56 protein-coding genes and 1 tRNA gene (1 of these 57 running past the window's edge) are annotated in these 56,675 nt (G+C 61.8%); 18 read left to right on the plus strand and 39 right to left on the minus strand.

All coding sequences use genetic code 11. The features are described from left to right. Nucleotides 1-179: 179 nt before the first annotated feature. A tRNA-Ala gene (locus KJQ12_RS07390) sits at nt 180-255 on the minus strand. A gap of 75 nt (nt 256-330) precedes the next feature. Then, a complete protein-coding gene (gene nrdR, locus KJQ12_RS07395; RefSeq protein ID WP_213484100.1) occupies nt 331-810 on the minus strand; it encodes a transcriptional regulator NrdR in 480 nt (159 codons plus the stop codon). A gap of 135 nt (nt 811-945) precedes the next feature. Here nrdR and KJQ12_RS07400 point away from each other — a divergent pair, with 135 nt between their 5' ends. Further along, nucleotides 946-1,167 carry an alpha/beta-type small acid-soluble spore protein gene (locus KJQ12_RS07400; RefSeq protein WP_015254256.1) on the plus strand — a complete coding sequence of 74 codons (222 nt, stop codon included), beginning with the start codon at nt 946-948 and terminating at the stop codon, nt 1,165-1,167. 100 nt (nt 1,168-1,267) lie between these two features. Here the strand turns inward: KJQ12_RS07400 and KJQ12_RS07405 are convergent, their stop codons facing one another. The 13 genes from KJQ12_RS07405 to KJQ12_RS07465 all read right to left on the minus strand — a co-directional run bounded on the left by KJQ12_RS07405 (nt 1,268) and on the right by KJQ12_RS07465 (nt 15,090). Next, complete coding sequence (locus KJQ12_RS07405; RefSeq protein WP_213484101.1) at nt 1,268-1,840, minus strand: lytic transglycosylase domain-containing protein; 573 nt, start codon at nt 1,838-1,840, stop codon at nt 1,268-1,270. After that, complete coding sequence (gene coaE, locus KJQ12_RS07410; RefSeq protein WP_213484139.1) at nt 1,837-2,445, minus strand: dephospho-CoA kinase; 609 nt, start codon at nt 2,443-2,445, stop codon at nt 1,837-1,839. The genes KJQ12_RS07405 and coaE overlap by 4 nt, the downstream gene beginning before the upstream one ends. Before the next feature lie 13 nt (nt 2,446-2,458). Next, complete coding sequence (locus KJQ12_RS07415; RefSeq protein ID WP_213484102.1) at nt 2,459-3,202, minus strand: MntP/YtaF family protein; 744 nt, start codon at nt 3,200-3,202, stop codon at nt 2,459-2,461. A gap of 115 nt (nt 3,203-3,317) precedes the next feature. Continuing rightward, nucleotides 3,318-4,250, minus strand: a complete 933-nt coding sequence (gene mutM, locus KJQ12_RS07420; protein ID WP_213484103.1) for a DNA-formamidopyrimidine glycosylase — start codon at nt 4,248-4,250, stop codon at nt 3,318-3,320. Between the two features lie 33 nt (nt 4,251-4,283). Next, a complete protein-coding gene (gene polA / locus KJQ12_RS07425) occupies nt 4,284-6,965 on the minus strand; it encodes a DNA polymerase I (RefSeq protein ID WP_213484104.1) in 2,682 nt (893 codons plus the stop codon). Between the two features lie 110 nt (nt 6,966-7,075). Then, nucleotides 7,076-7,849: a class I SAM-dependent methyltransferase gene (locus tag KJQ12_RS07430; RefSeq protein WP_213484105.1), complete on the minus strand. Its 774-nt coding sequence runs from the start codon at nt 7,847-7,849 to the stop codon at nt 7,076-7,078. A 732-nt stretch (nt 7,850-8,581) separates the two neighbouring features. Next, on the minus strand, nt 8,582-9,241 hold the full coding sequence (phoU, locus tag KJQ12_RS07435) for a phosphate signaling complex protein PhoU (protein ID WP_213484106.1): 660 nt from the start codon (nt 9,239-9,241) through the stop codon (nt 8,582-8,584). A 34-nt stretch (nt 9,242-9,275) separates the two neighbouring features. Further along, nucleotides 9,276-10,064 (minus strand): phosphate ABC transporter ATP-binding protein PstB, encoded by a 789-nt coding sequence (gene pstB / locus KJQ12_RS07440; RefSeq protein ID WP_052835844.1) that lies wholly within the window; start codon nt 10,062-10,064, stop codon nt 9,276-9,278. Between the two features lie 36 nt (nt 10,065-10,100). Beyond that, complete coding sequence (gene pstA, locus KJQ12_RS07445) at nt 10,101-10,976, minus strand: phosphate ABC transporter permease PstA (RefSeq protein ID WP_015254248.1); 876 nt, start codon at nt 10,974-10,976, stop codon at nt 10,101-10,103. 2 nt (nt 10,977-10,978) lie between these two features. Then, nucleotides 10,979-11,842 carry a phosphate ABC transporter permease subunit PstC gene (pstC, locus tag KJQ12_RS07450; RefSeq protein WP_041854244.1) on the minus strand — a complete coding sequence of 288 codons (864 nt, stop codon included), beginning with the start codon at nt 11,840-11,842 and terminating at the stop codon, nt 10,979-10,981. Nucleotides 11,843-12,065: 223 nt separating this feature from the next. Continuing rightward, nucleotides 12,066-13,124, minus strand: a complete 1,059-nt coding sequence (locus KJQ12_RS07455; protein ID WP_015254246.1) for a PstS family phosphate ABC transporter substrate-binding protein — start codon at nt 13,122-13,124, stop codon at nt 12,066-12,068. A 201-nt stretch (nt 13,125-13,325) separates the two neighbouring features. Then, entirely contained in the window at nt 13,326-13,889 is a 564-nt protein-coding gene (locus KJQ12_RS07460) for a stalk domain-containing protein (RefSeq protein ID WP_213484107.1), read from the minus strand. 40 nt (nt 13,890-13,929) lie between these two features. Then, a complete protein-coding gene (locus KJQ12_RS07465) occupies nt 13,930-15,090 on the minus strand; it encodes a methyl-accepting chemotaxis protein (RefSeq protein ID WP_244860500.1) in 1,161 nt (386 codons plus the stop codon). A gap of 230 nt (nt 15,091-15,320) precedes the next feature. Between KJQ12_RS07465 and KJQ12_RS07470 the strand changes: the two genes are divergently transcribed. The 4 genes from KJQ12_RS07470 (at nt 15,321) to KJQ12_RS07485 (ending at nt 17,055) form a co-directional block, all read left to right on the plus strand. Continuing rightward, nucleotides 15,321-15,977: a hypothetical protein gene (locus tag KJQ12_RS07470; RefSeq protein ID WP_015254242.1), complete on the plus strand. Its 657-nt coding sequence runs from the start codon at nt 15,321-15,323 to the stop codon at nt 15,975-15,977. After that, nucleotides 15,970-16,500 carry an accessory gene regulator ArgB-like protein gene (locus tag KJQ12_RS07475; RefSeq protein ID WP_015254241.1) on the plus strand — a complete coding sequence of 177 codons (531 nt, stop codon included), beginning with the start codon at nt 15,970-15,972 and terminating at the stop codon, nt 16,498-16,500. Before KJQ12_RS07470 ends, KJQ12_RS07475 begins: the two co-directional genes overlap by 8 nt. Then, complete coding sequence (locus KJQ12_RS07480; protein WP_015254240.1) at nt 16,497-16,616, plus strand: cyclic lactone autoinducer peptide; 120 nt, start codon at nt 16,497-16,499, stop codon at nt 16,614-16,616. Before KJQ12_RS07475 ends, KJQ12_RS07480 begins: the two co-directional genes overlap by 4 nt. 76 nt (nt 16,617-16,692) lie before the next feature. Further along, complete coding sequence (locus KJQ12_RS07485; protein WP_213484109.1) at nt 16,693-17,055, plus strand: LytTR family transcriptional regulator DNA-binding domain-containing protein; 363 nt, start codon at nt 16,693-16,695, stop codon at nt 17,053-17,055. 128 nt (nt 17,056-17,183) lie between these two features. Here KJQ12_RS07485 and KJQ12_RS07490 read toward each other — a convergent pair whose 3' ends face one another. The 4 genes from KJQ12_RS07490 to xylA all read right to left on the minus strand — a co-directional run bounded on the left by KJQ12_RS07490 (nt 17,184) and on the right by xylA (nt 21,803). Continuing rightward, nucleotides 17,184-17,846, minus strand: a complete 663-nt coding sequence (locus KJQ12_RS07490) for an HAD family hydrolase (RefSeq protein WP_213484110.1) — start codon at nt 17,844-17,846, stop codon at nt 17,184-17,186. Continuing rightward, nucleotides 17,846-18,847 carry an aldose 1-epimerase gene (locus KJQ12_RS07495; RefSeq protein ID WP_213484111.1) on the minus strand — a complete coding sequence of 334 codons (1,002 nt, stop codon included), beginning with the start codon at nt 18,845-18,847 and terminating at the stop codon, nt 17,846-17,848. The genes KJQ12_RS07490 and KJQ12_RS07495 overlap by 1 nt, the downstream gene beginning before the upstream one ends. Before the next feature lie 30 nt (nt 18,848-18,877). Further along, a complete protein-coding gene (xylB, locus tag KJQ12_RS07500) occupies nt 18,878-20,374 on the minus strand; it encodes a xylulokinase (RefSeq protein WP_213484112.1) in 1,497 nt (498 codons plus the stop codon). A 115-nt stretch (nt 20,375-20,489) separates the two neighbouring features. After that, a complete protein-coding gene (xylA, locus tag KJQ12_RS07505; protein WP_015254235.1) occupies nt 20,490-21,803 on the minus strand; it encodes a xylose isomerase in 1,314 nt (437 codons plus the stop codon). 272 nt (nt 21,804-22,075) lie between these two features. On the opposite strand from xylA, the gene KJQ12_RS19580 reads away from it, so the two are divergent. From KJQ12_RS19580 to KJQ12_RS07525, 4 genes are read left to right on the plus strand one after another with little or no spacing between them, the layout of a single operon-like run. Then, a complete protein-coding gene (locus tag KJQ12_RS19580) occupies nt 22,076-22,495 on the plus strand; it encodes a DUF2249 domain-containing protein (RefSeq protein ID WP_244860494.1) in 420 nt (139 codons plus the stop codon). Further along, entirely contained in the window at nt 22,417-23,019 is a 603-nt protein-coding gene (locus tag KJQ12_RS07515) for a DUF2249 domain-containing protein (RefSeq protein WP_213484113.1), read from the plus strand. Before KJQ12_RS19580 ends, KJQ12_RS07515 begins: the two co-directional genes overlap by 79 nt. 13 nt (nt 23,020-23,032) lie before the next feature. Beyond that, nucleotides 23,033-24,265 (plus strand): heme-copper oxidase family protein, encoded by a 1,233-nt coding sequence (locus KJQ12_RS07520; protein ID WP_213484114.1) that lies wholly within the window; start codon nt 23,033-23,035, stop codon nt 24,263-24,265. Between the two features lie 27 nt (nt 24,266-24,292). After that, nucleotides 24,293-24,595: a metal-sulfur cluster assembly factor gene (locus tag KJQ12_RS07525; RefSeq protein ID WP_213484115.1), complete on the plus strand. Its 303-nt coding sequence runs from the start codon at nt 24,293-24,295 to the stop codon at nt 24,593-24,595. Nucleotides 24,596-24,675: 80 nt separating this feature from the next. Here the strand turns inward: KJQ12_RS07525 and KJQ12_RS19950 are convergent, their stop codons facing one another. Continuing rightward, the gene (locus KJQ12_RS19950; protein WP_483368472.1) at nt 24,676-25,077 is read right to left on the minus strand and encodes a CGCGG family putative rSAM-modified RiPP protein; all 402 of its coding nucleotides are present in this window, start codon (nt 25,075-25,077) and stop codon (nt 24,676-24,678) included. 233 nt (nt 25,078-25,310) lie between these two features. Here KJQ12_RS19950 and KJQ12_RS07535 point away from each other — a divergent pair, with 233 nt between their 5' ends. The 3 genes from KJQ12_RS07535 (at nt 25,311) to KJQ12_RS07545 (ending at nt 30,371) form a co-directional block, all read left to right on the plus strand. Beyond that, complete coding sequence (locus KJQ12_RS07535) at nt 25,311-26,888, plus strand: M56 family metallopeptidase (RefSeq protein WP_213484117.1); 1,578 nt, start codon at nt 25,311-25,313, stop codon at nt 26,886-26,888. A gap of 240 nt (nt 26,889-27,128) precedes the next feature. Further along, nucleotides 27,129-28,298 (plus strand): ROK family transcriptional regulator, encoded by a 1,170-nt coding sequence (locus KJQ12_RS07540; RefSeq protein WP_015254228.1) that lies wholly within the window; start codon nt 27,129-27,131, stop codon nt 28,296-28,298. A gap of 195 nt (nt 28,299-28,493) precedes the next feature. Further along, nucleotides 28,494-30,371, plus strand: a complete 1,878-nt coding sequence (locus KJQ12_RS07545) for an ATP-binding protein (protein ID WP_213484118.1) — start codon at nt 28,494-28,496, stop codon at nt 30,369-30,371. Here KJQ12_RS07545 and KJQ12_RS07550 read toward each other — a convergent pair whose 3' ends face one another. From KJQ12_RS07550 to KJQ12_RS07570, 5 genes are all read right to left on the minus strand, one after another. Further along, nucleotides 30,372-30,635 carry an NHLP leader peptide family RiPP precursor gene (locus KJQ12_RS07550; protein WP_213484119.1) on the minus strand — a complete coding sequence of 88 codons (264 nt, stop codon included), beginning with the start codon at nt 30,633-30,635 and terminating at the stop codon, nt 30,372-30,374. A gap of 79 nt (nt 30,636-30,714) precedes the next feature. Beyond that, entirely contained in the window at nt 30,715-31,680 is a 966-nt protein-coding gene (locus KJQ12_RS07555) for a hypothetical protein (protein ID WP_213484120.1), read from the minus strand. 45 nt (nt 31,681-31,725) lie between these two features. Continuing rightward, on the minus strand, nt 31,726-32,676 hold the full coding sequence (locus KJQ12_RS07560; RefSeq protein WP_015254224.1) for a nucleoside hydrolase: 951 nt from the start codon (nt 32,674-32,676) through the stop codon (nt 31,726-31,728). A 215-nt stretch (nt 32,677-32,891) separates the two neighbouring features. Next, on the minus strand, nt 32,892-34,370 hold the full coding sequence (locus KJQ12_RS07565) for a flotillin lipid rafts scaffold protein FloT (protein WP_015254223.1): 1,479 nt from the start codon (nt 34,368-34,370) through the stop codon (nt 32,892-32,894). A 3-nt stretch (nt 34,371-34,373) separates the two neighbouring features. Next, complete coding sequence (locus KJQ12_RS07570) at nt 34,374-34,934, minus strand: NfeD family membrane protein (protein WP_213484121.1); 561 nt, start codon at nt 34,932-34,934, stop codon at nt 34,374-34,376. 213 nt (nt 34,935-35,147) lie between these two features. Between KJQ12_RS07570 and KJQ12_RS07575 the strand changes: the two genes are divergently transcribed. Next, nucleotides 35,148-36,017, plus strand: a complete 870-nt coding sequence (locus tag KJQ12_RS07575) for a helix-turn-helix domain-containing protein (protein WP_015254221.1) — start codon at nt 35,148-35,150, stop codon at nt 36,015-36,017. Nucleotides 36,018-36,032: 15 nt separating this feature from the next. On the opposite strand, the gene KJQ12_RS07580 is transcribed toward KJQ12_RS07575, so the two are convergent. The 4 genes from KJQ12_RS07580 to KJQ12_RS07595 all read right to left on the minus strand — a co-directional run bounded on the left by KJQ12_RS07580 (nt 36,033) and on the right by KJQ12_RS07595 (nt 41,253). Next, nucleotides 36,033-36,749, minus strand: a complete 717-nt coding sequence (locus KJQ12_RS07580) for a response regulator transcription factor (RefSeq protein WP_015254220.1) — start codon at nt 36,747-36,749, stop codon at nt 36,033-36,035. Nucleotides 36,750-36,816: 67 nt separating this feature from the next. Next, the gene (gene pnpS, locus KJQ12_RS07585) at nt 36,817-38,649 is read right to left on the minus strand and encodes a two-component system histidine kinase PnpS (protein ID WP_213484122.1); all 1,833 of its coding nucleotides are present in this window, start codon (nt 38,647-38,649) and stop codon (nt 36,817-36,819) included. 19 nt (nt 38,650-38,668) lie between these two features. Beyond that, a complete protein-coding gene (locus KJQ12_RS07590) occupies nt 38,669-39,616 on the minus strand; it encodes a bile acid:sodium symporter family protein (RefSeq protein ID WP_244860496.1) in 948 nt (315 codons plus the stop codon). 92 nt (nt 39,617-39,708) lie between these two features. After that, entirely contained in the window at nt 39,709-41,253 is a 1,545-nt protein-coding gene (locus KJQ12_RS07595) for a fumarate hydratase (protein WP_425315965.1), read from the minus strand. A 183-nt stretch (nt 41,254-41,436) separates the two neighbouring features. Here KJQ12_RS07595 and yfbR point away from each other — a divergent pair, with 183 nt between their 5' ends. Further along, entirely contained in the window at nt 41,437-42,117 is a 681-nt protein-coding gene (gene yfbR, locus KJQ12_RS07600) for a 5'-deoxynucleotidase (protein WP_213484124.1), read from the plus strand. 80 nt (nt 42,118-42,197) lie between these two features. Here the strand turns inward: yfbR and KJQ12_RS07605 are convergent, their stop codons facing one another. Continuing rightward, the gene (locus tag KJQ12_RS07605; protein ID WP_213484125.1) at nt 42,198-43,772 is read right to left on the minus strand and encodes an SWIM zinc finger family protein; all 1,575 of its coding nucleotides are present in this window, start codon (nt 43,770-43,772) and stop codon (nt 42,198-42,200) included. 78 nt (nt 43,773-43,850) lie between these two features. Continuing rightward, nucleotides 43,851-44,525, minus strand: coding sequence for a tetratricopeptide repeat protein (locus tag KJQ12_RS07610; protein WP_213484126.1), 675 nt, complete (start codon nt 44,523-44,525; stop codon nt 43,851-43,853). 164 nt (nt 44,526-44,689) lie between these two features. Here KJQ12_RS07610 and KJQ12_RS07615 point away from each other — a divergent pair, with 164 nt between their 5' ends. From KJQ12_RS07615 to KJQ12_RS07625, 3 genes are all read left to right on the plus strand, one after another. Further along, on the plus strand, nt 44,690-45,550 hold the full coding sequence (locus tag KJQ12_RS07615; protein ID WP_213484127.1) for an SDR family oxidoreductase: 861 nt from the start codon (nt 44,690-44,692) through the stop codon (nt 45,548-45,550). A 98-nt stretch (nt 45,551-45,648) separates the two neighbouring features. Continuing rightward, nucleotides 45,649-46,170: a C40 family peptidase gene (locus tag KJQ12_RS07620; RefSeq protein ID WP_213484128.1), complete on the plus strand. Its 522-nt coding sequence runs from the start codon at nt 45,649-45,651 to the stop codon at nt 46,168-46,170. A gap of 135 nt (nt 46,171-46,305) precedes the next feature. Next, the gene (locus tag KJQ12_RS07625; RefSeq protein ID WP_213484129.1) at nt 46,306-46,554 is read left to right on the plus strand and encodes a hypothetical protein; all 249 of its coding nucleotides are present in this window, start codon (nt 46,306-46,308) and stop codon (nt 46,552-46,554) included. A gap of 166 nt (nt 46,555-46,720) precedes the next feature. On the opposite strand, the gene KJQ12_RS07630 is transcribed toward KJQ12_RS07625, so the two are convergent. Then, nucleotides 46,721-46,945 carry a helix-turn-helix domain-containing protein gene (locus KJQ12_RS07630; protein ID WP_213484130.1) on the minus strand — a complete coding sequence of 75 codons (225 nt, stop codon included), beginning with the start codon at nt 46,943-46,945 and terminating at the stop codon, nt 46,721-46,723. Nucleotides 46,946-47,287: 342 nt separating this feature from the next. Here KJQ12_RS07630 and KJQ12_RS07635 point away from each other — a divergent pair, with 342 nt between their 5' ends. Further along, complete coding sequence (locus tag KJQ12_RS07635; protein ID WP_213484131.1) at nt 47,288-48,841, plus strand: FAD-dependent oxidoreductase; 1,554 nt, start codon at nt 47,288-47,290, stop codon at nt 48,839-48,841. Nucleotides 48,842-48,887: 46 nt separating this feature from the next. Here the strand turns inward: KJQ12_RS07635 and KJQ12_RS07640 are convergent, their stop codons facing one another. The 7 genes from KJQ12_RS07640 to KJQ12_RS07670 form a co-directional block, all read right to left on the minus strand. After that, on the minus strand, nt 48,888-49,607 hold the full coding sequence (locus tag KJQ12_RS07640) for a YhcN/YlaJ family sporulation lipoprotein (RefSeq protein ID WP_213484132.1): 720 nt from the start codon (nt 49,605-49,607) through the stop codon (nt 48,888-48,890). An 88-nt stretch (nt 49,608-49,695) separates the two neighbouring features. Continuing rightward, nucleotides 49,696-51,021: a glycoside hydrolase family 140 protein gene (locus KJQ12_RS07645; RefSeq protein ID WP_244860498.1), complete on the minus strand. Its 1,326-nt coding sequence runs from the start codon at nt 51,019-51,021 to the stop codon at nt 49,696-49,698. A gap of 212 nt (nt 51,022-51,233) precedes the next feature. After that, entirely contained in the window at nt 51,234-53,501 is a 2,268-nt protein-coding gene (locus tag KJQ12_RS07650) for a LutB/LldF family L-lactate oxidation iron-sulfur protein (RefSeq protein WP_213484133.1), read from the minus strand. Next, a complete protein-coding gene (locus KJQ12_RS07655) occupies nt 53,498-54,226 on the minus strand; it encodes a (Fe-S)-binding protein (RefSeq protein ID WP_213484134.1) in 729 nt (242 codons plus the stop codon). The genes KJQ12_RS07650 and KJQ12_RS07655 overlap by 4 nt, the downstream gene beginning before the upstream one ends. A gap of 17 nt (nt 54,227-54,243) precedes the next feature. Further along, nucleotides 54,244-55,017, minus strand: a complete 774-nt coding sequence (locus tag KJQ12_RS07660; protein WP_213484142.1) for a DeoR/GlpR family DNA-binding transcription regulator — start codon at nt 55,015-55,017, stop codon at nt 54,244-54,246. Between the two features lie 26 nt (nt 55,018-55,043). After that, complete coding sequence (locus tag KJQ12_RS07665) at nt 55,044-56,528, minus strand: rhamnulokinase (protein WP_213484135.1); 1,485 nt, start codon at nt 56,526-56,528, stop codon at nt 55,044-55,046. A gap of 15 nt (nt 56,529-56,543) precedes the next feature. Continuing rightward, nucleotides 56,544-56,675, minus strand: the final stretch of a protein-coding gene (locus tag KJQ12_RS07670; RefSeq protein WP_213484136.1) for an L-rhamnose isomerase. 1,131 nt of this gene lie beyond the right edge of the window; the window shows 132 of its 1,263 coding nt (coding positions 1,132-1,263); the start codon falls outside the window, past its right edge — the gene reads right to left on this strand; it ends in the stop codon at nt 56,544-56,546.

Genomic DNA, 56,675 nt, shown 5'->3' on the forward strand with positions numbered 1-56,675 from the left:
TCAAAAAGTGACATTTTCACAGACGAGTTAAGGTGACATTTTCACAGACGATTGACACATGTTTTTTAAATGATTTTGCAGCAATTTTGCCAGGATGCGGCGGAACGGCTGAGGCTGCCTAACCCCTATCCCCGAGCCAAGAAAAAATCAGTCCCGAAGGACTGCATGCGTTCGTGGTATGGTGGACCTTAGCGGGTTCGAACCGCTGACCTCTTCGCTGCCAGCGAAGCGCTCTCCCAGCTGAGCTAAAGGCCCGGATTTCCTGATGATCCCGCACATTCGATCAAGTGCGGCAACAGAAAATAATATAGCATGAAGGCGGCCGGGCTGTCAACTGTTTGGCTTGTCTTCTATGGCATGCTTCGAGAGCAGATTCGTCAATTCCTTCATGAACATGTTGATGTCCTTGAACTGCCGGTAAACGGACGCGAACCGGACGTACGCCACTTCGTCGACCGGATAGAGCTGTTCCATGACCAGCTCGCCGATTTCGCGGCTTTCGACTTCGGCCTTCGCCGTCGCGCGGATTTCCTTCTCGACTTCGGACACGATCACTTCGAGCCGCTCGACCGATACGGGCCGCTTCTCGCACGCCTTGAGCAGCCCGCGCAGCATCTTGTCGCGGCTGAACTCTTCGCGCCTGCCGTCCTTCTTGATGACGATCAGCGGCGTCTCCTCGATCATCTCGAACGTCGTAAAGCGGCGCAAGCACCGCTCGCATTCGCGTCGGCGGCGGATCGACTTGTTCTCGTTGGCCGGCCGGGAATCAAGCACCTTCGTGCCGGAATGTTCGCAATACGGGCATTTCATCGGTTTTCGAAACCTCCATGTCGTGACCGGATGCATGCAAAGAAAATTGGGAACAACTCACCAACGCCGCATCGTCATGATGTTCTGCATATCGCGCATAATACAGGTACCACACGCGAGGGAGGTGAAACGACGATGCCGGGCAGCAACCGCAACAGCAACCAATTGGTCGTACCGCAGGCAAATGCCGCACTGGACCAAATGAAGTATGAAGTTGCCCAAGAACTGGGCATTGCCCTCCCGCAAGACGGGTACTACGGCAACCTGACGACTCGTGATGCCGGCTCCATCGGTGGTTACATCACCCGGAAGCTGGTACAGATTGCCGAGCAATCGCTGGCAGGGCAATTCAAATAATCCGCGGTATCAGAGGCTTTATCGTCAAGCTTGGGTGCTTGCCGCCGGACGGGCGGCGGCACCCGAGCTCATATTGCATGCAAAAAGTCACCTGTGTGCGTCACAAATCCGGATAGATCGACTTGTATTTATTATAGTAATAAATGACACGTTGTACATACCGCCGCGTCTCGCCGAACGGAATGTCGTCGCTCGAAGCGATCGTACCGTTCCAGACGCCTTCCTTCAGCCAGGCGCTCACATTGCCGGGCCCCGCATTGTACGCCGCGACCGCGGCCGCCATGTTGCCGTCGAACTGCCGGAGCAGCGATGCCAGGTACCAGGTGCCCAGCTCGATGCCGACATCCGCGCGGTGCTTGATCTTGTCCAGCGTCACGCCTTCATAGCGCGCCTGCTCCACGATCCAGGCGGCCGTATCCGGCATGATCTGCATAATGCCGAGCGCGCCTTTGCTCGATACCTTTCCCGTCTTGTAGTTCGATTCAATGCGGATAATCGCCGCGACCAGGTGCGGCTCCACACCGTGACTCAGCGCGCTTGCCCTTATATCATCCCGATACGCGATCGGATACATGCGCTGTTTCACCCAGCCGCTCTGTTCGGCGTACAGGACCGCCAGCAACAGCAGCAGCGCCGCAAGCAGCCATCCGCGTCTCTTCCGCCGCCGCCTCATGGCTTCCGCATGTCTGACAACCGGCGCCAGAGCGCTTCCACCTGCCGCTTGGTTGATTCCAGGCTGCCGCTGTTGTCAATGACCCAGTCGGCCAGTTCCTTCTTCCGTTCGATATCCATCTGCGCGTCGATCCGTTCGCGGGCCTGCGCTTCATCCAGCTCCGGATTGCGCGCAAGCAGCCGCTTGATCTGCATTTCGCGCGGCACATAGACGACCAGCACGCCGTCGTACAGCCCTTCCTGACCGGTCTCGTACAGGAGCGGAATGTCCGCCACGACCATCCGGCCGGGTTCGTCCGCCTTGGCTTGCCGGATAAGCGTCCACATCCGCTCGCGGATGGCCGGATGGAGAATCGCTTCCAGCCGCCGCCGCTTGTCCGGATCGGCGAATACGATCTCGCCCAGCTTCCGCCGGTCAAGCGTGCCGTCATCCCGGATGACGGCTTGTCCGAAGACGGCGGCCACTTCGGCCAGGGCCGGTTCGCCCGGCATGACGACTTCGCGGGCGATCCGGTCGGCGTCGACGACGAAGGCGCCGCGCTCCGAGAGCATGGCGGCGACCGTGCTCTTGCCGCACGCGATGCCGCCTGTAAGTCCGATGATCAATGCCGTCACCTCGTCAAATTTCCATCAATCGGGCGATGCCCGTGGCGATCAGAATAAGGCCGGGCAGGACGGACACGGCCTTCGCGCCGGCGAACCGGACCGCGAACCGCCGGCCGAATCGAAGTCCCGCCAGAAGAAACCCGCCGCTGGCCGCGGCGATGAACAGCGCGGACGGAAGCGCGGGAAAACCGACCATCGCCGCGCCGAATCCCGCACCGAGCGCGTCGAGCGACAGCGCGAAGCCGAGCAGCACCGCTTCCGACGCGGAGATCGTCCCCGACCGGTCCATGTCGGCCGTCTGCGGCGCGCGCAATACGCAGATGACCAGTCCGAGCCGCCGCAGCTCGATGCGGGCGATTGAGCGAACCGAAGACGTATCCGGACCGCCCGCCTCGGCCGCGTCCGAATTTGCGGCAACCGCATCCGACGTCTTCCCGCCGCAATCCTCCCCGGCATCCGTCCCCCGGACGGCTTCTCCGCCGCCCGCGCTGCGCCGAAGCTGCGCGAGCGCCCACAATCCGACGGCGATCAGCAGCACGGCGCCCGCCGTTTGCGCGACCGTTTCCGGAAGCCATGCGGTCAGCCAGCCGCCGGCCGCCATCGCCATCCAGACAACGCAGCCGGAGCAGGTCGCGATAATGAGGACGGACAAAGCCGGAATCCGGATGCCGCGGATACCGTATGACGCGCCGACACCGAAGCCGTCAAGACTGACCGCCAGCGCCAGCAGCGCCAGCGACGCGCCCGTAGCGAACATGAATGCCCCTCCCTGCGCGGGCGGTTACCGAAGGCCGCCCAAGATGGTACTGCCATCATATGCAGGGAGCATGCCGGGGTGCATGCGGCGGGCAGGGCGCCTGACGTGATACCGCTTAGGAGTGCGAAGTCACATCCGCCGCCGCTGCGGCCGCGTCCCCGGCCATCCGCCGCGGAATGGCGGCGGGCGCCTTGCCGGCCGGTCTGCGGCCCCGGGCTTTCCGGTACGGCTGGCAGACCGGGCAGACATGGGTTCCGCGGCCGCCGAGGACCGTCTTCACAATCGGCGTGCCGCATGTCCGGCACGGCTCGTCTTCCCGGCCGTAAACATACAGGCGGAACTGGAACATCCCCATCTCGCCCTGGCCGTTCACATAAGACCGGACGGAAGAACCGCCCGCGTCCACCGCCTCCCGCAGCGTCTCGCGGATCGAAGCGTGCAGCCGCGTCCATTCGGCGGCGCGCAGCGACGACGCCGGCCGCTCCGGATGGATGCCGGCCTTGTGCAGCGACTCGTCGACATAGATGTTGCCCAGTCCCGTGACATACGCCTGATTCAGCAGCAGCGGCTTGATCGGCGCCTTGCGGCCGCCGAGCAGCTTGCGCAGCGCTTCCACGGTAAAGGCATCGTCAAGCGGCTCCATCCCCAGCTTGCTCAGCGGCGGCTGCTCGAATTCCTCGCCCGGCCGAAACAGATGCATCGTGCCGAACTGGCGCACATCCTTGTACCGGAGATCCATGCCGTCCGTCAGATGAAACAGCACATGGGTATGCTTCTCGATCGGCTCGTCCGCCGGACAGACGCTGTACCGCCCTTCCATGCGCAGATGCGAGACCAGCACCAGGCCGTCCAGCACGAACCGCAGAAACTTGCCGCGCCGTCCGATGCTCCGGATCGTTCGGCCCTCGAGCGCCGCGGCGAACGCCTCCGGCTCTTCCGGCCGCTGAATGATGCGGGGCAGCCGCACCGTAACGGCGCGGATCGTCTTGCCGGCGACCAGCGCGTTCAGCGTGCGCGCCACGGTCTCGACTTCAGGCAGTTCCGGCATTCGACCTCCCCCTCTCCAACCCGGTTGGCCGGTTTATTTCGCTTCATACCAGTTTTTGCCATAACTGACTTCCGCCTTGAGCGGCACGTCCAGTTCGATCGCGTTCTCCATCACGGACGGCACGAGCACTTTCATCGTCTCCAGCTCGTCTTCCGGCACTTCGAACACGAGCTCGTCGTGCACCTGCAGCAGCATCCGGCTGCGCAGCCCGCGATCCCGCAGTTCCGCGTCCATCTTCACCATCGCCAGCTTGATGATGTCAGCCGCCGTGCCCTGGATCGGCGTGTTCATCGCCGTCCGTTCCGCGAAGGACCGGAGATTGTAGTTCGACGCGTTGATCTCCGGCAAGTACCGCCGGCGCTCAAGCAGCGTCGTCACATAGCCGGCCTGCCGAGCCTTCGCGACGATGTCGTCCATATATTGGCGCACGCCCCTGAATACCGCAAAATATTGCTCGATGAACGCCGCCGCTTCCTTCCGCGCAATCTTCAGGTTCGTCGCCAACCCGAAATCGCTGATGCCGTAAACGATGCCGAAGTTAACGGCCTTCGCCTGCCGGCGCATGTTCGCGTCGACCTGATCCGCCTGCACGCCGAACACGTCCATCGCCGTCTTCGTATGGATGTCCATGCCGGAGAGGAACGCTTCTTTCAACCGCTCGTCGCCGGAGATATGGGCGAGGACGCGCAGCTCGATCTGCGAGTAGTCGGCGGCCAGGATGTACCAGCCCGGCTCGGACGGGACGAACGCCTTGCGGATGCGCCGGCCTTCCTCGATCCGGATCGGAATGTTCTGCAGGTTCGGGAACTGGCTGGACAGCCTGCCGGTTGCGGCGATCGTCTGCCGGTAATAGGTGTGGACCTTGCCCGTCTCCTTGCGGATTTCCTTCAGCAGGCCTTCAATGTATGTCGACTGCAGCTTCGAGATTTGCCGGTAATGGAGGATGAGGCCGACGATTTCGTGGTACGGCTCCAGCGATTCGAGCACTTCGGCGTCCGTCGAATAGCCGGTCTTCGTCTTCTTCTTGACGGGCAGACCGAGCTTCTCGAACAGAATCTCGCCGAGCTGCTTCGGCGAATTCAGATTGAACTTCGTGCCGGCAAGCCGATAGATCGCCGCGATCGTATCGGCGATCTGGCGTTCGAGTTCGCGTCCGTTCTCCTCCAGCGCTTCCGCGTCGACCGCGATGCCCTGCCGCTCCATCTTGCACAGCACGCGGGACAGCGGCTGCTCCAGCTCGTAATACAGCCGGTGCATGCCGAGCCGCTCCAGCTCCTGCTGCTGCAGCGGCGCGATGCGCCGGATCGCGTCCGCCTTGCTCGCCAGATGGCCGGCCAGCGTCTCCTCGTCCGGCACCGCGAACTTCGCGCCCTTGCCGTACACGGCGTCATCCGGCTTCACCGGCGGCTGGTTGTACTTGGCCGCGAGGCTGCTCAAGGCGTCGTTGCCGCCGGTCGGGTCGAGCAGATAGGCGGCCAGCAGCACGTCGAACCCGAATCCGTTCAGCTCCATGCCCTCCCAGCCGAGGACGAGCGCGGCCTTGTGGAGGTCGTAGCCGGTCTTCGGCCGCTCCGGGTCGGCCAGCCAGTCCCGCACGGCCGCCGCGCCTTCGGACTTGAGCACATCGCCCGTCAGGACGTGCACGGTGTCGCCGATCACGATCGCAACCCCGATCAGCGAAGCCTGATGCGGATTCTCGCCGGCGGATTCGATCAGCACCGCTTCGGCTTCCGCCAGCTTGTCCGCCGCAAGCTCGGCGGCCGTCTCCGGCGTCTGCCGCACGATGCGCAGTTCCGCCGCTTCCGGCCCTGCTCCGCCTGCCGCATCCGCTCCGGCTCCGCTTCCGGCTTCGGCATGATCCAGCCCGAGCCGCTCGATCAGCGAGCGGAATCCGAGCTTGCGCAGCGCAGCGGCCAGCGTCGGCCTGTCGTAGCCGTTGTACGCGATTTCCGCCTCGCCGCGGTCAAGCGGCACCTCGCGGTAGATCGTCGCGAGCCGCTTGCTCATCAGCGCGTCTTCCCGGTGCTGCTCGACCTTCTCACGCATTTTGCCCTTGAGCGCGGCGGCGTTCGCGAGCACATTTTCGACCGAACCGTACTCGTGCAGCAGCTTCAGCGCCGTCTTCTCGCCGACGCCGGGAATGCCGGGAATGTTGTCCGAAGCGTCGCCCATCAGCCCCTTCAGATCGATGATCTGCAGCGGCTTGAGGCCGTATTTCTCCCGAATCGCCTCGGGCGTGAACCGTTCCACTTCGCTGATGCCCTTGCGGGTGATGGCCACCGTCACGCGGTCGGAGACGAGCTGCAGCATGTCCTTGTCGCCGGTGACGATCAGCGTCTCTTTGCCGGCTTCTTCCGCCATCCGCGACAGCGTGCCGATAATATCGTCGGCTTCGTAATTTTCCAGTTCGTAATGCGCGACGCCGAGCGCGTCCAGCAGCTCCTTGATGAGCGGGAACTGCTCGCTGAGCTCCGGCGGCGTCTTCTCGCGGCCGCCCTTGTAGTCCTCGTAACCTTCGTGGCGGAATGTCACTTTGCCCGCGTCGAACGCGACCAGCATGTGCGTCGGCTTCTCTTCTTCGATCAGCTTGAGCAGCATCGTCGCAAACCCGTACACGGCGTTCGTATGCATGCCGGCCGCATTCGTCAGCGTCGGCATGGCGAAAAACGCGCGGAACGCGATGCTGCTGCCGTCGATCAGGATCCATTTGTCCATGGGCGGCACCTCTCTTTTACCGTCTATCGACTACTATAACACATTCGCGCGGGATGGCGCCCGCGAAATGCAAAATCGCCGCTCTCCCGGTCGGAAAGCGGCGCAAGCGGTTATTCGATCTTAGGTTTTACGGCCATGATCCTGAGTCTCTTGTAGTCGATGTGCCAGGCTCCGTCCCTGAACAATGCGGGGCGCGTTTCGGACTCGATCCGTCTGATTGCGTCCTCTTTTTCCCGGTCCGTCAGCCCTTCGAAAAAGAAATCCGCAAACCCCGCCAACCACACCCTCAGCCCGTTCTCGCCGTCCTTCATGCGGGTGGGGCGGTCGAAATGGGCGGCATATACCACCCGGAAACCTTGCCGCTCCAGCAGCGTGCTGTACTCGGCGATGCTCGGGAAATACCAGGGATTCAGCGGCGAGACATCCCTCCCGTACTCCCGCCCGAGCACCCGGATGATCGCCCGGACCACGGTCCCGACATTGTCTTTGCCGCCGAACTCGGCGACAAATCTTCCGCCCGGCTTGAGCGCATCCCATACGCACCGGATGACCCGCCCGGGTCTCGTCATCCAATGCAGGGCGGCGTTCGAGAACACCGCGTCCACTTGAGGCTCCAGGGAAAAATGTTCGGCGTCACCGACACGGAAGTCGATCCCGGGGTACTTCCTCCTCGCGGCGTCAATCATTTCGGCGGAGAGGTCCAGGCCGATGACGGCGGCTCCGCTTTGCGAAATCTCGTGCGCGAGATCACCCGTGCCGCAGCCGAGGTCCAGAATGGTCTCCCCGATTTTCGGCGCCAGCAGCTCGACCACGCCTCTGCCCAGTTCGGACACGAAGTCCAGTTTGTTGTCGTAGATATCGGTTTGCCAATGCTGCGCGGACATGGCCCATCCCCTCCGAAAATTGGTGAGTCCATTATCACACGGAAACCGGACGCTCATCCAATAGTTCGTTCCTATATCGTTTATTTGCCGCGCGTATAACCTTGTTGCGTATTTTCGTTATCCCACGATTGGCGCAGAAGAGGGTGCGGGGCTGGCGGAGGCCGTCCGGCGATGTGCATTAACGGCGTTGTGTGCCGTTAACGGCGGTCTCGCGGGCGTCTGCGGAGCGGGTAACGGCATTTCTTGCCGTTACAGGCGGATTGGAATGCTCAGACTCGTCCGAAAGCGAGCGCTAACGGAACCACGTACCGTTAAAGGCTCTTCCGAGTGCGGCATCGTACCGGCTGACGGAACGTCATTCCGTTACAGGCGGGTCCGCAGCCGTCCAATCCCCCGAAATCGTTTAATAGCGGAACCACGTTCCGCTAATATCGCTCCCGCGATGCCCGTTAACGGAACGTCGTTCCGTTACAGACCAGAGCAGCGAAGCTTACGGCAAACCAAGAAGGCACAGGTTCGTCAGAAATGATCTCATGCGGCACCCCGATCCCGTCCTGAAAGCTTACGCTGAATGCTTACGGAACTCAGAGGCGTTATTTGCCCGGGAATCCGCATGATGGTTGTCGCAACGGAACCAAGAAGCGTTATTCGGTTCCAAACGGGTCGAATACTTTCTGCGGCGGCCCAATAAGCTCGCTCAGTCTGTTGAAGTTTCGAGAGCGGGCGTTATGGCTACAGGTTCAAATCCGGCCGCTTGTTCGTCACCAGATAGACAACCGATTCGCCGATGTTCGTCGCATGGTCGGCGATCCGCTCGAGGTAGCGGCCGACGAAGCTGAGCAGCATCGCCTGCGACGAGTCTCGCGCGCTGGCCGGCCGCAGGGCGAACAATTCCTGCAGTACGCTGCTGTAGATGGCGTCGACCGCATCGTCGTCGCGGGCCATTTTGTACGCGAGGTCGACATTCTCCTGCAGGAACGACCGGATCGATTCCCGGGTCATCGTCTGCACGAGCTCCGCCATCTTCGGCAGATCGACCAGCGGCTTGATCAGTTCCCGGCCTTCCAGACGCAGCACAGCCTTGGCGATGTCGACCGCGAGATCCCCCATCCGCTCCAGATCGTTCGAAATGCGGAAGGCGACGAGAATGCGCCGCAGATCCTTGGCGACCGGCTGCTGCGTCGCGATCAGCCGCGTGCCGAGCTCGACGATCCGCTCCTCCAGCCGGTTGAGTTCGGGATCTTCCGCCACCACCTTCCGGGCGCCGTCTCCGTCGATCGCCTGCAGCGCCCGCATCGACGCTTCGATCGCCTTCTCCACGCGCCCGCCCATCTCGACCAGCAATTGCTTCAGCTCGTTCAACCCTTCATCGAACTCTACACGCCTGATCACTTTGTCCTCCGGCTCCTCTCCGCATGCCGGTCCGTCAGCCGAACCGGCCGCTGATATAGTCTTCCGTCCGGCTGTCGGACGGACCCGCGAATAACTGCTCCGTATCCGCGCTTTCGACGACTTCGCCGTTCAGGAAGAAGACGGTCTGATTCGAGACGCGCGCCGCCTGGTGCATGTTGTGCGTCACCATCACGATCGTATAGCGGTCCTTGAGCTGCTGCACCAGTTCCTCGATCTTCAGCGTCGAGATCGGGTCCAGCGCGGACGTGGCTTCGTCCATGAGCAGAATGTCCGGCTCGACCGCGAGCGCCCGGGCGATGCAGAGCCGCTGCTGCTGGCCGCCCGAGAGGCTGAGCGCGGACCGCTTCAGATGATCCTTCACTTCGTCCCAGAGCGCGGCGGCTTTCAGGCTCGACTCGACGATCTCGTCCAGGCGGCTTTTCTTCCGGATGCCGTGAAGCCGCGGGCCGTAGGCGACGTTGTCGTAGATCGATTTCGGGAACGGGTTCGGCTGCTGGAACACCATGCCGACCTTCTTGCGCAGCGTCTCGACATCGACTTCCGGCGAATAGATATCCGTCCCGGCGATCGCGATCCGCCCTTCGATCCGCGTGCCCGGAATGAGGTCGTTCATCCGGTTGAGCGAGCGGAGCAGGGTCGACTTGCCGCAGCCGGACGGACCGATGAAGGCGGTGACCGCCCGCTCCGGGATGTCAAGCGATACGTTCTTCAGCGCGTGGAAATCGCCGTAGTACAGATTGAGCCGGTCGATCTCGATCAGCGTCCGCGCCGTCCGGGCCGGCGTAGCGGCGGATGCGGGCATTGGCATGGAAATGGACATGGGCTTTCCTCCGGATCGTCAGGATATCTTCGAGAACTTGTTCCGCAGCAGAATCGCCGCGAAGTTCATGAGCAGCAGCATGGCGAGCAGCACGATGATGCCGGCGGCGGCCAGTTCGTGGAACTCGGGCTGCGGCCTCGACAGCCAGTTGTAGATCTGGATCGGCATGACGGTGAACTGATCCAGCATGTGCTTCGGCAGAAACGCGACGTAGGTGAGCGCGCCAATCATGATGAGCGGCGCGGTCTCGCCGATCGCGCGCGACATCGCGAGGATGACGCCCGTCAGAATGCCGGGCAGCGCCGACGGCAGCACCGCCCGCGACACCGTCTGCCACCGGTTCGCGCCGAGGGCGTAGGAGGCGTCGCGGCGCGACTTCGGCACGGCGCGGAGCGCTTCTTGCGCGGAGACGATGATGATCGGCAGCACAAGAATCGTCATCGTGAGCGCGCCGGCGAGCAGGCTCCGCTGCAGCATGAGCAAGCGGACGAACAGGGTCAGGCCGAGAATGCCGTAGACGATCGACGGGACGCCCGCCAGCGTGCTGATGTTGAGCTGGATCAGCCGGGTGAACCGGTTCTTTCCCGCGTATTCCTCCAGCCAGATGGCGGCGCCGACGCCGAGGACGAAACTGATCGGCAGCATGATGCAAAGCATGTACATCGAACCGACGATGGCGGACTTCATGCCGGCGCGTTCGGCGCGGCGGGACGGAAAGTTCTCGAACAGCCCGGGCTGCAGCCTGCTGATCCCGTCGATGATGATGTCGATCAGGAGCGCGCACAGGGCGATGACGCCGACGGACGTCGCCGCGGCGAACAGCAGATGGAGGCAAAAATCGATTTTCCGGCGGCGGGCGATCTGATGGCGGTTTCCGCCTTGCAGCAGGTTCATGATCAATACTCCTCCCGGAATTTCCTGGCGACATATTGCGCAATACTATTCAGCAGGAACGTGATAATGAACAGCGCCATCCCGACAGCGAAAATGCTGCCGTATTCAATCGACCCGCGCTGTGTGTCGCCCAGGCTGACCTGCACGATATAAGCCGTCATCGTCTGGATGCTTTCGAGCGGATTGAAAGTCAGATTCGGCGTCGCGCCCGCCGCCACCGTCACGATCATCGTCTCGCCGACCGCCCGGGAGAACGCGAGCACGAACGAGGCGACGATGCCCGACAACGCGGCGGGCAGCACGATCTTCAGCGCCGACTCGAACTTCGTGGCGCCGAGCGCGTATGCGCCGTCGCGCAGGCTCTTCGGCACGGCGTTCATCGCGTCCTCGCTGAGCGACGTCACCATCGGGATGATCATGATCCCGACGACGATGCCGGCGCTCAAGGCGTTGAAAATCCCGGTCTCCGGAAAAATCGCCCGCACGATCGGCGTCATGAAGCTGAGGGCGAAATAACCGTAGACGATCGTCGGAACGCCCGCGAGCACTTCCAGAATCGGCTTGATGATGTTCCGCACCCTGCGCGGCGCATATTCGCTGAGATATACCGCGCTGGCAAGCCCGATCGGCATCGCGACGACGCAGGCGATGATCGTAATGAGCAGCGTGCCGGCGAGCAGCGGCAAAATGCCGAACGCCCGCGGCTCGAACAGCGGCGACCACCGCGTGCCGGTCAGAAATTCAACAATCGGGACTTCGCGGAAAAACAGCACCGTCTCCGACACCAGCGTATAGACGATGCCGACGGTCGTGATGATCGAAACCGAAGCGCACAGCATAAGCAGCACGGGCATCAGCCGGTTCATGACGGATTTGCGTTCGTTCTTGAATGAATAGGCGCCGGCGGCGCGGACGGTCTCCGGCGTCTGCTTCAGCGGTTCGACGGCCCCGCCGGTCTGCAGCCACTCGCCGTTCATGCGGCGACCCCTCCCTGTCTTAACGATTCGTTAACAATTGCGCCGAGAAAAATGTGATGCCGTGAAGCGACATCACATGATTCTCCCGGTATTCGGCGAGCAGACGCATCCGTCAGACTTTGATCTTGGCCGCTTCTTCCGCGTATTTCTCGTCCGGCAGCGGGACATAGCCGACTTCCTTCGCCATGCCGCCGATGTTCTCGATGTAGAAGCGGACGAAATCTTTCACTTCCGGACGTTCTTCCAGCGCCTTGTTGCTGACGTAGATGTACAGCGGGCGGGACAGCGGCGAGTAGGAGCCGTCCTTGATCGTGTCGAGCGTCGGCTCGATCGGACCGTTGCCGCCGTCGATCGGCACGACTTTCAGTTTGTCGGTGTTCTCTTCATAGTAGGCGAAGCCGAAGTAGCCGATGCCGCCTTTGTTGCCGGCGACGCCTTGCACCAGCGTGTTGTCGTCTTCGCTGAAGCTGATCTGGCCGTCGCTCCGGATGCCCGCTTTTTCCAGGATGACTTCGTTGAAGTAGTCGTAGGTGCCGGAATCGGCGCCCGGCGAGAACATTTTGATTTCCTCCGCCGGCCAGCCTTCGCGGACGTCCGCCCAGGTCTTCACCGTGCTGCCTTGGGCGAAGATTTTGTTCAGTTCTTCCACCGTCAGATAGTCGACCCAATCGTTGTCCTTGCTGACGACGACCGACAGACCGTCATACGCCACGCTCAGTTCCGTGTACGCGATGCCGGCTTCGCTGCACGCTTGCGCTTCCGAGTCCTTGATCGGCCGGGATGCGTCGGCAATCGGGATTTCGCCGGCGCAGAACCGCTCGAAGCCGCCGCCCGTTCCGGATACGCCGACCGTCACGCGGACATCCGGCTGCTCCGCTGCGTATTCTTCTGCCGCGGCTTCCGTCAACGGATAGACCGTGCTGGAACCGTCAATTTCGATCGAACCGGACAATTTCTGCGCCGCGGATTCCGCCCCGCCGTTGTTTTGTCCGCCGTTCGATTCATTCGCCGGCGCATTGGTCGACTGGTTCGCATTGTTTGAACCCCCGGCCCCGCTCGTCGTACCCCCGTTGCTCTCATTGCTCTCGCCGCTTCCGCTTCCGCATGCCGCCGCGAATACCATCACGGCCGCGATGAGCAGCGGCAGGAAGCCCTTGCGCATCTTCGACATTCTCGGACCACTCCTTGTACATTGTCTGTATGATGGCTTTCACCGACCATGCTACCGGGCAAGTGTTAATTCGAAACGCCGACTTTGTAAAATGTGTGTTAAAACTGAGATCAAAATTTGATGAAACAAAAACCGATGACGGCTTGCGTCATCGGTATATCGAGTTTATCCGCTAGTCAAAGAGCTTCTCTCCGTCCTTGCTTAGGTGTTCTCCTTGAACGTCACAAACACTTGCAAGTGGACACCTTTGCCTTCTGAAATCGCGTCCGTACCCTGGATCCCCAGAAAACTCAACTTTTCCCGCCATTCATCGCGTTCTTCATCCGGAAATCTGTCGGCGTATATATTGAAAATATAGGCCAATACCGCCGCATGGATCTCCGTCTTTCCTTGCGACATTCGGATCCATTCCTTGGGCAGTACGATTTTGGTGTCTGTGCTTTCGATTTCCTGATTCGAGAAATTAAGCACCAGCGATTTTCCGTCATTGACCACTTCGGCAATTTTGCTTTTGTTGTCCCATCTGATCTCACTGACCCGTGAAGCAAACAGGTCCCTGATGGGAATGTACGCTCCTTCGCAGGTGAACTCCTCCAACGTATTTCCTTGACCGATCTTCAATGAGGTGTAGGGTCTTTCCGGAGAACTGGCATTTTTGGCCCTGTCCAGCAAGGTTTCTCCCTCAATGGCCGCATCTGAAACGAAAGTTCCTGTAAGAAGCAGCAAAATAGTCAACACACATGAGAGCATGAGTTTCTTTTTCACGCAAATTCACACCTCACATCTCCAGATGTGGTAGATTTTTTTATTTAGACGCTGCCACAGCGGAATTCGTTTCGCCAGGCCGACCAATCTCATCGGAACTGCGGAACCCGTCTGCCAGCTCGCGGATTTCCGCCGCCACTCGTCCGGCCATCTCGCAGGCAGCCTGCGCCTTCGCGTTGATCTCCCGGGCCGTGCCGTGATTGTCCGCCGCCGCGGCGAAGATCCGCTCGAATGCTTCGCCCGCCCGTCCGATCGCCGATCGGCTGCTCTCGGATACGCGGATGCCCGCCATGAATTGCTCCGCCGTCTCCTGCACGGAAGCGCGGATGGCGCCGATCATCTCCGCGATTTCGCCGGCCGACCGCTTCGTCTCTGCGGCGAGCATCCGGATCTCGTCCGCCACGACGCCGAATCCGCGGCCGTGCTCGCCCGCCCGGGCCGCTTCGATCGACGCGTTCACGGCGAGCAGATTGCACTGGTCGGCCAGCCGCTTGATCAGCGCGCTCACGCTGTCGATCGCTTCCGCCCTCTGCTGAAGCTCGGCGATCCGTTCCTGCTGAACGGCCATCCGTTCGGCCAATGCGTCGAACGCCCGGTCGGCGTCGACCAGCGCTTCTCTGCCCGTCCGGGTAAGTTCCGACATCGATTGCGACAGCGCTTCGCCGTGCATGCCCGCCTGTTGCACTTTGGTTACGGCGCCGTCGATGTCCGCCATCAGCCTTTCCATCCGGCGGATGATCCGCTGCTTCGCAACAGCGGCCTGCTGCTGATGCAGCTTCGACAGGCCGAGCAGATCGGCGACGGTCAGGATGCCGGCCAGCCTCGCTCCGTCAACGACAATGACACAGTCATACAAGGTGGATTCCGCGCGGCCGAGCGTCAGGTCCAGCAGTTCCTGCAGCGGCATCGCCGCATCGGCGACGATCGGGCGGTCGTCCATCAACCGCGAAATCGGCTTGTCGCTGTACAGGCTGGCGCCGAACCGGCTGCCAAGCCTCCGGATCAGCTTGTCCCGCATGACCAGCCCGCAAGGCACGCGCTCATCCTCGCACACAACGATGCATTCCGAATCGGCATGCCGCTCGAACAGGCGCATGACCTGTTCGCATGTCATCTGCGGATCGGCGACGACGGCACATCGGATGAATGCTCTCAGATCGATCGCATGCCCCGCGTCCGCGTCAAGTTTTTGGTCCATCATGGTCAACACCGTGGTTCCCCCTTTTTCTTTCCGGGATTTCCCAAGGCCCAGCATAGCCAAACAAAATTAAATCCGATGACGCGATTCGTCATCGGAATGTAAAAGGTCGGTCCGGAGCGACGGCAAAAAAATCGTTATTAAATGTTGGAAAAAAGAAGGATTTGTCGCGCGCTCTGGCGAAATATGTTAATCCATTCATACATGACGTATTGAGTGCAAGGAGCGTCAAGATGGACGTCCAGGATGTTTTGCTCTTTCTCTTCTTCTCGTCGCTCGAATGGCTGGCCTTGATGGTTCTTACGTTTGCCATATTCAAGTTTCAGCTCCCGGGGTATTGGGGAAGGCTGTTGTTGTCATCTTTCATGCTTTCGTTGCTGTCTTATATGGTATTGATTGAATTGAAGCTGGGCGTGGTTGCTTCGCTCATTCAAGTGCCCATCATATTCATCTGTTTTTGGCAGTTTTTCAGAATTCCGGTGTTTTATGCCGGACTGATGGTCGTTAACGGCTATGTCTCGTACATTCTGATTCAAGCCATCATCATTTCCGTGTTCCAATTAACCGGCATCGTCATTGCACCCAACGTTCCGGAAGGTTTTATCGTCCAAATTCTTACTTCATGCATCGCTTTTCTGTTAGCATGGCTGCTAATTCGAACAAACTGGGGATTCACATTTGTGCCTGACACGGATCGCGTAAAAGTGAAGTGGACGAAACTCAATGTTCGGCTGCTGGTCATGAGCATTGCGGGATATGCCGTTCTGGCAACTTGCAGCTATCTGTTCTTTTCTGGATATACCCCGGTGCTGGTCCTGATTCTTGGCACCGTAGTATTTGGTTTTCTCCAATATCTGGTGTTCAAGAGGGAGTATAACGAACATGGTTGAATCATTAGCCGAAAGGTTGGCCGTCAGGATCAAAAAGGCCAACCCGAGCCAGACTGCAAGTGTTCCCGTCATGAAATTCGCCCTCATCATCGTCATCAACTTCTTGATCCCGGCGGTTTCATCGCTGATTTTTGGCGCCTTGACGGGGAAATGGACCGAGACGCTGACGGCTATGGGCTTTTTCATCGCGCTGCGAATGGCATCGGGCGGGTACCATTTTGAAACACCGCTGCCTTGCATGCTGGCGAGCTTCTCGATTATCGCCATTCCTCCACACATCGCATTGACCGAAACCTGGACGCAGCTCCTGACAGCCGCAGCATTGATCCTGACAGCTTGGCTCGCTCCCGCGAACATGAAAGGCTACAATACGATGCCCGAGAAATACTACCCGTTGCTCAAGCTGGCATCCGTACTGATTGTTTCCGCCAACTTCCTACTCCTTTCGGGAACAGCAGCCATCGTGCTGGCTGTTCAAGGCATTACCTTGTTAATTCACAACAAGGAGGTGACCCCGACATGAAGCAAATCACGGCCAAGCTGCTGTCCGGCATGTTGAATGGAATCGCAGGCTTCTTCGTCAAAACGGCTTCACCCTTTATTTATCGTCCCGAGATCCCGGAAGAGCTGAAAAAGTAACCGCCGCGCATCAAGGGCTGCCGATGGGAGCTCACATCGGACAGCCCTTGGTCGCCGGTTATGGAGTTGAATTCCCATGCGTTTCCCGGTTACCAGAGACCCCGGCAATTTCTCTGAAGTGATCGATCTCGACTTGCGCGATGTCGACTATATTGAAACGCACCCCTCTGGTTATGTCGTGTTTCACGTCAAGGATGAGGTGTACTATCCCGTCATTCCCAAATTGTCCGTCCTGGAAATGCATCTGGAAGAATTGGGGTTTCTTCGGCTGGATCGCACGAACCTGAGCAACATCGGGAAAATCCGTCATTTTGATGAAGAGCGGTCGCTCGTTTTTTTTAGCGATAACGCAACAAAATCAAGCAAATTTTCCACGGTATCATCCAGAATGAAAAAAATACTCAGGGATCGCCTTGCCGGAAAAAAAGGAAAAACATGAGCCGCCTCCTGCTTGGATGCGGCTGTTGATTTATAACGATCGACCAGGGAGTTCGATACCTGATCGATCGTTTTGATTAGCACACGTCGCAGCCTCAATGATGCGGCTCGCGTAACGTTGCAACTCCACTATTCAGCTGGGGCCACCAAGTCCGCCAGCTCGACGAGCCGGTCGAGCTGAATGTCGGGCACGACGCCGCGCTCCGGCAGATCGATACTCGCGCGGTATGCGGCGAACGCGACGCCCGCGCCGGCAGCCGCGGCGCCGTCGATCCACGAGTCCCCCACGGCAAGCCATTGCGAAGGCGGCACATGGGGAAACCGCGCAAGCACAGCGCGGACGCCTTCGGGAGACGGTTTCAGCCGCGGCACCGATTCGCGGCCCGCCACCAGGTCGAAATAATGCCGGATGCCGGTCTTGCCGAGCGCTTGCTCGGCAGCGGCCTCGGCGTTGTTCGTCAGCACCGCGAGCAGCAGGCCGCGTCCGCGAAGCCGCTCCAGCGTCTCCCGCGCGCCCGGCTCCAGCTCGGCGCCGCGCATGCCCTCCGCTTCATGCCGGGCGCAGATCGCCCAGACCTGATCCAGCGTGCCGCCGGCGAGCCCGCGCTCCATCGCGGCTTGAATGAGCGAAGCCGTCGTACCGCCTTCCGCCTCGTCCTCCGCAAGGTACCCTTCGCGGACGAGCCAGGCGCCGACTTCTCCGCGCATCGCCGCATAGTCGATCCGGGACGCGAGCAGCGTGTTGTCCATGTCGAACAGAATCGCCCGGACACGCAGCCGCGCCTTCGGCATCAGGCCTTCTCCAGGACGTACAGCCGCGACGTCTCCTCCCAGATTTCGCCCGGCGCGAGGCTGAACAGGCCGATCTCTTCAGCCGGAAGATCGGTGTTCGGCGCGTTCACGAGGTTGACCTGCGGCTCCGGACAGAAGAACCCTTCGCGGGCGCCGTTGTTCCAGATCATCCACTGTTTCCAGGACGTGCCGACATCGTACACCAGCGTCGTGCCGATCCGCGTGTCGGTCAGTTCCATCCGGTTGCGGCCGTTTTGCGGCGCCGCCGTATAGTGATTGTCCATCGACGCGAAGAACGGATAAACGCCGTCATGCTTCATCGCTTCTTCCTCCGGCGTGAGCGGCTGGTGCCGTCCGGTCGGCAGCATCCGTTCGCTGAGTTCCCACCGGCTGCCGATGGTCAGCTTCAGCTTATAGTCGCGCGCCGTGCTGCCCGGCGCGAACGGCGCATTGACCGTCGTATGGAAGGCGAGCAGCACCGGCATGTCGGCATCGCCCTCGTTCACCAGCGTCAACTGCTGCGCAAGCCCATGGGCGCTGAGCCCGTAGCGCAGCCGCAGCGAGAACTTGAACGGCAGATATTCGAACAGCTTGTGCCCCTTGTCCACCGTCAGCTTCACTTCCGCGAAAGCTTCTTCGTCATCCGCGCCGAAGCGGACAAGCTCCCACGCCGAAGTGTTCGCGTAGCCGTGCAGATGGTTGCCCGTCGATTCCTCGTTCACCGGCAATTGATAGACGACGCCGCGCCATTTGAGCTTGCCGTCTTCGTACCGGTTCGGCGGAATCAGCACCGGAATGCCGTGAATCAACGGGTTCGCCTTGAATGCGTCCATCTCCTCCGGTCCGGGCTCGCGCAAATAGCGATGCCCCCGCTCCGTGTCGCGGAACGCGATCAGATTGCCGCCGATTTCCGGCAGCAGCGCCGCCTCGTAGGCTCCGGCGCGCAGCCATACCGCACGTTCGCCGTGAAAGTCGCCTTCCCTGGCCGAAATACCGCTCATTTCCCATCTCTCCTCTTTCGGGCCGGCCGATTACCCCCGGTAAGCGGCCAGCGCCTGATTCAGTCCCCGCGTCTGCGTGTAAATTTCCCGGTAAATGTCGAACAACCCGCGATAGGTCTCGACCGCTTCCGGATTCGGATCATAAGACGCGGCATGCTTCACGAATTTCGCCGCGCACGCGTCCAGGCTGTCGAACCAGCCGCAACCGTATGCCGCCAGCATCGCCGCGCCGAGTCCGGGGCCTTGCTCGTTCTCCAGCGCAACGACCGTCGCGCCGAAGATGTCCGCCTGCATCTGCAGCCAGACCGGGTTCTGCGCACCGCCGCCGATCGAGATGACGCGGCCCGCCGGCTTGCCCGCCTCGCGGAAAATGGCCATCGATTCGTTCAACGAGAACGTGATGCCTTCCATGACGGCCCGGGCGAAATGATCCCGCGTATGCGAACCGTCCGCGCCGATGAAGCTCGCCCGGATGACGGCGTCCGCATGCGGCGTCCGCTCGCCGACCAGGTAGGGCGTGAACAGCAGGCCGCCGGAACCCGGCTTGATATCGCCGACACCGCGGAGGAAATCGGCGAACGATTCATTCGGCGCGAACGTCTGCTTGAACCAGCTCAGCGAATAGCCGGCCGCCAGGGTCACGCCCATCGCGTAGAAGCTGTCGGCTTTGCCGTGGTTGAAGAAATGCACCTTGCCCGCATAGTCGGTGTCCCGGTTCTGTTCATAGGTCAGGATGACACCTGACGTACCGATGCTGCACATCGTCAGCCCTTCGGACAGAATGCCGGCGCCGATGGCGCCGCAGGCGTTGTCCGCGCCGCCGGCGAACACTTTCGTGCCGGCAGCAAGGCCGGTCTGATCCGCGACCTCCGGCAGCACGCCGCCGACATGATCGTGCGATTCGACAAGCGGCGGGCAGAACGATGCGGGCAGATCGAATGCGGCAAGAATTTCGGTGCTCCACTTTTTGCCCGCCACATCCAGCAGCAGCGTGCCGGCCGCATCGGAATAATCCATATGAATTTCGCCCGTAAGCCGATAGCGGACATAATCTTTCGGCAGCAGGAACCGTTTCGCCTTCGCGAACACGTCCGGCTCATGCCGCTTCACCCACAAAATTTTCGGCAGCGTAAACCCTTCAAGCGCCGGATTGCGCGCGATGCCGAGCAGATCGGGTCCCAGCACCCGCTCGATCTCGCGGCATTCGGCCGTCGTCCGCGTATCATTCCACAGAATCGCGTTCCGGACCGGCCGATTCGCTTCGTCGAGCAGCACCAGGCCGTGCATCTGGCCGGAAAAGCTGATGCCTTCGACTTCATCCGGACGCACGCCGGATGTTGAGATTAATTCGCGAAGCGCGCCGATCGTTCCTTCCACCCAGTCTTCCGGCCGCTGCTCGCTCCATCCGGTATGCTCATGGAACAGCGGATAGTTTCGCGACGCTTCCGCCCGCACTTTGCCGTCCCGATCAACCAAAAGCGCTTTCACCGCGCTCGTCCCGAGATCGATCCCGATCACACAGCTCATGTCCTCTTTCCTCCCCGAAGGAGCCCGTTCGCTCCCGTGAAATCCTTATCTGCCCGAACAGGGACGAACAGCCGGCCCTTTGCGGCCGGCTGCGTCCGATAGCCAGACAAACTCATTATACGCTGTAAATGATTTCGTTGAGTACCAGCTTGATTCGTTCCTGACGGCCCGAGCGGTTCACGATCGGCTTGTTCTGAAGCGCGTAAGCTTCGAGGCTCTTCAGCGTCGCCTTGCCTTCGACGATCTCCTTGCCGATGCCTTCGCGGAACGAAGCGTAGCGTTCTTCGATGACGCTGTCCAGAACGCGTTCTTCGATGATCTTGGCCGCCGCCTTCAGACCCCATGCGAACGTGTCGACGCCCGCGATGTGCGCGAGGAACAGATCCTCCGGCTCGAACGAACCGCGGCGCACTTTCGCGTCGAAGTTGATGCCGCCGGTCTTGAAGCCGCCTGCTTTCAGGATTTCGTACATCGTCAGCGTCACGCTGTACAGATCGGTCGGGAATTCGTCGGTATCCCAGCCGAGCAGCAGGTCGCCCTGGTTCGCATCGATCGAACCGAGCATGTCGTTGATCGCCGCGACGCGGAGTTCATGCTCGAACGTATGGCCGGCGAGCGTCGCATGGTTCGCCTCAAGGTTCAGTTTGAAGTGATCTTTCAGGCCGTACTTCTGCAGGAAGGCGATCGTCGTCGCCGCATCGAAGTCGTACTGATGCTTCGTCGGCTCCTTCGGTTTCGGCTCGATCAGGAACTGCGCGTTGAAGCCGATCTCCTTCGCATATTCGATGGCCATATGATAGAAGCGCGCCAGGTTGTCCAGCTCGAGCGCCATGTCGGTGTTCAGCAGCGTCTCGTAGCCTTCGCGGCCGCCCCAGAACACGTAGTTCTCCGCCCCGAGCTCCTTGCCGACTTCAAGCATCTTCTTCACTTGCGCGGCTGCATGCGCGTAGACATCGGCGTTGCAGGTCGTCGCCGCGCCGAACACGTAGCGCGGATTCGTGAACATGTTCGCCGTGTTCCAGAGCAGCTTCTTGCCCGTCGACTTCTGGAATTCCTTCAGCATGGCGACAATGGTGTCGAGATTCTTGTGCGTCTCCTGCAGCGTGTCGCCTTCCGGCGCGATGTCGACGTCATGGAAGCAGTAGTAGTCGATGCCCGTTTTCTCCAGGAATTCGAAGTTCGCTTCGACGCGCGCCTTCGCCCGGTCCATGCCGTCAAACTTGTCCCAGCTGCGGATCGCCGTGCCGACGCCGAACGGATCCGCGCCGGTGCCCGTGAACGTGTGCCAGTACGCGACGGCGAAGCGGAGATGCTCCTCCATCGTCTTGCCGAGCACCTTCTCCTGCGGGTTGTAATGTTTGTACGCGAAGGGGTTGTCCGAGCCTTTGCCCTCGAACTGGATCTTGCCGACGTTCTCGAAATAAGCCATTGCCGACTGACGCCTCCTTGAATTGGTAATCGATGCAAATAAGTGCGGTTGTAAACGCTTCGATTATTATTATAGCTCCCCCGACTTTGTTTGTCTATTAAACAAACTAAGAATTTTATAAAAAGATTTGTGTTGCCATGCGCCGCTGCCATCCCCGGCCCGGCCGGCAAATATGCCAAAAATATGGATTTGTGACACGTCTCACAAAGTTGATCTCCCCCTTCTCCTATAATCAAAGCGCAAACCAAACTTCTGTTCGGGAGGAATGCACAATGGGACAATTTGCCGCGACGGTCAACGCCACGGAATATCCGCCGCATCTGAAGCACAAGGTCATCTTTGAAACGTTCGGCAAGCTGGCGCCGTCCGAAGCGATGCTGCTGATCAACAACCATGATCCCGTGCCGCTCCGCTTCCAGTTCGAAGCGATGTACCCCGGCCAGAAGCTGACCGAGATGGCAAACGTCGAAATCGTCGATGACAGAACGATCCGGATCAAAGCGTCTCTGGAGGACGCCTTCTTCCATGTCGCTGTACGGCAGGATGGCGGCGTTGTACGAAGAAGCGAAGAAGCGGGTATTCGTATGATTTTACGCGCGGGAGGTGGATCGGGATGGACCACAAGGACGCCAAAGTCGTCGAGCTTGACGTCAGACCGATGCTGGAGAAGAAGCTGGAACCGTTCCAACTGATCATGGACACCGTCAAAAAGCTCGGCAAAGACGACATCTTAAAGGTTCACGCCACATTCCGGCCGACTCCCCTGTTCGGGGTCATGAAATTGAAAGGCTATGCCGGCAAAGCGGAACAGGTCGACAAGCAGCATTGGATCGCCACCTTCGTTCACAAGAGGAACAAGCACTGGCTGGACGCCGGAATTTCGGCCGAAGCGGCGGAAGACGCGGGACAGGAAGTCTCGGACGGCCTCTCGCGGGAGGACAGCCTCTCGCGGGAGGACAGCCTCTCGGGAGAGGGTAGCCTGCCGCGGGAGGACGGTCCCGCCGTCATCGAACTGGACAACCGCGGGCTCGAACCGCCGCAGCCGATGGTCCGCACGCTGAACGCGCTCGTCCGGTGCCGCCCGGGCGATGAAGTCGTCATTCACAATGACCGGGTGCCCGTGTTTCTCCTCGAAGAGTTGAACCGTCTCGGCTATCCGTACAAGATCGAGGAGCAGCCGGACGGATCGGCGATCGTGAAAATCCGGAAAACGTAAGGAGGCAACCGCCGTGTCCCGTCTCCCCTTCCTGTTCATCGTCTCGGGGATGGCCGGTTTCGTGCTCTTCCACGCTGCGTCCTTGCTGTCGCTCTTCGGCTGGCTCGGAGACGGCGTGCGCGGACCTGCCGGGTGGTTCCACGCCCATCTGTTCGTGCTCGGCTGGGCGACCATGCTGGCCATGGGCGCGGTCTATCAGTTGATCAGCGTCATTCTGCAATCGAACATTTACAGCGAACGGCTCGGCTATGTCCAGTACGCGATGTTCACCATCGGCCTCGCCGGATTGCTGTACGGCTTCATTCGCGGGGAAATTTACTGGATTGCGGCCTTCGCCACAACCGGCTTCGCCGGCATTCTGCTGTTCGCGTGGAACATGGCGGTCACATTGTTCCGCGCCTCCCGGTGGGATGCGATCACGATCAGCGCGGCGGCGGCGGTGGTTTATCTCGTGCTGACGGGACTGACCGGGATGGCGATGGGCGTCAACTTCGCGACCGGTCTGTGGGACGACATGCACAACCGTCTGTTCGGCACCCACATCTGGCTGGGCACCGTCGGCTGGTTCGGGCTGCTCATCACCGGGTTCAGCTACAAGCTGCTGCCAATGTTTTACCTGTCGCATCATTATCCGACGCCGCTGCAGAAGGTCGTGCCGGTCCTGTGGAACGCCGGCACGATCGCCGGAGCGGCTTCCTTCCTGCTGGGCGGGAGCAGCTGGTCCTTGCTGTCCGCGCTTCTGCTGGTCGCGGCCGCCGTCGTCGTCTACAATGCGCACATCGTCCAGATTCAGAAGCACCGCTTCAAACGCAGTCCGGGATCGGGCATTCAGTGGTCCGTGTATGGCAACTACACGCTCGGCGCCGCGGTCATCGCCATGCTGGCCTATGCGCTGTGGAAACCGCAGGTGCTATACCAGACGAAATCCGTCACGCTGGCGGTCTGGGTGTATCTGGCCGGCTGGGTGTCGTTTACGATTCTGTGCTACCTGACGAAGATCGTTCCGTTCCTGTGGTGGACCTGGAAATACGGCAGCCAGGCGGGCAAACCCGGCACCCCGGTCATGTCCGATCTCTTGAGCGACAAGAAAGTAAGCGCCGGACTGGCGGCCGTGGCCGTTTCCGGTCTGCTGCCGCTCGCGGGACTGCTTTCGGATTCCCATCCGATCGTCGCTGCCGGCGGCGCGGCGCATTCCATTTTTTCCATCGCATACATGCTGTTGATCGGCCGTGTCTTCTCCCGTTAAGGATACCAACAAAGGAGGTTGGACGGAATGGAACTTCGCGAAGAAGAGGTGCGGGAAATTTTGCGGCAGGTTTATGACCCCGAGCTGGGCTTCAACATCGTCGATCTCGGCCTCGTCTACGAAATCCGCGTGGAACCCGAAAGGCTCTATATCCGGATGACGCTCACGACACCCGGCTGTCCGATGCACGACACGATCGCCGGCGGAGTCAGGAGGGCGCTCATGGCTCATGCGGGGAATCGCGAAATTGAAGTCGACGTCGTCTGGGAGCCGAGATGGTCGCCGGACTTCATGTCGCGGGAGGCGAAAGAACAGCTCGGCATCATTTGAAAAAACAAGGCGCAAAGGCGCAGGCGAAAAGGCTCCGCCGTCCGTTTCTTCGGAGGCGAAGCCTTTTTATTGTCTCCGATTCAGCGATACACCCGCGTGACATGACCGCCGCACCCGCACTCATCGATATATCGGATTTCCCGAACCGCAAGATCCGCATCCTTCACCATCGCGGACAGCCGGGGAATGAGCCATTCTCTCGGATCACCCAGCGCGCCGGGCGTGACCAGATTGACGTAATGACCCGCTTTCGTCCGTCGAATGGCGTCCATGCTTTCCGCCAGCACTTTTCGGGATGCTCCTCGTAACAGGCATCCTCGAGATTGACGGACCAGTCCCCGTCCTTGAGCAGCGCGAGTTGCTTTTTCAATCCGTTCCCCTCGCCTTCCATTCTCATGTTTCTGAAAAAATTGTACCGCCGTCTGCCGGGCAATATTGTGAAGCCTGTCACAAAAAAACCGAAGTTCCATACCGCCAGCCATAAACCATTTAATTGGAAATATTAAATTTTTCTGCTTGACATTTCCATTCTACATGTTGTAGTTTTAAATCTACCTACATATTGTAGTCCTAAGAAGGTTCAAAATCGCAAGATATGTGTACGTGCGTGCGATTGGCATCGTACTTTGCGGTGAAGCAATGAGAAGATGGTCGACGCTGTTGCTTGTTGTTGTGTTGAGCGTTTGCAATTCATGTGAACAACAGGAGGGCGGACATGTGGATCCGGATATATGAAGAACTGCTCGTGATGTCAATCGTCGCGGGAGGATTGTACCTCGCATTTAAAGGGCTGAGCAGATGGACAAGAAAACTTCTGACCGCCAGGTGGAATTACGGAATCATTTTGATGGTTTATTCCTTTTTCATCGTTCCCTATCATCGCCTTGTACCTTCAGTTGAACTGGTACGAGCAGCGGGAAGCAACGAGACCGGGGAAGGCGAAGTGACGCCGACGGTGGAAGAATTCCGGTCCGGCATCGACCCGTTTGCCGAACAGTTCCTTCATACCGATTTCTGGCAGCTGAACCTTCCCAAAGATGCCCTGTTTCCGTGGCATGACATCCTGCCCTGGCTGTGCATGGCGGGAACTCTTGTCTTTACAGGTTCAGTCATTGTCCAGTATTGCAAACTGCATTTGCGCATCATGCGCACCTGCCGGCCGGCCGGCCAGGCTGAAATGCTCAATGCGTTGGAAATATGCAAACGGCAACTGGGCATCAAACGCAAAATCGCCGTGTACCTGTCGCCGCACATGACGACCCCTTTCCTCTACGGATGGGTGAGGCCTCGCATTGTATTGCCGGACATGCCATTTACCGCAAACGATTATCATTATGTTTTTCTTCATGAATTGATGCACTACAAGCGGCGCGACCCTTGGGTCAAACTCTTGCTGCTGCTCATTAATGCCATCCATTGGTTTAATCCGTTTACATACATGGCACGCCGGGATGCAGACCGGTTCTGCGAGTTTTCCTGCGACGAAAAGGTGGTGAAACCAATGGATATGCAAGAAAGGAGGCGATATTGTGAGTTAATTCTGCGTGTGCTGTGGCAGACGGTGGATCGGAAGGACGGGTTGTACCCCGCATTCGGCGGAAGTAAAAGTGAACTGGAAAGGAGAATGACCATGATTCTCGACATGGAAGCGTCAAAAAAGAAAAAATGGGTTCGGGCGTTGGCGCTCGGAACGACTTTGACCATGGCATTGTTCGGTACATCAATTGCTTACGCTTCCGTTTCGTCCAATGATCAGCTTTTCAACAAGCTTCCGGCTGCTGATGGGCCTGAACTGGACGCACCTGTTACTGTCGTAAATTCCGACTTGGTCCCGACACTTCGAAGCCATTCAACTGTCAATGGCTTGGGAAGCAGCGACGCCATTTCAATACTTGAAAGTTCCGAAACTCAATTTTTGGCTGCAACTCCTCATAACGGCCTGCAATCCCCCAATCCGGCTGTTTCCGAATCCAATGCCGCATCCGCAGCACAACTTAGCGATGTGGAGCCGCTGGCTACCGGAAATTTGAGCCCGGGCAAGGCTTACACTTTTGATAAGCAAAAGATCGGCAAAGGATCAATTGTAACCATTAATGCGTCCTGGACCCCGACCGATGCTGACTTGCAAGTCGGCCTTCTGTCCCATGCAAGCAATACTGTCTATTATGTAAAGCTGTCCGGAGGCGAGGGTTCGGCTCCCCTGCAAGTCAATACGACCGGAGAATACTCGATTTACGTAGGAAACCCCTCGGATTCAACGATTAAGTTTGATGTATCTTATATTATCAATTGATTAGCTGAATCGAATCCATCAAGGGCTCCTGTTCTTCGGCTGGACGGTCATTTACCAACAACGCGCCAGCCCAAGAAAGGGGCCCTTTTCTTGGTTGCATTCGCCCTGACATTCAGAATTAAAACCTCATCAACCTGAAAAGGAATGATTTCCGCATTTCCGTCAATTTATGTTATGATTACGTGGAACTCTACTGTCGAATTGCGGCGAACGCCGCTTGAACATGGAAGGGATTGAACCATGCATAGATTGAGCGGGACTGGCGACTCCGCCCTGATCCGGCGGATCAATACCGCCATCGTGCTGGAATGCATACGCAATGAATCGCCGCTCTCCCGCGCGCGCATCTCGGAGCGGACCGGGCTGAACAAGGCGACCGTGTCGAGCCTCGTCTCCAATCTGATCGCCGGCGGGCTCGTATCGGAGATCGGCACCGGCGAGTCGAGCGGCGGAAGGAAGCCGGTCATGCTGCTGTTCAACGCCGGAGCCGGCTATGCGGTCGGCATCGATGTCGGCGTGAATTACATCCGCGGATTGCTGACGGATCTGGCGGGCACGCCCGTCGCACGCCGCGAGACAAAGATTGCAAGGCGCAGCCCGGAGGACGTGCTGCCCCTCCTTCATGATGTCATCCGCGGGTTGATCGGGGACGCGCCGGCGAGCCGGTACGGCGTCGTCGGCATCGGGATCGGTGTGTCGGGCATCGTCGACGACGGCGGGACGATTCTGTTCGCGCCGAACCTTAACTGGCGGAACGTGCCGCTCAGGCGGCTGGTCGAGGAACGGTTCAACCTGCCGTGCGTCATCGACAACGAGGCGAACGCCGGCGCCGCCGGCGAACTTCGCTACGGCGCGGGGCGGGGCTTTGCCGACCAAATCTATGTCAGCGTCGGGATCGGCATCGGCACGGGCATCATCATCAACCGGGAACTGTACCGCGGCAAGTCCGGGTTCTCGGGTGAGCTCGGCCACATGTCGATTGCGATGGACGGCCGCCAGTGCAGCTGCGGCAATCTCGGCTGCTGGGAACTGTACGCCTCCGAGAAAGCGCTGATCGAGCACGGCGAGCCGTACGCCTCCTTCGAAGCGGCGTGCGCCGCGGCGGAGAGCGGCGACGGGCAAGCCGTCCGCCTGCTCGAGACGATCGGCGCCTATCTGGGCACAGGCATCGCGAATATTGTGAATGTGTTCAATCCGGAAGCGGTCATCCTCGGGAACCGGATTTGCATCGCCGAACGGTTCGTCCGCGACGCCATTGAACGCGAGATCGAGCGCCGCACGCAAACCTACAACCGGGAAGGCATGCGCCTCCTGTTCGCCGAACTGGGCGAACATTCGGCGGTGCGCGGCGCGGCGGGCTATGCGATCAGCCGCTTCTTCGACAGCCTCAACGGCCAAGGCGCCGGCTGAGAACGTCTGTTTCAGCCGTGTGTTCGCTCCCTGCAGTCCGGTCCGGCCGGCTCACGGGAGTATTTTTATGGATGGCGATCGATGGTACATTATAGAATATCATGCCAGATTTTCATCTTGCTGACGGTTCAGGAGTGGATGCATTCGTAATCGACACCATCGGGCACACTTCAGATCGAGACAGGGGATGTCTTCTTGCGCGCGTTACGGTACTGGTTGTTGTTCATTGTTCTTTTTACACTCTCCAATGCTCATCATGCGGAGGCGGCAGACGGCGGGAAGGAGCAGGTGATCCGGCATTGGGAAATCCAGTGGATCCGCGCCGACGGCGCGAATCGCGACCGGCCGCTGGAGGAAGCGTCGGCCTGGGCGGCTTCGTCGGCCGGACAGTTGACGCGGATGCCGGCGGATGCGTCGGGCGTCTGGGTTCGGGTCCAACTCCCGCCTACCGCATCTTATCGTCAACCGGCGCTGCTGGTAAACCGGTTGTACGGCCGGAACCTGTCCGTCTACGCGGACGGTATGCTTCTGCACGAGTCGACCCGCTCGGTCCGGTTCGACGTGAGTAAACTGTTCCTGCCGCTCCCGGCCGACACGGATGCCGTGACGCTGCTCATCCGGATCGGCACGACGGAGGAGCGAGCCGGCGTCTACTCCGCCATCCGGATCGGCGAATTCCAGTCGCTCACCGCCGCCTTTATCCGTCGGGAGATGCCGGATTTGGTGCTCGGCGGCGGCATGCTCATGCTCGGCGTCATCATGCTGGCCTGCACCGGATTTCTGACGCGCAGCGTGCGCGCGTTCTGGCTGTCCCTCTCGATTATCGCCCTGTCCGCCGGAACGCTCGTCTTCACCTATTCTCCTCTCCCCTACATACTGTTCGAACCGCGAATCGCGTGGCTGCCGTTGGCGTACGATATGGCGCTGTTCGCTGCGGCTCCAGCGTTCATGTATTTTGCCGACACCGTCTTCATGGGCCTATATCCGTTCTACACCCGGCTTCGGCAGGTAATGGGAGGCTATGCCGGGCTGTGCTTCCTGATGGTCGGTCTGTACGTCTGGATGCCCGAACGGTTCGCATCGGGATACGATCTGGTCACGACCACGATCCTCGGCATGCTGATGCTGGCCGCGTTCGTGATCACCGCCGTGCTGGCCGTGGCCGTCACCATCCGCGGCAACTGGCACGGCGCCGTCCTGTCCGGCGGCATCTTCGTCCTGACAACGTCGGCGGCCGCCGATCTGGCGATGTACTATTTCAGGGACGAGCCTTATGATCCGATCTTGTGGAAATTCGGCACCCTCGTGCTGCTCGTCGCGCTGATCGTCATTCTGTCCGCGAAAATCGCCCGCGACCACGCCGCCGTGATCGCCTACACGAAGGAACGCGAAGACTACAACCGCAGGCTGCAGCGCGCGGAGAAGCTGAAAATCATCAGCGACCTCGCCGCGTCCGTCGCCCATGAAGTCCGGAATCCGCTTCAGGTGACGCGCGGTTTCCTGCAGCTGCTTGCGGAACGGGAACTGTCGAACCGGAAATATTACGACATGGCGATCGAGGAACTGGACCGCGCCTCCTCCATCATTACGGATTTCCTCACCTTCGCGAAGCCGGAGATGGACGAATTCGCCGTGCTCGACATCGCCGACGAACTGGACAAAATTTACGCCATCATGTCGCCGCATGCCTCGCTGAACGGCGTCACGCTCCGATTCGACGTGCAGGACGGGATCAGGATCGAAGGCAATGCTTCCCGGTTCAAACAGGCCATCATCAATTTCATCAAGAACGGCATCGAGGCGATGGAGAGCGGAGGCGAGATCGTGATCCGGGCGTACAGGCAGGACGGACAGGCGGTCATCCGGATCCGCGACAACGGAAGCGGCATGGATGAGGAGCAGATCGCAAAGCTGGGGACGCCTTATTTCTCGACCAAGACGAAAGGAACCGGCCTTGGCCTCATGGTGACGTTCCGCATCATCGAGGCGATGAACGGCACCATCTCGTTCGACAGCAAAATCGGAAAAGGAACCGAAGTCACGCTCCGGTTCCCGGCCGTCCATCCGGAATGATCACCACCAGTACCCGGCCGGCCTGGCGACGATGGCGGAGACATCCTCCGGCCGCGGCGGAATCGTAAGCACGTGCCGGGTCGGGGTCTCCTCCACCACCAGCAGTTCGTGTCCTTCCGGAATTTCGATACCGAACGCGTCGCGGATCGTCTGCTTCGGTTCGGCCAGCAGCCGCTGCCTGAACGATTCGTCGTCCCAGGCTTTGCGGATGATGTCTTCCCGGAGCTGATCCGCATCGATGCGTTCTGTCATCGTCGTCGACATCGCGCACGCACACATCCTTTCACCATGGATTAAAGACGAGCTTCTTCCTGATTATACCATGTAAATTGTTTCTAGTAATCTAGATTTTTGATAGATCCGAGATTAATTTGGAAAATCCATGGCCGGCAATCAGCCGCGACACTTCCGCCTCCGCTTCTTCCGCGCCCCGGCGGATGCCGTCCGCGAGCGTCCGGGCGAAGAGGATCAGCATGGGCGGCTCCGCCCGCTCATCGATGCGGCCGGCGTACTCGCCCGCGATGCGGGACAGGCGGGCCAGAGCGCCGCGGCGGAAGACGGCCGCCTTGACGTCCCGCTCCGTGAGCGGGCGCGGCTCACCGCCTTCGGCATCGTCCGGCCCCAGCGCGTCGCGGACGATCGTCAGGAAGGCGTTACCGTTGGGAGCGGCCAGATCTTCGGCCCAGTCCTGCCAGTCATCGGACAGCTGCAGCACCGCCAGCGCGAGGTCGAGCGCCTCTTCGACCGCCGGCAGCCGCTCGTCCATCCCGGCAGCCAACAGCATCGCCGCCGCGCCGAGCTTCACCGGCGCCGACTTGCGGGCCAGCTGCCGGACGTCGAGCGGGTCCGCGCGGCGCTCCGGCTCGCCGCCGACCGCGGCCGCCCATTCCGCGGCGTATCGGGCGTACAACGCCCACAGCCGCTCCGGATCGGCCGCGGCATGGCGCGCATAGCGCGCCTGGAACGCCGCGTGGAACAGCTGGCCGAGCGCCAGCAGCCGCCTCGGGTCGGCCGGCGCCGCCTCCGGCCCGTCCATCAGGTCGTCGACGATGGCGTAGTGCAGCATCGCGAAGAGGCTGCCGACGGCCAGGTCGCGGCAGACGCGGCTGCCCAGGCCGGTGATGTCGTCCATCCAATACGGCAGCAGGTACGCGATGACGCTCGCTTTCCCGCCCGTCTTCAGCGGATGGCAAGCGCCGATGAGCTCCCGCCCGAGCCGGCCGAGCTCGTCCGGGAACCGCCCGGTCTCCGCTTCCGCCTCCGCGAACACCTCCAACAGTTCGCCGCGATAACGGTCGATGTATTCCATCTAGATCCCCTCTCCGCATAATCGGGAAAAAAAGGCCAATCAGAATCACTCTGATTGACCTTTTGCCTGCCCCGCAAGCTTCCGCACCCGGTCGAACAGACTGCGGAAAACGGCGTCCCGCCGCACATGCTGCGCCATCTTGATCAAATGTCTGCCCTGATCGAAGCTGTAGGTGCCGCCCTCGTTCAGGATCGGGCTGTGCACGATGCGGCACGGCACGCTGCGCTCATCCAGCAGCCAGCCGATCGTCGAGATGTCCCAGATGACGCGCGAATACGCGTAATGGTCATCGCTGCAGGCCGCGTACGTCTCCGCCAGATACCTGCCGATCGCGCCGCATTCTCCGAGATGCAGATCGATCTCCGCCTTCGTCGTCAGGAGGTGCGACGCGACGCCCATGCAGGGCACAAGCACGAGCGGCACGCCGCAGTCCAGGACGACGCGCGAGGCGTGAACGTCCTGGATCATGTTGAACTCGCGGGTATGATCCCACCACGGCGCATGCCCGCCGAGCCAGACGACGACGATCTTGCCGATGATCCGCGGCTCCATCAGGATGGCGGACGCCACATTCGTAATGGCGCCGATGGCGACGACGTAGAGCGGGTCGTCGTCCGGCGATGCGAGCGCCAGCTCGACGATGCGCCGCGCCGCTTCGCTCTCGACCGGCCGGTCCGGCCCGGCCATCCAACCGCGCGACCCTTCATAAATCGGAATCCGGCCGGCCGCGCCCGCAATTCTCACAATGCGCTGCAATTCCTCATAACTCTTCACCATGCCGTCTTCGGGTCCGTCCGACCGTTCGTTGTGGAACGGCGCGGCGCACAGCGCTTCGATCTTCAGCCGCTCCGGCGATCCGAGCGCGAAGATGACGGCGAATTGGTCGTCAATCTCGTTGTACGTGTCGGTGTCGAGCACCATCCGCACTTTTCCGCCGGGATGGTGCAGCCGCTCGAGGCGGAACGAATCGGTCAGGCCGGGATACCGGGTCGTCATGCCGCATTCCTCCGATGAATAAGAACTTCACCGCCAAACAGCGCGGAACCCGCATCGCTACACTTTCATCATAGCGAACATCGCCCGGACTTGCCATGCACCGGTTTGATCCGCCAGCAAAAAAATGCAAGCCCCCGGCGCTCGCCGGCGCTTCACACGGGGGCTTGCTGTTGACCGATTCCATTAAGCTCTGTTGCGTCAGACGCCCTTCCGGGTTATCCTTCCGATCTGCCGCCCGGATTCGAACCCGAGCCGAGCCGGTTCGTCAGCCCTTTGATCAGCCCTTCGACGTCGATGCCCGAGACGTCCTTGAGCATCTGCGGCGCCGTCGCCATGAGCGACGTGACGTAGTTGCTGACACGCGCGGCGCCTTCGCCGTGGCCGGTGTCGACGACGGTCAGCTTGTCGATGCTCCGGATCGGCTCCGCCACCTTCGACGCCAGCTCCGGCAGCATCTTGACGATGATGTCCAGCACGGCCGCTTCGCCGAATTTCTCGAACGCTTCGGCCAGCTTCTCCTTCGCCTCCGCTTCGGCGAGACCGCGCAGCCGGATGACTTCGGCTTCCGCGGAGCCGCGGGCGCGCTCGGCTTCCGCCTCGGCGAGGCCGGCGAGCCGCTTCTGCTCCGCTTGCGCCTTTGCTTCCGCTTCGATGCGGAATTGCATCGCTTCGGCCTCGCGGATGCGTCTTGCCTTCTCCGCTTCCGCCGCCTGTTCGATCGCGTACCGGTCGGCGTCCGCCTTCTTCTTCACTTCCGCGTCATACTGCTTCTCGCGGCGCAGAATTTCCTTCTCTTCGAGATCGATCTCGCGCTCCTTGCGCACCAGCTCGACTTTCATCTGCTCTTCGACGACGCTCTGCTTCGCGCGCGCTTCCTGGATGGCGTACGCCTGGTCGGCTTCCGCCCGCGCCATGTCCTGCTCTTTCTTGAACGCGGCGACCTTCAGTTCCTTCTCCTTCGTCGCCTCGGCGATGTTCGTGTCGCGCAGCAGTTCCGCCTTCATGCCCTCTTCTTCGGCCCGCGCCTTCTGGATGCGCGCGTCGCGGATCGCTTCCGCCTCCGCGATCTCGGCGTCCCGCTTCACCATCGCAATGCGCGGCTTACCGAGCGCTTCGAGGTAACCATGCTTGTCGCGCACGTCCTTGATCGTGAACGAGACGATCTGCAGCCCCATTTTCTTCAGGTCCTTCGCCGCCACGCCCTGCACTTCCTGGGCGAACTTGTCGCGGTTCCGGTACACTTCCTCGACCGTCATCGAGCCGAGGATGGCGCGCAGATGGCCTTCCAGCACTTCCTGCGCCTCGCCCTTCAGCGCTTCGATCGGCTTGCCCATGAACTGCTCGGCAGCGGTCGAGATATCTTCGATCGAACCGCCGATCTTGATGATCGCCACGCCGTCGGCGAGCACCGGAACCCCTTGCTCGGTGTACACTTCCGGCGTCGACACGTCCAGCTTGTGCGACAGCAGGGAGATGAATTCGGCCTTCTGGAAGATCGGCAGGATGAACGCGCCGCCTCCGCGGACGATCTTGATCTTGCGGCCGCTTTCGTCAATCACCGTATTGCGGTTGCCGAGGAACGAGCCGGTGACGATCATCGCTTCATCGGGACCGACCGTCTTGTAGCGCGCCCAGAACGCCAGGCCAAGCAAGACCAGTACGACGATAACAATAATCGGAATCCATTCGATCATAGACTATCTCCTCTCATCCAGAATATTGCTTGAAAAATCGGAATCCAGCTTGGAGACGTACAGCGTGCCGTCCCGCACCTCGACGACGACGACCTGTGCGCCGGCCTCCACCGGCACGCCGTCGAAGCTCGCGGCCATCCGGTTCGTCACCCCGGCCGCTCCCATCCGGAGCATCACCTCCCCGTAGCCGTCGGCGGGAATCGGAACGAGCACTTCGGCCAGCTTGCCCGGCATTTCCTCCATCGAGTAGCCCGTGGAACTTTCCGTCGCCCGCATCGGCCGGACATAGAAGAAATAGACGCCCGCTCCGATGACGACGGCGGCCAGCAGCGCGAAGGCGACAACCCCCCACACGGCAAGGTCCGTATAATGGCCGAGCATGAGCCCGGCGCCGCCGAACACGGTGATTCCGCCGACGACCGTCATCGGATGGAGCCAGTCCAGCCCGTCGGGCAGGAAGTCCAGCAATCCGTCCAGCGCATCGCCCAAAATATCGCCGAACACGATGGTGACGACGGAATAGACGATACCGCCGATCAGACATGCCCAGAACAGCGCTTCCATTCACACCCCTCCCCTGCTTTGCCGATTCCGTGATTCCAATAGAATATACGAACATTACTCCCTAAAGTTCCAACGAATGTTAAGGTTTGTCTGCAAAATGCAGCAGCCTGACAGTACTATTGATTTTTGGTCTCAACTCCCGATAGAATAGAGCTGACCGAAAGTAAAAACGTTTGCACAATTATGCGATTTTGTGAAAGCCGGTGAAAATGCGTGGAGGCCTACAAGGAGAAAGTCGAATACGAAAATCCGCTGTTGTCGCTCAAAATTTTTCGCCCGCAGCGTTACGACGACGTTTTTATCAGCTGGCATTATCATCGGGAAGTCGAACTGCTGCTGGTGGTCGGCGGCGAGCTGCACGTGCTGATCGAAGACGAGCAGCACCATATCGGCCCCGGCGGCATCGTTCTGATCGGCTCGAACCAGCTCCACTGCGACCGGGCCGTGACGCGGGAACTGGACTATTATGTCCTGCAGTTTGACCTGGACAAATTTTTCGACCCGAGCACGATGCCCTACCTCCGCTATTTCAACGAGACGCAGCATCCGCTCAGCCGGCTGAACTATATTTTCCGGGAACAGCCCGAAGTGCGCGCCGAAATTGCCGAATGCGTCACGCGCATCTTCGACGAGGCCGCCGCCAAGTCGATCGGCTATGAACTGGCCGTGAACATTCTGCTGAAACGCATCCTGCTGCTCTTGCTGCGCAACGACAACCGCCGCATGCTCGAGGAGCTCGACAGCTTCGACCTGCAGCGGCTCAAGCCGGTTTTCGATTACGTTGAAGCGAATCTGACCGGCCGCATCCAGGTGGACCGCGTCTGCAAGCTCGCCAACATGAGCTACTATTATTTCGTGAAATTTTTCAAGAAGACGGTGGGGCTTTCCTTCACGGAATACGTCAATTTCCGGAAGATCAAGTGGGCGGAGCGGATTCTCCTGACGGAAGACCGCAGCATATCGGAAATCGGGGAAATGATCGGCATTCCGAACATGGCGCATTTCTACAAAATGTTCAAGAAATACAACGACTGCTCGCCGAAAGCGTACCAGAAGCGGATGCTGTCCTGGAGCCGGAAGTGAAAGGGAGGCGGATGGTCAGTGTTTTACCCCCTCCCTCCGGGGCAGCACGAGCTTGTAGCCGACGCCGCGGATCGATTCGATCTGCACCGACTGGGGGCTCAGCTCCAGCTTTTTGCGCAGGGAGCTGACGTGCACATCGACCGTCCGCTGCCCGCCGATATAGTCGAACCCCCAGACGACGTTCATCAGATCGTCCCGCGTCACGACGACGCCCGGACGCTGCACGAGATAGAGCAGCACCTCGAACTCCTTGGGTCTCAGCGCTACCGGCTCGCCGCCCGCGGTCACCTCGTACTTGTCCGGATAGATGGCAAGGTCCCCCACCCGGATGACGTTCTCTTCCGCGGCCGGCGCCGCCTCGCCGCTGCGCGACCGGCGCAGCACCGCCGCGACGCGCGCCAGCAGCTCCGCGACGCCGAACGGCTTCGTCATGTAGTCGTCCGCCCCGTGCCGCAATCCCTGCACCACTTCATCCTCCGCATTGCGCGCCGTCAGAATGATGACCGGCGTGCGGACGCCGTGCTGTCTGAGCTTCGTGAGAATTTCGAAGCCGTTCATGCCGGGCAGCATGATGTCCAGCAGAATGAGGTCGAACGACTGCCGCAGCGCGGCCTGCAGCCCGTCGCTGCCGTGGCCCTCGACCGTCGTCTCGTATCCTTCCTGCATCAGATTGTACGACAGGAGACGCGCCAGCGTCGGCTCGTCCTCGATGACCAGAATGCGTTCTGCCATGGGCAACCCCCGAATGAGTGGGATCATCAACTCTACTATACCATGACCTGTCCGGCGAAGTGTTAAGCTATTGTAAAAAGAGTCCCGCGTCGCCTGCACTTTCCTGCAGCACCGGCAGTTCGATCGTGAACGTCGTGCCGACGCCGACCGTGCTCTCGACGGCAATCGACCCCCGGTGAAGCTCGACGAGATGCTTCACGATGGACAGGCCGAGTCCGGTGCCGCCCGAACTGCGGGAGCGCGCCTTGTCCACCCGGTAGAACCGCTCGAAGATGCGCGGCAAATCTTTCTTCGGGATGCCGATGCCGTTGTCGGAGATGCGGATGCGGATCGCATCGTAGTCATCTTCCTCCGCGATCTGCCCGTCTCCGGATGCGACCGGTTCAACCTGGATCCGAACGCGGCCGCCTTCGGGCGTGTAATTGATCGCATTCGACAGCACATTCACGACGATCTGGCGCAGACGGTCCTCATCCGCCTCGACGTACAGTTCGTCCCCGACCTCCGTCTCGATCCGGATGTTCTTCCGCTCCGCTTCCTTCGCGAGCAGCTCGACCGTCTTCCCGATGAACGGCCCGAGCTCGACCGGCGAGAACAGGAGCGGCGCGCGCCGCGACTCGATCTTCGACAGTTCGAGGATGTCGTTCACGAGCCGGTTCAGCCGGTCGCTCTCGTCATGGATAATCTTGAGAAACGCGCGCTGCGTCTCCGGATCGCCGCCGGCGCCGCCGAGCAGCGTTTCGGCGAAACCTTTCACCGCGGCGATCGGCGTCTTCAGTTCGTGCGAGACATTGGCGACGAATTCGCTCCGCATCCGCTCGAGCCGCCGGATGGCGGTCACGTCCTGCAGCACGAGCAGCAGCCCGCCGGAATCGTCCCGGCCCTCGATCGGCACGAGATTGATCTCGATCTGCCGCTCTTCGGGGTAGTAGAACGTCAGCTCGTCGCGGAGATGTTCCCGCCGTTCCAGCGCATCCCCGATCAGTCGCACCAGTTCGTACTGCTGCCGGGCTTCCGTATATTGGCGCCCAAGCAGCTCGTGAGCCGGCATGCCGAGCAGCTCCTCGGCCATCCGGTTGAGCAGCAGGATGACGCCGGCGCGATTGATCATAACGATGCCGCTCGTCATGTTGTCGAGCACGCTCTCGAGCTGGCTCTCCTTCTGCCGGATGCGCACCATCTGCTGCTGCAGGCTTTCGGCCATCGCGTTCACCGCGCGTCCGAGCTCGCCGATCTCGCCGCGCGGGTCCACCTCGACTCTGGCTTCGTAATCCATGTTGCGGATGCGCTGCGCCGCGCGGGTGACCGCTTCCAGCGGCTTCGTCATGCCGCGGGCGATCCGCCAGCTCGCCGCCGCCGCGACCGCGAGGAGCAGCAACAGCCCGGTGATGAGCCCGAACCAGAGCCGGCGGATGCCTTGCTCGATTTCGCTGACATCGAGCGCGAGACGGATGAATCCGTCCGCATCCCCCGCCTCCCGCTTCACGGCGACATACATCATGTTGTGATGCGTCGTATCGCTGCGCCGAACATCGTAGCCGACACCCTTCCGCTGCGCCTCGGCCACTTCCGGCCGGTCCAGATGGTTGTCCATCGACGCCGGATCGTGATCCGAATCGCCGAGCACCGTGCCGTCGCCGGCGATGAACGTGACGCGGGCGCCGGTGATCGACCGGTAATGCCGCGCCCGCTCCGTGAAACGGGCGTAAGCGTCCGTACCGGCCGCCGGGTGCCAGTCGACGGCATCCTCGATCAGTCCGATCTCGCGGACCAGATTGTCCCGCAAGGCATCATAATGGCTCCGTTCGAACGTGACGGCCATGTAGATCCCCGCGGCTGCCACCGCCATTCCGACCAGGCCGATCATCACCGCCGCAAGCCGCGAACGGAAACTGTTCATCCTCTTCCCCCTCCGCGGTTCAGCCTTTCCGCTCCATCGTAACCTCGCCGGGCGCCTTTCGGCCAGCCCCCCGCTCGTAAATTTTCCTGAGAAGACTTCGGAACAGCGCGGCTCCCGGCTGCTGAATGAGAATGGACAGCACAACCGGCACGGCGGCCTCCGGACGGAAATAGCCGAGACCGATGACGATGCCGAGCGACACATTGCGGATGCCGCAGCCGAACGCCAGCGTCGTCGTCATCTCCGCGCAACGCCACGGAAGCGCGGCGGCGTATCCCGCGGCGTAACCGATCGCGACGAGCAAGACGACCGCCGGCAGAAGCGCGGGAATGGCGCCGCCGAGCGCATGGACATGCGGTCCGATCGCCGCCGCGTTCAGGACAATGACCGCAAGGAACGCCAGCTTCGAGAGGAAGCCTGCGGCGGGCTGCAGGACGGCGGCCGCCCTGCCCCGCGACACCTCGTTCAGCGCGATGCCCGCCGCCGTCGGCAGGACAACGATGAGCAGCAGGTCCAGCATGATGCCGCGCGTGTCCATCTCGATCGCGGCGCCGAACATCAGGTCGAGGCCGAGCGGCACGATGAGCGGGCTGAGCAGCGAGCTGACGGTGACGAGCGCGGTGATCAGCGCAGGCAGGCCGCCCGACACGCCGACCCACATGAGCGATGAGATGCCGAGCGGAATGAGCATGAGCAGCACGAAACCGACGACATACGGCGACTCCGCGCCGAACAGCGCGCTCCCGGCTCCCCATGCCGCCAGCGGCATGAGAATATGGGCCGCGGCGAGCACCGCCAGCATCGGCAGCGGGCGTGTGAACGCCAGCTTCACCTCTTGCGCGCGGATGCCCAGGCCCATCGCGAACGTGATGTACGCGAACAGCCAAGGCACGAGCGGCACGCCGCCGATCAGCGCGTCCGAGCACAAGAACCCCAGGAGCAGTGCTCCCGGGGTCAGCAGCGACATCCGGCGGTCATACCACCGGTTGAATGCGGATGCGAATGATGGGTAAGTTCTCGTGGGAATCACGCTTTCTTGCGTCCGGTTGCCTTCTTTGGTTACTTGAAGACCGGTTCTTTGAACTGTTCAAGCTTCGCGAGCGAATCGTGCTCGACATCGGCGTGCAGGCTGTTGCCGTGGGCGTCCATCGTGACGATCGCCGCGAACCCTTCGGTCTCCAGATGCCACATGGCCTCCGGAATGCCGAACTCGAGGAAATGCACGCCGTTGACGCGCTTGATGCACTCGGCATAATACTGCGCCGCACCGCCGATCGCGTTCAGATAGACGGCGCCGTGCTCCTTGAGCGCCGCCAGCGTCTTCTTGCCCATGCCGCCCTTGCCGATGACGGCGCGGACGCCGAACTTCTTGATGATGTCGCCCTGATACGGCTCCTCGCGCGCGCTCGTCGTCGGACCGGCGGCTTTGACATGCCATTCGCCCTGCTCGTCCTTCAGCATGACCGGACCGCAGTGGTAGATGACCGCGCCGTTCAGATCAACCGGCGAATCATGGTCAACCAGATATTTGTGCAGCGCGTCGCGGCCGGTATGAATTTCGCCGTCGAGGATGACGATGTCGCCGACGCGCAGATTCCGCACCTGCTCCTCCGTCAGCGGCGTCTTCAGCCGCACTTCGCGGCGCTGTTCCGTCTCCGCGGGCTGCGCGGCCGCCTCCGGCTCTTCTTCCATCGACACTTCGTCGCCGCGCGGATACAGCCATTCCTTGATTTCGCCGTTTCCGGCGTCGATCAGCACGCCCTGGCGGCGGAACGCCCAGCAGTTATAGGCGACGGAGACGAAGAAGCTTGCCGGCAGCCGGTTGATGGCGCCGATCTTGCAGCCGAGCAGCGTCACGTTGCCGCCGAAGCCCATCGTGCCGATGCCGAGCTTGTTCGCGGCGTCCATGATGTATTCTTCAAGCTGCCGCAGCTCCGGAACCGGGTTCACGTCGTCGACGCGGCGGAACAGCTGCTGCTTCGCCAGCTCGTAGCCGGTCGTCCGGTCACCGCCGATGCCGACGCCGATGAATCCGGCGCTGCACCCTTGCCCTTGCGCCTGATAGACGGCGTGCAGAATGCATTTGCGGATGCCGTCCAGGTCGCGGCCGGCCTTGCCCAGCCCTTCCAGCTCGGCGGGCAGGCTGTACTGGATGTTCTTGTTCTCGCAGCCGCCGCCTTTCAGGATGAGCCGGACTTCGATCTCGTCCCGTTCCCATTGCTCGAAATGGATGACCGGCGTCCCCGGGCCGAGGTTGTCCCCCGAATTGGCGCCCGTCAGCGAATCGACGGAGTTCGTGCGCAGCTTGCCGTCCTTCGTCGCGCGCGCGATCGCGCTGCGGATCTTCTCCTTCATGACGATCTGGTTCGCGCCGACCGGCACGTGCAGGACGAACGTCGGCATGCCGGTGTCCTGGCAGATCGGCGACACGTTGCACTCCGCCATCTGGATGTTGGACGCGATCGTGCTGAGCGACAGCCCCGCCCGCGTCGCGCGGTCCTCCGCTTCCTGCGCCGCCTTGATCGCCCGGCGCACGTCGCCCGGCAGATTGGTCGACGTCTCGACGATCAGCCGGTATATGCTCTCTTCAAATTGTTCGATCATGTACAGCCGGCTCCTCTCTGATCTATGCTCTCCTTCTTATCATACCACATTTGCGCGCATGGGAGTGAAGTCCGGATGCACAGACCTGCATCAGCCCAGGAACGAAGTATGGTAGAATAGAGACAGTTGTCGTCAGCTTCATCGGATCGTCGAAGTCGGAGATAAGAAAGGAAGTCAGCGCAAGTGGAGAGTCATTTTCTGGCGTACCTGTACCGTCTGCGCCATATCGAGCGCTGGAGCCTCATGCGCAACACGACGCGCGAGAACGTCGCGGAACATTCCTATCATGTCGCGCTGCTGGCGCATCTGCTGTGCGAGATCGGCAACCGCGTCTTCGGCAGGCAACTGAACGCGGACCGCGCGGCGGCGATGGCGCTGTTCCACGACGCGACCGAAGTGTTCACGGGCGACATCCCGACGCCGGTCAAGCATCACAATCCGCGCATGCTCGACAGCTTCCGCGAGATCGAGGCGCTGGCCGCGGAACGGCTCGCCGCCATGGTGCCCGAGCCGCTCAAGGAAGCGTACGCGCCGCTCCTGACGGGCAAGACGTGGCAGCGGAACGGAGCCGGCGACAGCGGCGAAACAAATAAAGCACAGGACGGGGACCGAAACGAATCCGTCACAAGGAGCACCGGCGATTCCGACGCGGAACTCCGCAAATATTTGAAAGCCGCCGATCTCCTGGACGCCTATCTGAAATGCACGGTCGAGCTGGCCTCCGGCAACCGGGAATTCGCGGTCGCCTTCCGCCAGATCAAAGCTTCGCTCGACCGGCTGGCGCTGCCCGAGGCGGAATGGTTCCTCGAGCGCTTCGCGCCAAGCTTCAGCAAGACGCTGGACGAGCTGTCCGGCGAGACGTGAGGCGCACCCCGCATCCGTTGAAATGCATGAAATTCGGCCCCGCAGCGCCTGCCTGGCCGCCTCGGGGCCGGCCGCTTCCGTCAATCATCGCTCAGATTGGCGTACCGCAGCTCTTCCTGCAGCGCCCGAAGCCGGGCGTGGCGGATGCGGAATTCCCGGATGAACATCCGCCAGCGTTCCTCCCGGCCGGCCGCGCGGTACAGCTTCTCCAGCCGCTTGAGATGCCGGACTGCCGCGCGGTAGCCCTGCCTGCCGCGGGTGCGCACCGACTCGTCCACCGCCCGGTGGAACAGCGGCAGCAGCAGTTCCGGCGCCTCCTTCGCCAGAACGCGGAGATGGCCGGGATCGAGATCCTCCGGCCGGATGCCCATGGCAAGCTGCAGATCGGTCCACTCCCGCATGCGCCCGCGCGACAGATAATGCGCCGACAGCTCGCCGTACGATACGGGCAGCCACTCCCGCATCATCCGGATCCACATCGGATTGTCCGGCTGCCGCTCGTCTGCCGAACGGCACAGCTTCAGATAAGGCTTCAGCACCGCCGCGACACGGGTCAAGCGAAGCTGCTCCTGCAGGAACCGCATCCATCGTTCCAGCGCGGCGAAATCGCCTTCCGCAAGGCAGCGCTCGGCGAACCCCAGGACGAAGGTCGACGTGCGCTCGAACGGCGTCCGCCTCATCGCGTCGATTGCGCCGGCATGGTCGCCCGCCTTGAAACGGAAGAAGGCCTGGGCGGTCAGGACGGCGGACGCGCGCGGCGAAGATGAATGCGCAGTCGTGTCCGCATCGGCAACCTGATCCGCCAGCCGTCCGATCACTTCACGCTCTTCGCGAACGGCATCCGGCCAGCCGGCGAAGCGGTCCCACCACGCGACATACAGCTCATCCCAGCGCAGCAGTTTAAATGTCTCGTCAAGCGCGGCATTTCGCAGCCGGAGCGCGATGGCGCGCAGCCATCGTTCCTCCGCATCGTTCGCCGGGACGGGTTCCGTCTCGTGCAGCAGCTCCAGCCAATGCTGAACCCACGGCTCGACCGAGCGGGAAAACGACATTTCGTAATAGTAGCGGTTCGACGGGTCCGTCACGGCGTAGGCGCGCTCGGCCTGCTCCAGCACGAGCAGCACGGTCTGAAGCCAATGGAGGCGCCGCATCTCACGCGGCCAATCCCGGGCCTTTCCCTTCGCCTCCTGCAGCACCGGCTGAAGCGGGTGGAGCGAATGGCGGCATTGCTGCCAGACGGCCCCGAACCGTCCGGCGAACCATTCCGCCCACGCCTCCGGGCCGTCCGTCCCGCCGGACACGGCGCCCGCCCCGCCGTCCGCGTCCCCGCGGGCGCCCTCCGTCATCATCCGCAGCACCGCATCCGCATCCCCGCCCGCCGATTCGCAGTAGCGAAAGAAAAGCGCCGCCATATGAACGCATGCCGCATCCTCCGGACAGGTGCACGTGCTGTACGCCATATCGTCCGCATCGAGCGTGACGGCATACACCGTCCCGTCGTTCACCGCGCCGTACACGGTGTTCATGACGACTTCCATGACCAGGACGCGCCCGCCGCGGTACAGGGCATGCCCTTCCGCCACGCGATCAAGCGGCATGCCGCCGGCCAGCGCCCGCATCAGCTGTTCCGATCGTTCATCTGCCAGCCGAGTCATTGCTTGTCTCCTCTCCGGATGATGCCGTCCGCGGTCGCACCGCCCGATCCGCTGCGCCGCGCCAGCCGGCCTGCCCGGTCATGCGAACAGCCGCGCCAGCCGGCTCCGGATCGCCCACGGCCGCTCTTCCCGGCGCTTGTAGCGGGGAAGCGTGCGATAGAGGGCGGCCGCCTCGTCCAGCGCCCGCCGCGCTTCTTCCCTGCGGCCGAGAGCCTTGTAGATCATGCCCATCCGGTAATAGGCTTCGCAGGAAGAGGAGTGGATCGCCTGCAGTTCGTCGAGCAGCTTCAGCGCTTTCTCCGGCTGATCGCGGTTCACCGCGGCGAGCCGCAGGTACGGCTGACCGTATTTCACCCGCGGATTGATGTCAAGCGCCCGCCGGATCGCGCTCTCGCCTTCCGCCCGGCTGCCGGTGAACAGCAGCGCCGTGCCGAGATCGTCCCAATATTCGGCCGAATGCGCCATCGTCTCCGCCGCCGGCTCGAGCAGCCGCCTCGCTTCGCCGTATGCTTTGCGCTCGATGAGCAGATGCGCAAGCTCCATCCGCGCGGACATGTCGTTCGGGTTGAGCGAGAGCTGCTGCTTCAGCTGACGGATCCGCCGCGCCCGCCTGAACGGTTTCACCACGCTCGGGGACAGGCCGACGAATCTGCGGTCCAATATGTAAAGGATGATGATCAGCACGACGATGGCGGCAACCGGGTTGCCAAGCAAAATCCAGAGCAAGCTGAAAATCGCAAATTTACCGAACACGCACGATCCCCTCTTCCCGAATCCGGTTACGGCACTATCTTACCATTCGGCCCACCGGCAGCCAAGGCAAGCGGCGCGATGCATGACGGCCTGCCGTTTATCCCAACCTAAGCATGCGGCGGAACTTTCCGCCGATTCCGACAGCATGCAAGGAGGCGAATGAAATGGCCGGCACGACGCAGATCTTCCCGCCGCAGCACCAGACGCGGCAGCCCGGAACGGAGACCGCCATGCAGCCCCATCCGGAGATCGAGTCGCCGCTCTACAAGCCGGCGGGCAAACTGACCGGCAAAGCCGCCGTCATCACCGGCGGAGACAGCGGCATCGGCCACGCCGCGGCCGTCGCCTTCGCGAAGGAAGGCGCCGATGTGGCGATCATCTACCTGAACGAGCAGCAGGATGCGGACAATGTGAAGCGCCGCATCGAAGAGCTCGGCAGACGCTGTCTGCTGATCGCCGGCGATATCGGCGACGAGGCGTTCTGCAAGCAGGCGATCGACCGGATCGTGCAGACGTTCGGCAGGCTGGACATCGTCGTCAACAACGCGGCCGAGCAGCATCCGCAGCCTGCCCTCACGGACATTACCGCCGGGCAGCTTGAGCGGACCTTCCGCACGAACGTGTTCGGCATGTTTCACCTGACGAAGGCGGCCTTGCCGCATCTGAAGGAAGGCGCGGCGATCATCAACACCGCATCGGTCACCGCCTATGAAGGAAGCCCAACGCTGATCGACTATTCCGCTTCGAAGGGCGCCGTCGTCGCGTTCACCCGCGCGCTGGCCAAAAATCTTGCAGCGCAGGGCATTCGCGTGAACGCCGTCGCGCCCGGGCCGATCTGGACGCCGCTCATTCCGTCCACCTTCGCGGCGGAAGACACGGCGACATTCGGCACCGACACGCCGATGAAGCGGCCCGGTCAACCGTCCGAACTGGCTGCCGCCTACGTCTTTCTCGCCAGCGGCGATTCGACGTACATGACCGGCCAGACGCTCCATCTGAACGGCGGCAAGATCGTGAACGGTTGAGGGCAGGTCATCCGCTTCCGTGCGGACGCATCCGTTGGGTCACAAAAAAAGCACGACATCCGCCCATGCCGCATATAGTGGTGTGGGTGGTGATCCGGATGAACTTTGCACACCGCGTCCTGAGGCCGGGCGATGTGCTGACGGCTTGCGACAATATGCTGGCCGTGCCGACGGGTTTCCTCGGCCACAGCGCCATCGCCGTCGGCCCGGACGAAATCGTCGAGGCGGTCGTGACGTTTCCTTACGTGCGTCGCGCTCCGGCAGCGGAATTTTTCATGCAGCATCCGAAACACGCGCACTACCGGCCGATTCCGGACTGGCTGGCCGCGGGCAGTGCGCAGTATGCCATCACGTACCATCAGGCTTGCCAGGCCAACTACGCGAAAGGCATCATCGTGCCGCCGTTCTCATTCTCGCCGGCGATACCGCTGGAAGATCCGTGGTCATCCATCTACTGTTCGAAGCTGGTATGGCTCTGCTACTACTACGGAGCCGGTTACCCGCTTTATAACGATTTCTTCCTGTTCACGCCGGAAGATCTGGACAGCGTGCTCGGTTCCGACCCCCATTTCGAGCTTATCTACAAACATCCCGAGTTTCATTTCAAAATCAACACCTGACGCATGCGGCGGGCGGGGCAAGGACCTATTTTTGCTTGCGGTAGGCGGATTGCCATCCCGCTGATGTCCCCTGCGCATACATTGTCAATGTGCAATTCACCAAATTCCAAAAACCAGTGAAGGAGTGTATGGGACATGGCGGATTTTGGCAATCTGGGTGCAGCGGGAGCAGCGGGATTCGGCGCGGACGTTCACATCGGAGCCGGTGCGGCGGGCGCGATCGGACACCATCCTTACGCGTCCGTCCATCCGGGAATGTATGGCATGGCCGGAACCGGCTATCATCATCAACATTGCATGCCGAAGAAGCGCTACTCGGATACCGGCACCGTTCTCGTTCTCTTCATTCTGCTCGTCATCATTCTTCGCGCATCCCGTCTGTAACGGCCGAACGCCGTTAAAGGCCCCGGCAAAAGCAGCGCCCCGGACCGCAAGGTTCGGGGCGCTTCGCTGTCTTTCGGGCGCTTGTCCCGAACGACTGCAAGACGCAATAAAAAACCTCCTTCCACTCCGTGAAGGAGCGAACAGAAGGTTCCTTGTATCAGATGCGCTATATTTTGAGCTCCCCGAGCTTGATCAGCTCGACAACCGCTTGAGAACGGCCTTTGACGTTGAGCTTCTGCATCACATTCGATATATGATTCCGCACAGTCTTTTCGCTGATGAACAGCTGTTGTGCTATGTCGCGCGTCGTCTTGTCCTGAACAAGGAGTTCGAATACTTCCCGCTCGCGATGCGTCAAAAGAAATTTGCTTTTGTGCTCGCTGCCCTTCAAGTTGTCACCCCTCCTTGCCTGTAATGTGATGGTTTAACAAGGTTAAGGGATACAGTCAACTTATCTTATGAATGGCGGGAACATGTGGTGCGGCAAGCGGCAGAAATGGGCTGAGCGGCGCGCTTTTTCGGGCGTCTGCTCATCAGGCGGAAAGGAAATGCGGAAGAAAAGACGTGTCCGGATTGAACGAGGAATGCAAAGTCCGGGGCCCCTTAGCGGTTGTGTTGAGTAAGATCAGGCGGACCGGCCGGTCGGTATGAATCCGCCGCGGACAAGAGAAACTATTCCTGTACAAGCACGAATGCCCTTTTCCGGGGTTATGCGAAGGAGGCTGCCGCAGGAATGACGGGAGGAAATGCCGGTCTGCCGGAGACCACGCTGTCGTACTGGATCGAGTCCGAGCCGTTGCCGGAATTCCAGCCGCTGCAGGAAGACACGGATGCCGATGTTGTAATCGTCGGCGCAGGCATTACGGGGCTGACGGCCGCCTGGCTGCTGGCGAAGGAAGGCGCGCGCGTCATCGTGCTCGAGGCGTCGCGCGTGCTGCGGGGTACGACGGGACATACGACGGCCAAAGTGACGGCGCAGCACCATCTCATCTACGATGAGCTGATCGCCCATTTCGGCCAAGAGAAGGCGAAGCTGTACTATGAAGCAAACCGCGACGCGATGACCTTCATCGAAGGCCGGGTGCGCGAGTGGAACATCGACTGCGAATGGGCGGAGGAAGACGCCTATGTCTATGTGACGGAGAATCGGTCGGTCGGCAAGCTGGAGCAGGAGCTGCGCGCCTACGACGCCCTCGGCATCGAAGGCGAGCTTGCCGCGGATATTCCGGTGCCCGTGGACGCTGCGGCGGCGCTTGTCATGCGGAAGCAGGCGCGCTTCCACCCGCTGCGCTACATGCGGCGGCTGCTCGATGAAGCCATGCGGCTCGGCGTCCGCATCCACGAGAAGACGACGGCGGACGGGGTCGACACGGACGGCAGCCGTCCGATCGTGCGGACGACTGATGGGCGTAAGGTCCGCTGCAACGCCGTCGCGGCGGCCAGCCACTATCCGTTCATCGACAAGACCGGCGGGCTGTTCGCCCGGCTGCACATCGACCGGTCGTACGTCGTCGCGATCCAGCCGAAGCAGCCGTATCCCGGCGGGATGTACATCAGCGCCGACGAGCCGCGCCGCTCCCTGCGCCTTGCCGGCAGCACGGACCGGCCGCTCGTGCTGATCGGCGGCGAGAATCACCGCTCCGGCGCGGCGGAAGATGCGGAGCGGCGCTACGCCGCGCTGGCCGAATTCGGCGAGCGGCTGTTCGGCGTTGAATCGGTCGCGTACCGCTGGTCCGCGCAGGACATCATTACGACCGACAAGGTGCCGTACGTCGGCCCGCCGGATAAGGACAAGCCGAACATCCTCGTTGCGACCGGCTACCGCAAATGGGGCATGACCGGGGGCACCGCCGCCGCCATGCTGATCGCGGATCTGGCGCTTGGACGCGACAACCGGTATGCGGGGCTGTTCACGCCGTCGCGTTTTCATGCCGATCCGGATCTGCGCGTGATCGTCAGCTCGAACGCGCGGGTCGCGGGCTCACTCATTTCCGGCAAGCTGGAGAAACCCGGACGGACGCCGGAATCGCTGGCGCCGGACGAAGGCGCCGTCGTCGAGCTGAACGGCAAGCGCGCGGGCGCCTACCGGGACCCGCAAGGCGAGCTGCATCTTGTGGACACGACCTGCACCCATATGGGCTGCGAGGTGAGGTGGAACCCCGGCGAGCGGACATGGGACTGCCCGTGCCACGGCTCCAGGTTCGACTACAAGGGCAATGTCGTGGAAGGGCCGGCCATGAAGCCGCTGGCGCGGCTGGAGCCGCAGCCGGCATCATCAGAGAAATAGCGGCATGAGAAAGACCGGTCAGGTCGACCCTGACCGGCCGTTCGCATCAATCGTAAATGCCGGAGTTGCTTCTGCTGATGCGGATGCCCGACTCCGCGGGAAACAGCCGCTCCACCATCGCGTTGAACTGGGCGATGAATCCCTGGATCGGCTCGCCGCGGCGCGCCGTCTGGATGTACTCGCTCATCCGGCTGACGAAGTCCGGCTCCTCGGACACATAGACGCGCTCAATCATCGGCGCCATCTCCTTCACATGCCGGGCGATCCGCTCTTCCAGAGTGCCGCCGGACTTGCCGTTGCCGCCGGTTTTTCCCCCGGCCGTCTTGTTGTTCAGCCCGGCGCGCGATCCCGTCCGCGAACTCGGAAGTCCGTCGGCGCCTGCGGCTCCGCGCTTCAGCCGGTCGCCGGCGTCGATCCGCTTGTTGACGGCGACATAGGCGTTGCGGTCGGTCAGGATGACATAGACGTCACTCAACCCTTCCGCCTTCCGGATCCGATCGGCGATGTCCTGGCTGGCTTCCATCCGGTAATTCTGATGGTTGCCGATCAGATTGTTGCTGTTGAGCCGGCGGCCGTACACCCGGTTCTGCTCGTTCAGCTGGTCGTTCGCGAACCGCCGGTCGATGACAAGATTGCCGTTGCCGTCCTTGAGGATTCTTTTCTCCTTGATGTTGCGATTGCCGACATCGCCCTGCGTCTCCGCGCAGCCGGCGAACATCAAGGCGCCGGCGGCCAGCACGGCGATGGCCGCTGCCCTGCGTTTCATGGCGCGCACCTCCCCTTTGAAGCATTCGATGCCATCGCCGTTAGCGTTCGCCGTCGCATCGAATCCTATTCGAGAGGGAGCAGCCGCATCAACCTTCCGGTACGACGAGCACCCAATCCTCGCCCCGGCCGGCGGTCGGCGTGAAGAACCGCAGCGCCTTATCGCCGGCAACAGCCGCTGCCGGACGCTCTTCGCCGCTGCGCGGATCGTACCACTTCGCTCCGGCCGCATTCAGGCCCTTCAGGCCGGCCGCCACATCCACATACGGTCCCGACGGCGTGTAGACGGCGGCGCATTCTTCGCCCCTTGCCGCAACCTGGCGGCCCGCCCCCTCGAAATTGCCGGCGAGCAGACCGGCGTCCGGCGTGAACCCCGCCGGCGCATACCGCTCGCCGAACGCGCGCAACCAGCGCATCTGCTCCGCGCCCGGCCGCCGGAGCGCGTCCCGCCAGCTCATCACAATATAGTTGCCCGGATTGCCGTGCGACGCCGCGCCGGCCATCGGACCGTCCGCCATCGCCCAGACGGAATGGTGGCCGTACGTGTGGCCGCAGGCGCCCGACAGCAGCGCGTAATAGGCGGCCTTGCGCACATCGGCGGCGTCGAAATAGCCGTTCGCCGCCTTGAACCCGATCGGATGGTCTTCATAGCAAGGCTCGGCGTCCAGCACCGGTTTCACCGGCTCGCGCTCGTAATCCGCCAGCACGCGGGCATCGCTCGCGATCATCGCTTCGCCGTGACCGGATTGAATCATGTTGAAATCAAGCCAAGGTTCATCATGAAGCTGCCGCGACGACGAGTCGCCGCCCTGCGGATGATAAGTGATCAGATGCGCGCCGCCGTCGCCTTCCGTAAGGCCCTCCGCCATCCGGCTGACGATGTCGAAATGCCGCCGCGTATTTAACGCCCGGTCGCCGCCGAGCACCCAGACGATGTTCGGCGCATCCCGGTACCGTTCGCCCAGCCAGCGGCCGTAACGCCAGGCATTGCCCGACGTGAAAATCTCCGGTCCTTTCCCCCAGGCTTTGTTGAACTTGTCTCCCCATGTAGGCAGGAGCGCAATGTACAGGCCAAGCGATTCCGCCAGCCGGATGACCGCATCGATATGGTCCCAATAAGAATTCGGACCGTCCGTATCGGGATATGCCGGATCGGGCAATCCGTTCGCGCCGGTCTTGAGCGGCAGCCTTCCGTAAGCATTTGCGGTCGTCACGCCTTCGAATTCCGCCAGCGCGACGGCCTGAATAACCGTGAACTGCTGCCCGGACCGCGTGCGCAAATAATGTTCGGCGTCCTCGATCGTGAGCCGGTGGAACAGCTCCCACGCCGTATCCCCCAGCCAGAAAAAAGGCCGTCCGTCCTCCAATGCCAGATGCCTTCCGCCGTTGCCGATCCGCAGCCTCTGCATCATCATCTCCGTGCACCCCCGGCAATTCAAAGTGATCAAACACCTGAAAGCGGAAAGCCGCGCGCAGGTAGACGCGCGCGGCGCAAATCCTCCGCAGCGGAAGCCGGAAATGCGGCCGGATGCCGCCTTCCGAACCTAACGCCACCTTACCGCCATGGAAGGATATTGTCCATATGACAAAGATAAGATTTGGTTCACATTTCTCAGAAGCATCGGAATTATTCGGAAGATCCGACAATGATTACATGGGCGTCGCCCGGCCCGTGCACGCCGATCGTCAGATCGTTCTCGATGTCGGCCGAGCGGCTCGGGCCGGAAATAAGATGAACGCCCGCCGGCATGGCGCTCCGGCCGCCCGCGTCGAATTCGGCGAAAACTTCGCCCAGCCGCGTGCGGATCCGATCCGCCGGCAGCACGATGAACAGCACGGGCGGCAGCAGGCTCACCGACCGGCCGCGCTCCCTGGAAGAAAGGAGCGCGACGGTGCCCGTGTACGCCGCGGCGCAGTCGGCGAGCACGATGCCCGCATCCGCCCCTGCGGCAACCGCGATCCAATCCGTATCGGAATCGCGGTTCCAGACGCTTAAGCACGCGTCCGGCATCGCGTTGTCCAGCGCCAGGGCGGCCAGCTCCGGCGCATCCTGCAAGAGCAGGCTGGATGCGCCGCGCGCGGCTGCCTGCTCCGCGATGTAGCGCGATGCCGCGTGCAGGTTGGGCACGCTCGCGACATGGCCGCCGGCCGCCCGGAAATTGGCGGCAAACCGCTCGCGGCGCTCCTCCGGCGGGAGCGTGAACGCGTTCCAGAAGTCCGGCGCTCCGCGGAACGGCCGGACTGCCGGCGCCGACCGAAGCCGGCGGCCCAGCTTCTGCGCGATATGCCCGAGCATGGCGCGCTGGTCGTCCGGCATCGCATGCTGCTCCGGCAAATCCGCAGCCTGAACCTGCGCCGCCGTCGGGGCCATATGCCGCGCCTGCCCGTGCGCCGCACCGCCGGCCTCATGTCCGCCTGCGGTGCGCTTCGCCATTGCCGCGCGCAGCCGTTCCTCCACGGCCGGGTCAAGCGGCTTCGCAACGCCCGCGCTTCTCTTCTTCCACCGGTCGCGAAACGATTCCGGCGGCAACATCGGCAACGCCCGGTGCCTGATCCACCCATCCAGCGGACCGATGCGCGCGCGGATCTCGCCGTCCCGTCCGACGAACCGCTGTCCGATCTTCGCCAGTTTCAGGGCGGACGCAAGCCGCCCCGACTTGGCCATGGTGAGCCCGTACGCTTTCATCGCCGCCGCCTCTCCCGCGCTGCGGTGCGGGCTTTCCGCCTTGCGCCGCCGCAGGTAGACGAGCATGTCGTGCAGCGGAATTTTCACCGGGCAGGCTTCCCAGCATGCGCCGCACAGACTGGAAGCGTTCGCGATGTCGTCCCATTCCGCGACATTCTTCTTGAGCGCCGGCGTCAGCACCGCGCCGATCGGCCCGCTGTACGTGCTGCCGTAGGCGTGGCCGCCGATGTGCCGATAGACCGGGCACACATTGAGGCAGGCGCCGCAGCGGATGCAGTTCAACAGCTCCTGGAACTCCGGATCGCCGAGCTGGTTCGACCGGCCGTTGTCGACGATGACGATATGCATCTCCTCCGGCCCGTCGCCGTCCCCCGGCCGCCGCGGGCCGCTGATGCCGGACAGGTAGACGGTCAGCTTCTGGCCGGTCGCCGAGCGCGGCAGCAGCGTCGCCATCACCTCGAGATCCGCCCAGGACGGCACGATCCGCTCCATCCCCATCAACGTGATCTGCACCTTCGGCACGGTCGACACCATCCGCGCGTTCCCTTCATTCTCGAAAATGCAGATCGAGCCCGTCTCGGCCACCGCGAAATTGCAGCCGGTCATGCCGATGTCCGCTCTGAGAAACTCTTCCCGCAGCCGCTTGCGCGCAAATCCCGCCAGCACCTTCGTGTCGGGCGGCAATTTCTCTCCCGCTTCTTCCGACAGCACTTCCGCGATCTGCGCCTTGTTCTTGTGGATGGCCGGAATGATGATGTGCGACGGCGCTTCGCCCGCGAGCTGGATGATGTATTCGCCGAGGTCCGTCTCGATCGCCTTGACGCCGATCTCCTTGAGCGCCTGGTTCAGATGCAGTTCCTCGGTCACCATCGACTTCGACTTGACGACGGTCTTCGCCTGAACGCGGCGCGCGATGGTCTGCACGATGCGCACCGCCTCATCCGCCGTCCGGGCAAAATGCACCTGCGCGCCGTTCGCCCTTGCGTTCTCCGCGAACAGATTCAGATAATAGTCCAGATGCGCGATCGTATGCAGCCGGATCTGCCGGCCGCGCTCGCGCCATGCTTCCCAGTTGCCGTGCTCCCCGGCCGCCTGCTGCCGGCCCGAGCGGAGCCGCTCCGTCGTGAAGCGGACCGCCTGGCGGAGAAAATCGTCCTCCAGCGCCGCTTCCGCCCGCTCCTTCACCGTATCGCGGGAATCGAGACTCATGCGCGCTCCACCCCCTCGGCGAGCAGTTCCGCCAGGTGCAGGACGCGGACGTTCGCACCTTTGCGGCGAAGATGGCCTCCGATGTTCATCAGGCAGCCCATGTCGAGCCCGGTGAGCACTTCCGCTTCCGTCTCCGTGACATGCTCCGCTTTCTCAGCGACCATCGCGCCGGAGATGTCCGCCATCTTCACGGCGAAGGTGCCGCCGAACCCGCAGCAGTCCTCGGCCATCGGCAGCGGCACAAATTCAAGCCCGCGCACCGCGGCGAGCAGCTCCAGCGGCTCGTCCTTCACGCCGAGCAGCCGGCTGCCGTGGCAGGACGGATGGTACGTCACCTTGTGCGGAAAATAGGCCCCGAGATCGCGCACGCCGAGCACCTGGACGAGAAACTGCGAAAACTCGTACGTTTTCGCCGCAAGCCGCTCGGCCTGCCCGAGGCGTCGGGCATCGTCCTTGAACAGCTCCCGGTAATGGTGGAGCATGTAGACGCACGAGCCCGAAGGCGCAATGACGAAATCGCTGTCTTCGAACGCGTCCAGCACGGTGCGCGCCGCCGCGCGGGCATCGTCCCAGTAGCCCGAGTTGAACGCCGGCTGGCCGCAGCACGTCTGGCCTTCCGGAAATTCGACCCGCACCCCCTGCCGCTCCAGCAGCCGGACCATCGCCTCGCCGACGCCCGGGAACATCGCGTCGCAGATACAGGTTATGAACAGTGAAATCTTCAAGAAAGCGCACCTCCCGGCTATACGGCAATGACCTCGATGCCGAGCGCGCGGTACGATTCGGCCATCGCCTCGTCGAGCCCGCGGTCCGTAATGATCGTATTCACGGCGCCCAGATCGAGCGCCCGCGCGAAAGCCTGCACGCCGAATTTGCTGGCGTCCGCGAGCAGAATCACATGGTCCGCGATTTCGGCCATCTTCCGCTTGATCTGCGCCTGAAGTCCGGTCGATTCGCTGATCCCGCGTTCGGGATGGATGCCTTTGCAGGACAGGAACGCTTTCTCGACATGGAAATCGTCCAGCGCCCGCTCGGCGAGCGGGCCGACGAACGACAGCGAGCGGTGCGACATCAGGCCGCCCGTCGACAGCACCTCGATCCGCTCCTTGCTGCCGAGTTCCGCCGCCGCCTTGACCGAGTTCGTCAGCACCGTCAGCGGCATGTCCGGCAGAATGCGCGCCACGTACCAGGCCGTCGAGCTGCCGTCCAGCAGGATGCGCTCGCCCGGACGAATAAGCTTCACCGCTTCCTCCGCGATCCGCCGCTTCTCCTCGGCATGCGTGATTTCGCGCTCGTAGTACGGAATTTCCTGCGGTCCGCCGGACAGATCCGCATCCCGCACACTGACGGCGCCGCCGTGCGACCGCCGGAGCCGGCCCGCTTCCTCGAGCCGGTCGAGATCCCGGCGGATCGTCTCCTCCGTCACGCCGCACAGTTCCGCCAGTTCGGAGACGCGCGCGCTGCCGCGCTCGTTCACCACCCGCACGATAAATTCCTGCCGTTCCGCAGCCAGCATGGTCTTCACCATCCCTGTAGATTCCGTCAGCCCGCCGCGCAGCTCCCCCACAGGGCAGCGCAGCGTCCGTACGCTTCCTCCCAGGCGGCCGCCGATCCCGGTTCGGGCTCGTACACCGTCACGGGGAAGGAATCCCGGATCACCTTTCTCGCCTCGCGGATGTCCGCGAGATCTCCCGACGCGATCCATTGTACCGCAAGATTGCCGATCGCGCTTCCCTCAGCCGGACCCGCCCAGACGGGGCGGCCGATCGCGTTCGCCGTCCATTGGCAGAGCAGCTTGTTCTGAATACCGCCGCCGACCATGTGCAGCTTGTCGAACTTCCGGCCGGACAACCGCTCGGTCTGTTCGAGGATGTGACGATACTTGAGCGCGAGGCTCTCGAGGACGCAGCGCGTGATCGCGCCGTCCGTCTCCGGCGCCGCCTGGCCCGTGCGGGTCGCGTACGCCCTCACCCGCTCCGGCATGCCGCCGGGCGGAAGAAACGACGGATCGTCGGGATCGATCAGCGCGGCGAACGGTTTCGCCGCCTCGGCCCGCGCAAGCAGCTCGGCATGGGAGACCTCCCGGCCTTCCCGCTTCCAGGTGCGGCGGCATTCCTCGAGAATCCAGAGCCCCATGATGTTTTTCAGCAGCCGATAGGTGCCGAAGACGCCGCCTTCGTTCGTGAAATTGAGTTCCCGGGCTTCCTCCGTGAGCACCGGCTGCGGCACTTCCGTGCCGAGCAGCGACCAGGTGCCGCAGCTGAGGTAGGCGAACGAATCGCTCTCCGCCGGCACGGCCGCCACCGCCGAGCCGGTGTCGTGCTCGGCAACCGCGACGACGCGGATCGGGCCGAGTCCGAGCTCCGACTGCACGCTGCCCCGAAGCTCCCCCGCGGCGGCGCCGGGCATGAGCACGGGACCGAACCAGCCCCGCGGAATGCCGATCGCCTCGAGCAGCCGATCATCCCAATCGCCCTTCACCGGATTGTAGAGCTGCGTCGTCGTCGCGTTCGTGAACTCGTTCGCCGCCTCGCCGGTCAGGAAGTACCGGATGAGATCGGGAATCATCAGGAACCGGCGCGCTTCGCGCAGCGCGGGATGATCCGCTTCCTTCATCGCGAGGAGCTGGTAGATCGTATTAAACGGAAGAAACTGGATGCCGGTCCGCGCGAATATCTCGTCCGCACCGACCTTCTCGAAAAGCCGCTCCATCATCCCGTCGGTCCGGCTGTCCCGGTAATGGTACGGGTTGCCGAGCAGCTCGCCGCTCGCGTCAAGCAGGCCGTAGTCGACCGCCCACGAATCGATCCCGATGCCGCGGATGTCCTCGCCCCGCCGTCCGGCGATCAGCATGCCCTGCTTGATCTCGTGGTACAGGCGGAGAATGTCCCAGTGGAGCCGGCCGCCCACGGCAACCGGATCGTTCGGAAAGCGGTGGATCTCCTCTGCCGTGATCCGGCTGTCCGTCAGCCGGCCGAGCAGCGCCCGGCCGCTTCCGGCGCCGAGATCGAACGCCAGCACCGCCATGCCGCATCCGCCTCCTTATCCGTTGCGCTTCGCCAGCACGTCCCGCTCGTACGCCCGGACTTCATCAAGCCACGTCTCGCGCACGGGCACGCCCGATTTCGCGCAATAGTAGTCCCACACCGCTCCGAACGGATACGTCTTGAATTC

Source organism: Thermobacillus xylanilyticus (assembly GCF_907165215.1).
Taxonomy (GTDB): Bacteria; Bacillota; Bacilli; order Paenibacillales; family Paenibacillaceae; genus Thermobacillus; species Thermobacillus xylanilyticus.

Bases quoted from the DNA above. Each gene is read 5' to 3' on its own strand.
- KJQ12_RS07605 (WP_213484125.1), bottom strand. From the start codon at position 43,772: ATGACTCGGCTGGCAGATGAACGATCGGAACAGCTGATGCGGGCGCTG.
- KJQ12_RS07470 (WP_015254242.1), top strand. From the start codon at position 15,321: ATGGACGTCCAGGATGTTTTGCTCTTTCTCTTCTTCTCGTCGCTCGAA.
- KJQ12_RS07455 (WP_015254246.1), bottom strand. From the start codon at position 13,124: ATGTCGAAGATGCGCAAGGGCTTCCTGCCGCTGCTCATCGCGGCCGTG.
- KJQ12_RS07490 (WP_213484110.1), bottom strand. From the start codon at position 17,846: ATGCCGAAGGCGCGGCTGCGTGTCCGGGCGATTCTGTTCGACATGGAC.
- polA (WP_213484104.1), bottom strand. From the start codon at position 6,965: ATGGACAAATGGATCCTGATCGACGGCAGCAGCATCGCGTTCCGCGCG.
- KJQ12_RS07430 (WP_213484105.1), bottom strand. From the start codon at position 7,849: ATGTCCGCGCAGCATTGGCAAACCGATATCTACGACAACAAACTGGAC.
- KJQ12_RS07480 (WP_015254240.1), top strand. From the start codon at position 16,497: ATGAAGCAAATCACGGCCAAGCTGCTGTCCGGCATGTTGAATGGAATC.
- KJQ12_RS07475 (WP_015254241.1), top strand. From the start codon at position 15,970: ATGGTTGAATCATTAGCCGAAAGGTTGGCCGTCAGGATCAAAAAGGCC.
- xylA (WP_015254235.1), bottom strand. From the start codon at position 21,803: ATGGCTTATTTCGAGAACGTCGGCAAGATCCAGTTCGAGGGCAAAGGC.
- KJQ12_RS07550 (WP_213484119.1), bottom strand. From the start codon at position 30,635: ATGTCGACGACGATGACAGAACGCATCGATGCGGATCAGCTCCGGGAA.
- KJQ12_RS07615 (WP_213484127.1), top strand. From the start codon at position 44,690: ATGGCCGGCACGACGCAGATCTTCCCGCCGCAGCACCAGACGCGGCAG.
- KJQ12_RS07400 (WP_015254256.1), top strand. From the start codon at position 946: ATGCCGGGCAGCAACCGCAACAGCAACCAATTGGTCGTACCGCAGGCA.
- nrdR (WP_213484100.1), bottom strand. From the start codon at position 810: ATGAAATGCCCGTATTGCGAACATTCCGGCACGAAGGTGCTTGATTCC.
- KJQ12_RS07650 (WP_213484133.1), bottom strand. From the start codon at position 53,501: ATGAGTCTCGATTCCCGCGATACGGTGAAGGAGCGGGCGGAAGCGGCG.
- pstC (WP_041854244.1), bottom strand. From the start codon at position 11,842: ATGAACCGGCTGATGCCCGTGCTGCTTATGCTGTGCGCTTCGGTTTCG.
- KJQ12_RS07525 (WP_213484115.1), top strand. From the start codon at position 24,293: ATGGAACTTCGCGAAGAAGAGGTGCGGGAAATTTTGCGGCAGGTTTAT.
- pstA (WP_015254248.1), bottom strand. From the start codon at position 10,976: ATGAACCTGCTGCAAGGCGGAAACCGCCATCAGATCGCCCGCCGCCGG.
- KJQ12_RS07535 (WP_213484117.1), top strand. From the start codon at position 25,311: ATGTGGATCCGGATATATGAAGAACTGCTCGTGATGTCAATCGTCGCG.
- KJQ12_RS07405 (WP_213484101.1), bottom strand. From the start codon at position 1,840: ATGAGGCGGCGGCGGAAGAGACGCGGATGGCTGCTTGCGGCGCTGCTG.
- KJQ12_RS07580 (WP_015254220.1), bottom strand. From the start codon at position 36,749: ATGGCAGAACGCATTCTGGTCATCGAGGACGAGCCGACGCTGGCGCGT.
- KJQ12_RS07570 (WP_213484121.1), bottom strand. From the start codon at position 34,934: ATGGAAGCGCTGTTCTGGGCATGTCTGATCGGCGGTATCGTCTATTCC.
- KJQ12_RS07560 (WP_015254224.1), bottom strand. From the start codon at position 32,676: ATGACGACCCGGTATCCCGGCCTGACCGATTCGTTCCGCCTCGAGCGG.
- KJQ12_RS19580 (WP_244860494.1), top strand. From the start codon at position 22,076: ATGGGACAATTTGCCGCGACGGTCAACGCCACGGAATATCCGCCGCAT.
- KJQ12_RS07495 (WP_213484111.1), bottom strand. From the start codon at position 18,847: ATGAGCGGTATTTCGGCCAGGGAAGGCGACTTTCACGGCGAACGTGCG.
- KJQ12_RS07540 (WP_015254228.1), top strand. From the start codon at position 27,129: ATGCATAGATTGAGCGGGACTGGCGACTCCGCCCTGATCCGGCGGATC.
- xylB (WP_213484112.1), bottom strand. From the start codon at position 20,374: ATGAGCTGTGTGATCGGGATCGATCTCGGGACGAGCGCGGTGAAAGCG.
- pnpS (WP_213484122.1), bottom strand. From the start codon at position 38,649: ATGAACAGTTTCCGTTCGCGGCTTGCGGCGGTGATGATCGGCCTGGTC.
- KJQ12_RS07635 (WP_213484131.1), top strand. From the start codon at position 47,288: ATGACGGGAGGAAATGCCGGTCTGCCGGAGACCACGCTGTCGTACTGG.
- KJQ12_RS07565 (WP_015254223.1), bottom strand. From the start codon at position 34,370: ATGATCGAATGGATTCCGATTATTGTTATCGTCGTACTGGTCTTGCTT.
- KJQ12_RS07660 (WP_213484142.1), bottom strand. From the start codon at position 55,017: ATGCTGGCTGCGGAACGGCAGGAATTTATCGTGCGGGTGGTGAACGAG.
- KJQ12_RS07625 (WP_213484129.1), top strand. From the start codon at position 46,306: ATGGCGGATTTTGGCAATCTGGGTGCAGCGGGAGCAGCGGGATTCGGC.
- KJQ12_RS07645 (WP_244860498.1), bottom strand. From the start codon at position 51,021: ATGATGATGCAGAGGCTGCGGATCGGCAACGGCGGAAGGCATCTGGCA.
- mutM (WP_213484103.1), bottom strand. From the start codon at position 4,250: ATGCCGGAACTGCCTGAAGTCGAGACCGTGGCGCGCACGCTGAACGCG.
- KJQ12_RS07515 (WP_213484113.1), top strand. From the start codon at position 22,417: ATGGACCACAAGGACGCCAAAGTCGTCGAGCTTGACGTCAGACCGATG.
- KJQ12_RS07465 (WP_244860500.1), bottom strand. From the start codon at position 15,090: ATGATGGACCAAAAACTTGACGCGGACGCGGGGCATGCGATCGATCTG.
- KJQ12_RS07620 (WP_213484128.1), top strand. From the start codon at position 45,649: ATGAACTTTGCACACCGCGTCCTGAGGCCGGGCGATGTGCTGACGGCT.
- KJQ12_RS07640 (WP_213484132.1), bottom strand. From the start codon at position 49,607: ATGAAACGCAGGGCAGCGGCCATCGCCGTGCTGGCCGCCGGCGCCTTG.
- KJQ12_RS07665 (WP_213484135.1), bottom strand. From the start codon at position 56,528: ATGGCGGTGCTGGCGTTCGATCTCGGCGCCGGAAGCGGCCGGGCGCTG.
- KJQ12_RS07415 (WP_213484102.1), bottom strand. From the start codon at position 3,202: ATGTTCGCTACGGGCGCGTCGCTGGCGCTGCTGGCGCTGGCGGTCAGT.
- KJQ12_RS07595 (WP_425315965.1), bottom strand. From the start codon at position 41,253: ATGATCGAACAATTTGAAGAGAGCATATACCGGCTGATCGTCGAGACG.
- pstB (WP_052835844.1), bottom strand. From the start codon at position 10,064: ATGCCCGCATCCGCCGCTACGCCGGCCCGGACGGCGCGGACGCTGATC.
- KJQ12_RS07590 (WP_244860496.1), bottom strand. From the start codon at position 39,616: ATGTCGCTGCTGACCCCGGGAGCACTGCTCCTGGGGTTCTTGTGCTCG.
- KJQ12_RS07555 (WP_213484120.1), bottom strand. From the start codon at position 31,680: ATGGAATACATCGACCGTTATCGCGGCGAACTGTTGGAGGTGTTCGCG.
- KJQ12_RS19950 (WP_483368472.1), bottom strand. From the start codon at position 25,077: ATGGCTGGCGGTATGGAACTTCGGTTTTTTTGTGACAGGCTTCACAAT.
- KJQ12_RS07485 (WP_213484109.1), top strand. From the start codon at position 16,693: ATGCGTTTCCCGGTTACCAGAGACCCCGGCAATTTCTCTGAAGTGATC.